This window comes from Rhodococcus sp. BP-332 (assembly GCF_019836065.1).
In the GTDB taxonomy this organism is placed as follows: domain Bacteria; phylum Actinomycetota; class Actinomycetes; order Mycobacteriales; family Mycobacteriaceae; genus Rhodococcoides.
The window spans coordinates 747,267-804,937 of sequence record NZ_JABUEC010000001.1 but is presented as its reverse complement, the minus strand read 5'-3'; the positions used below and the strand labels follow the sequence as shown (position 1 = coordinate 804,937).

The 57,671-nt window shown below is 69.7% G+C and carries 53 protein-coding genes and 1 riboswitch (1 of these 54 only partly in view); of the genes, 35 read left to right on the top strand and 18 right to left on the bottom strand.

Annotated features, from left to right (window positions below; all coding sequences use genetic code 11):
• Positions 1–281: 281 nt before the first annotated feature.
• From HQ314_RS03735 to HQ314_RS03720, 4 genes are all read right to left on the bottom strand, one after another.
• The gene (locus tag HQ314_RS03735) at positions 282–2,018 is read right to left on the bottom strand and encodes a cytochrome bc complex cytochrome b subunit (protein WP_037185718.1); all 1,737 of its coding nucleotides are present in this window, start codon (positions 2,016–2,018) and stop codon (positions 282–284) included.
• On the bottom strand, positions 2,015–3,250 hold the full coding sequence (locus HQ314_RS03730; RefSeq protein ID WP_081821261.1) for a ubiquinol-cytochrome c reductase iron-sulfur subunit: 1,236 nt from the start codon (positions 3,248–3,250) through the stop codon (positions 2,015–2,017). The genes HQ314_RS03735 and HQ314_RS03730 overlap by 4 nt, the downstream gene beginning before the upstream one ends.
• Positions 3,247–4,128 (bottom strand): c-type cytochrome, encoded by an 882-nt coding sequence (locus HQ314_RS03725; protein WP_056446281.1) that lies wholly within the window; start codon positions 4,126–4,128, stop codon positions 3,247–3,249. Before HQ314_RS03725 ends, HQ314_RS03730 begins: the two co-directional genes overlap by 4 nt.
• Positions 4,129–4,206: 78 nt before the next feature.
• On the bottom strand, positions 4,207–4,821 hold the full coding sequence (locus HQ314_RS03720; RefSeq protein WP_027505815.1) for a heme-copper oxidase subunit III: 615 nt from the start codon (positions 4,819–4,821) through the stop codon (positions 4,207–4,209).
• 287 nt (positions 4,822–5,108) lie between these two features.
• On the opposite strand from HQ314_RS03720, the gene HQ314_RS03715 reads away from it, so the two are divergent.
• Positions 5,109–5,600, top strand: coding sequence for a hypothetical protein (locus HQ314_RS03715; RefSeq protein WP_222630532.1), 492 nt, complete (start codon positions 5,109–5,111; stop codon positions 5,598–5,600).
• A gap of 11 nt (positions 5,601–5,611) precedes the next feature.
• A complete protein-coding gene (gene trpD / locus HQ314_RS03710) occupies positions 5,612–6,655 on the top strand; it encodes an anthranilate phosphoribosyltransferase (protein WP_222649283.1) in 1,044 nt (347 codons plus the stop codon).
• 1 nt (position 6,656) lies between these two features.
• Here trpD and HQ314_RS03705 read toward each other — a convergent pair whose 3' ends face one another.
• Positions 6,657–6,932 (bottom strand): Lrp/AsnC family transcriptional regulator, encoded by a 276-nt coding sequence (locus tag HQ314_RS03705; protein ID WP_027505818.1) that lies wholly within the window; start codon positions 6,930–6,932, stop codon positions 6,657–6,659.
• 64 nt (positions 6,933–6,996) lie between these two features.
• Positions 6,997–8,739 (bottom strand): DEDD exonuclease domain-containing protein, encoded by a 1,743-nt coding sequence (locus tag HQ314_RS03700; RefSeq protein WP_308119216.1) that lies wholly within the window; start codon positions 8,737–8,739, stop codon positions 6,997–6,999.
• Positions 8,740–8,914: 175 nt separating this feature from the next.
• On the opposite strand from HQ314_RS03700, the gene HQ314_RS03695 reads away from it, so the two are divergent.
• The 5 genes from HQ314_RS03695 to HQ314_RS03675 all read left to right on the top strand — a co-directional run bounded on the left by HQ314_RS03695 (position 8,915) and on the right by HQ314_RS03675 (position 13,799).
• The gene (locus tag HQ314_RS03695; protein WP_261781343.1) at positions 8,915–9,205 is read left to right on the top strand and encodes a hypothetical protein; all 291 of its coding nucleotides are present in this window, start codon (positions 8,915–8,917) and stop codon (positions 9,203–9,205) included.
• Positions 9,206–9,318: 113 nt separating this feature from the next.
• A riboswitch (cyclic di-AMP (ydaO/yuaA leader) is annotated at positions 9,319–9,484 on the top strand.
• 16 nt (positions 9,485–9,500) lie between these two features.
• Complete coding sequence (locus tag HQ314_RS03690) at positions 9,501–10,070, top strand: C40 family peptidase (protein WP_027505820.1); 570 nt, start codon at positions 9,501–9,503, stop codon at positions 10,068–10,070.
• 290 nt (positions 10,071–10,360) lie between these two features.
• On the top strand, positions 10,361–11,362 hold the full coding sequence (locus tag HQ314_RS03685; protein ID WP_081821287.1) for a C40 family peptidase: 1,002 nt from the start codon (positions 10,361–10,363) through the stop codon (positions 11,360–11,362).
• A complete protein-coding gene (locus HQ314_RS03680) occupies positions 11,332–12,648 on the top strand; it encodes a hypothetical protein (protein ID WP_308119215.1) in 1,317 nt (438 codons plus the stop codon). The genes HQ314_RS03685 and HQ314_RS03680 overlap by 31 nt, the downstream gene beginning before the upstream one ends.
• A gap of 26 nt (positions 12,649–12,674) precedes the next feature.
• A complete protein-coding gene (locus HQ314_RS03675) occupies positions 12,675–13,799 on the top strand; it encodes a glycosyltransferase family 4 protein (RefSeq protein WP_222649282.1) in 1,125 nt (374 codons plus the stop codon).
• Here the strand turns inward: HQ314_RS03675 and HQ314_RS03670 are convergent.
• Positions 13,787–15,595, bottom strand: coding sequence for a long-chain fatty acid--CoA ligase (locus HQ314_RS03670; protein ID WP_222649281.1), 1,809 nt, complete (start codon positions 15,593–15,595; stop codon positions 13,787–13,789). The genes HQ314_RS03675 and HQ314_RS03670 overlap by 13 nt on opposite strands.
• Before the next feature lie 135 nt (positions 15,596–15,730).
• Here HQ314_RS03670 and HQ314_RS03665 point away from each other — a divergent pair, with 135 nt between their 5' ends.
• The 6 genes from HQ314_RS03665 to HQ314_RS03645 all read left to right on the top strand — a co-directional run bounded on the left by HQ314_RS03665 (position 15,731) and on the right by HQ314_RS03645 (position 20,266).
• On the top strand, positions 15,731–16,108 hold the full coding sequence (locus HQ314_RS03665; protein WP_222649280.1) for a polyketide cyclase / dehydrase and lipid transport: 378 nt from the start codon (positions 15,731–15,733) through the stop codon (positions 16,106–16,108).
• A 124-nt stretch (positions 16,109–16,232) separates the two neighbouring features.
• Positions 16,233–16,670 carry an SRPBCC family protein gene (locus HQ314_RS21170; protein WP_261781342.1) on the top strand — a complete coding sequence of 146 codons (438 nt, stop codon included), beginning with the start codon at positions 16,233–16,235 and terminating at the stop codon, positions 16,668–16,670.
• The gene (locus HQ314_RS03660) at positions 16,646–17,926 is read left to right on the top strand and encodes an ArsA-related P-loop ATPase (protein ID WP_308119250.1); all 1,281 of its coding nucleotides are present in this window, start codon (positions 16,646–16,648) and stop codon (positions 17,924–17,926) included. Before HQ314_RS21170 ends, HQ314_RS03660 begins: the two co-directional genes overlap by 25 nt.
• Positions 17,919–18,317 (top strand): hypothetical protein, encoded by a 399-nt coding sequence (locus HQ314_RS03655; RefSeq protein WP_222630548.1) that lies wholly within the window; start codon positions 17,919–17,921, stop codon positions 18,315–18,317. The genes HQ314_RS03660 and HQ314_RS03655 overlap by 8 nt, the downstream gene beginning before the upstream one ends.
• A gap of 37 nt (positions 18,318–18,354) precedes the next feature.
• Positions 18,355–19,338, top strand: a complete 984-nt coding sequence (locus tag HQ314_RS03650; RefSeq protein ID WP_027505827.1) for an ROK family protein — start codon at positions 18,355–18,357, stop codon at positions 19,336–19,338.
• Positions 19,339–19,528: 190 nt separating this feature from the next.
• Positions 19,529–20,266, top strand: a complete 738-nt coding sequence (locus HQ314_RS03645) for a 1-acyl-sn-glycerol-3-phosphate acyltransferase (protein ID WP_027505828.1) — start codon at positions 19,529–19,531, stop codon at positions 20,264–20,266.
• A gap of 1 nt (position 20,267) precedes the next feature.
• Here the strand turns inward: HQ314_RS03645 and HQ314_RS03640 are convergent, their stop codons facing one another.
• A complete protein-coding gene (locus HQ314_RS03640; RefSeq protein WP_222649278.1) occupies positions 20,268–21,545 on the bottom strand; it encodes a glycosyltransferase 87 family protein in 1,278 nt (425 codons plus the stop codon).
• Between the two features lie 39 nt (positions 21,546–21,584).
• On the opposite strand from HQ314_RS03640, the gene HQ314_RS03635 reads away from it, so the two are divergent.
• Complete coding sequence (locus HQ314_RS03635) at positions 21,585–22,094, top strand: polyadenylate-specific 3'-exoribonuclease AS (protein ID WP_027505830.1); 510 nt, start codon at positions 21,585–21,587, stop codon at positions 22,092–22,094.
• 46 nt (positions 22,095–22,140) lie between these two features.
• Positions 22,141–23,526 (top strand): class II 3-deoxy-7-phosphoheptulonate synthase, encoded by a 1,386-nt coding sequence (locus HQ314_RS03630; protein ID WP_027505831.1) that lies wholly within the window; start codon positions 22,141–22,143, stop codon positions 23,524–23,526.
• Between the two features lie 39 nt (positions 23,527–23,565).
• On the opposite strand, the gene pknB is transcribed toward HQ314_RS03630, so the two are convergent.
• On the bottom strand, positions 23,566–25,587 hold the full coding sequence (gene pknB / locus HQ314_RS03625) for a Stk1 family PASTA domain-containing Ser/Thr kinase (RefSeq protein ID WP_308119214.1): 2,022 nt from the start codon (positions 25,585–25,587) through the stop codon (positions 23,566–23,568).
• 161 nt (positions 25,588–25,748) lie between these two features.
• On the opposite strand from pknB, the gene HQ314_RS03620 reads away from it, so the two are divergent.
• Positions 25,749–26,117, top strand: coding sequence for an Rv2175c family DNA-binding protein (locus HQ314_RS03620; protein ID WP_027505833.1), 369 nt, complete (start codon positions 25,749–25,751; stop codon positions 26,115–26,117).
• Positions 26,118–26,129: 12 nt separating this feature from the next.
• Here the strand turns inward: HQ314_RS03620 and HQ314_RS03615 are convergent, their stop codons facing one another.
• The 4 genes from HQ314_RS03615 to HQ314_RS03600 form a co-directional block, all read right to left on the bottom strand.
• The gene (locus HQ314_RS03615; protein ID WP_222649276.1) at positions 26,130–27,122 is read right to left on the bottom strand and encodes a phytoene/squalene synthase family protein; all 993 of its coding nucleotides are present in this window, start codon (positions 27,120–27,122) and stop codon (positions 26,130–26,132) included.
• The gene (locus HQ314_RS03610) at positions 27,119–28,783 is read right to left on the bottom strand and encodes an alpha-(1->6)-mannopyranosyltransferase A (RefSeq protein ID WP_222630569.1); all 1,665 of its coding nucleotides are present in this window, start codon (positions 28,781–28,783) and stop codon (positions 27,119–27,121) included. The genes HQ314_RS03615 and HQ314_RS03610 overlap by 4 nt, the downstream gene beginning before the upstream one ends.
• A gap of 101 nt (positions 28,784–28,884) precedes the next feature.
• Entirely contained in the window at positions 28,885–30,453 is a 1,569-nt protein-coding gene (gene crtI, locus HQ314_RS03605) for a phytoene desaturase family protein (protein WP_222638368.1), read from the bottom strand.
• Positions 30,450–31,517 carry a polyprenyl synthetase family protein gene (locus tag HQ314_RS03600; RefSeq protein ID WP_027505836.1) on the bottom strand — a complete coding sequence of 356 codons (1,068 nt, stop codon included), beginning with the start codon at positions 31,515–31,517 and terminating at the stop codon, positions 30,450–30,452. The genes crtI and HQ314_RS03600 overlap by 4 nt, the downstream gene beginning before the upstream one ends.
• A gap of 258 nt (positions 31,518–31,775) precedes the next feature.
• Between HQ314_RS03600 and HQ314_RS03595 the strand changes: the two genes are divergently transcribed.
• Complete coding sequence (locus HQ314_RS03595) at positions 31,776–32,822, top strand: methylenetetrahydrofolate reductase (protein WP_081821267.1); 1,047 nt, start codon at positions 31,776–31,778, stop codon at positions 32,820–32,822.
• Here HQ314_RS03595 and HQ314_RS03590 read toward each other — a convergent pair.
• Genes HQ314_RS03590 through HQ314_RS03570 form a run of 5 tightly spaced genes read right to left on the bottom strand, consistent with a single transcriptional unit; the run spans position 32,754 to position 37,720 of the window.
• Positions 32,754–33,932 (bottom strand): glycosyltransferase family 2 protein, encoded by a 1,179-nt coding sequence (locus HQ314_RS03590; protein ID WP_222630580.1) that lies wholly within the window; start codon positions 33,930–33,932, stop codon positions 32,754–32,756. The two genes, HQ314_RS03595 and HQ314_RS03590, sit on opposite strands and share 69 nt — an antisense overlap.
• A complete protein-coding gene (locus HQ314_RS03585; protein WP_056445605.1) occupies positions 33,929–34,660 on the bottom strand; it encodes a hypothetical protein in 732 nt (243 codons plus the stop codon). Before HQ314_RS03585 ends, HQ314_RS03590 begins: the two co-directional genes overlap by 4 nt.
• A 23-nt stretch (positions 34,661–34,683) precedes the next feature.
• On the bottom strand, positions 34,684–35,535 hold the full coding sequence (locus tag HQ314_RS03580) for a carotenoid biosynthesis protein (protein WP_051613369.1): 852 nt from the start codon (positions 35,533–35,535) through the stop codon (positions 34,684–34,686).
• Entirely contained in the window at positions 35,532–37,148 is a 1,617-nt protein-coding gene (locus HQ314_RS03575) for an NAD(P)/FAD-dependent oxidoreductase (protein WP_222649275.1), read from the bottom strand. Before HQ314_RS03575 ends, HQ314_RS03580 begins: the two co-directional genes overlap by 4 nt.
• The gene (locus HQ314_RS03570) at positions 37,145–37,720 is read right to left on the bottom strand and encodes an N-acetyltransferase (RefSeq protein ID WP_261781437.1); all 576 of its coding nucleotides are present in this window, start codon (positions 37,718–37,720) and stop codon (positions 37,145–37,147) included. Before HQ314_RS03570 ends, HQ314_RS03575 begins: the two co-directional genes overlap by 4 nt.
• A 397-nt stretch (positions 37,721–38,117) precedes the next feature.
• Between HQ314_RS03570 and HQ314_RS03565 the strand changes: the two genes are divergently transcribed.
• The 18 genes from HQ314_RS03565 to HQ314_RS03480 all read left to right on the top strand — a co-directional run.
• Complete coding sequence (locus HQ314_RS03565; protein WP_231476320.1) at positions 38,118–38,558, top strand: SAV_6107 family HEPN domain-containing protein; 441 nt, start codon at positions 38,118–38,120, stop codon at positions 38,556–38,558.
• A gap of 167 nt (positions 38,559–38,725) precedes the next feature.
• The gene (locus HQ314_RS03560) at positions 38,726–39,154 is read left to right on the top strand and encodes a DUF3040 domain-containing protein (protein ID WP_027505840.1); all 429 of its coding nucleotides are present in this window, start codon (positions 38,726–38,728) and stop codon (positions 39,152–39,154) included.
• A 512-nt stretch (positions 39,155–39,666) separates the two neighbouring features.
• Entirely contained in the window at positions 39,667–40,098 is a 432-nt protein-coding gene (mraZ, locus tag HQ314_RS03555; RefSeq protein WP_027505841.1) for a division/cell wall cluster transcriptional repressor MraZ, read from the top strand.
• Positions 40,099–40,299: 201 nt separating this feature from the next.
• Positions 40,300–41,304, top strand: a complete 1,005-nt coding sequence (gene rsmH / locus HQ314_RS03550) for a 16S rRNA (cytosine(1402)-N(4))-methyltransferase RsmH (protein ID WP_222649525.1) — start codon at positions 40,300–40,302, stop codon at positions 41,302–41,304.
• On the top strand, positions 41,301–42,101 hold the full coding sequence (locus tag HQ314_RS03545) for a hypothetical protein (protein WP_261781341.1): 801 nt from the start codon (positions 41,301–41,303) through the stop codon (positions 42,099–42,101). The genes rsmH and HQ314_RS03545 overlap by 4 nt, the downstream gene beginning before the upstream one ends.
• Positions 42,098–44,014, top strand: coding sequence for a penicillin-binding protein 2 (locus tag HQ314_RS03540; protein WP_308119213.1), 1,917 nt, complete (start codon positions 42,098–42,100; stop codon positions 44,012–44,014). The genes HQ314_RS03545 and HQ314_RS03540 overlap by 4 nt, the downstream gene beginning before the upstream one ends.
• A 203-nt stretch (positions 44,015–44,217) precedes the next feature.
• A complete protein-coding gene (locus tag HQ314_RS03535; protein WP_308119212.1) occupies positions 44,218–45,798 on the top strand; it encodes a UDP-N-acetylmuramoyl-L-alanyl-D-glutamate--2,6-diaminopimelate ligase in 1,581 nt (526 codons plus the stop codon).
• Positions 45,795–47,246, top strand: coding sequence for a UDP-N-acetylmuramoyl-tripeptide--D-alanyl-D-alanine ligase (gene murF, locus HQ314_RS03530; RefSeq protein ID WP_222649273.1), 1,452 nt, complete (start codon positions 45,795–45,797; stop codon positions 47,244–47,246). Before HQ314_RS03535 ends, murF begins: the two co-directional genes overlap by 4 nt.
• Positions 47,243–48,322 carry a phospho-N-acetylmuramoyl-pentapeptide-transferase gene (mraY, locus tag HQ314_RS03525; RefSeq protein WP_027505847.1) on the top strand — a complete coding sequence of 360 codons (1,080 nt, stop codon included), beginning with the start codon at positions 47,243–47,245 and terminating at the stop codon, positions 48,320–48,322. The genes murF and mraY overlap by 4 nt, the downstream gene beginning before the upstream one ends.
• Positions 48,323–48,329: 7 nt before the next feature.
• Positions 48,330–49,820 (top strand): UDP-N-acetylmuramoyl-L-alanine--D-glutamate ligase, encoded by a 1,491-nt coding sequence (murD, locus tag HQ314_RS03520; protein ID WP_222631438.1) that lies wholly within the window; start codon positions 48,330–48,332, stop codon positions 49,818–49,820.
• Positions 49,817–51,376: a putative lipid II flippase FtsW gene (ftsW, locus tag HQ314_RS03515; RefSeq protein ID WP_222649272.1), complete on the top strand. Its 1,560-nt coding sequence runs from the start codon at positions 49,817–49,819 to the stop codon at positions 51,374–51,376. The genes murD and ftsW overlap by 4 nt, the downstream gene beginning before the upstream one ends.
• Positions 51,373–52,494 (top strand): undecaprenyldiphospho-muramoylpentapeptide beta-N-acetylglucosaminyltransferase, encoded by a 1,122-nt coding sequence (murG, locus tag HQ314_RS03510; RefSeq protein ID WP_222649271.1) that lies wholly within the window; start codon positions 51,373–51,375, stop codon positions 52,492–52,494. Before ftsW ends, murG begins: the two co-directional genes overlap by 4 nt.
• The gene (gene murC, locus HQ314_RS03505; protein ID WP_056445582.1) at positions 52,491–53,966 is read left to right on the top strand and encodes a UDP-N-acetylmuramate--L-alanine ligase; all 1,476 of its coding nucleotides are present in this window, start codon (positions 52,491–52,493) and stop codon (positions 53,964–53,966) included. Before murG ends, murC begins: the two co-directional genes overlap by 4 nt.
• Before the next feature lie 14 nt (positions 53,967–53,980).
• A complete protein-coding gene (locus tag HQ314_RS03500; RefSeq protein WP_082544518.1) occupies positions 53,981–54,772 on the top strand; it encodes a cell division protein FtsQ/DivIB in 792 nt (263 codons plus the stop codon).
• A gap of 174 nt (positions 54,773–54,946) precedes the next feature.
• Entirely contained in the window at positions 54,947–56,128 is a 1,182-nt protein-coding gene (gene ftsZ / locus HQ314_RS03495) for a cell division protein FtsZ (RefSeq protein ID WP_027505852.1), read from the top strand.
• A gap of 2 nt (positions 56,129–56,130) precedes the next feature.
• Positions 56,131–56,856 carry a peptidoglycan editing factor PgeF gene (gene pgeF / locus HQ314_RS03490; protein WP_027505853.1) on the top strand — a complete coding sequence of 242 codons (726 nt, stop codon included), beginning with the start codon at positions 56,131–56,133 and terminating at the stop codon, positions 56,854–56,856.
• Positions 56,853–57,578 carry a YggS family pyridoxal phosphate-dependent enzyme gene (locus HQ314_RS03485; RefSeq protein ID WP_222649270.1) on the top strand — a complete coding sequence of 242 codons (726 nt, stop codon included), beginning with the start codon at positions 56,853–56,855 and terminating at the stop codon, positions 57,576–57,578. Before pgeF ends, HQ314_RS03485 begins: the two co-directional genes overlap by 4 nt.
• 81 nt (positions 57,579–57,659) lie before the next feature.
• Positions 57,660–57,671: the 5' portion of a cell division protein SepF gene (locus HQ314_RS03480; protein ID WP_027505855.1), read on the top strand. The gene runs 696 nt beyond the window's last position; only the first 12 of its 708 coding nucleotides appear in the window; it begins with the start codon at positions 57,660–57,662; its stop codon lies beyond the right edge, outside the window.

Below are 57,671 nucleotides of genomic sequence, written 5' to 3'. Positions count from 1 at the left end.
GGTGGGCGCGGATCACTGCACACGAGAGTGGTCGGTGGCGCGGGCCCACAACATGCGGGAACGGGTCTGGTGGTGGGATCCGGTGCAGTAGCCCGCGCTCTGCACGGTCCAGTGCACCGGATTCGCCGGCAGCTGGTCCCGCACCCCGCCTCGCCGAGCAACACGCGTGCGGGCCGCAAGGAAGGGTGCGGGAACGGGCGAGCAGTGGGGGAGGGGAGGGGACAGACGAGAAGAGGCGCCACCCGAGTGGGTGGCGCCTCTTCTCGCGTTCAGCGGGTGACTCAGTGCCCGTTGGACTCCGGTCCGTGACCGTTGCCGTTGGACGAGCCGTTGCCATTCGAGTGCCCGTTGGACGAGCCGTTGCCGTTCGAGTGCCCGTTGCCGTTCGAGTGCCCGTTGCCCTGCGACAGAATCTTCGCCTGGTAGGTGCGGAGCATGGTGAGCTGATCGTGCTCACCCTCGTGCGACAGACGCTCGTGCAGCCGGTGCTCCTCGTCCGAGTCCGGAGTGAAGATGCTGCCCGAGCCGGGCTTGCCGGCGGAACCGAGCTTGTTCATCTTCTTCGGGATCGCAGCACCCTGGTACTCGAGCGGGATCGGGTGGCCGTGATCGTCGACCGGGCCGAGGGGCTGGTGGATCTCGACGTAGGCGCCGTGGGGCAGACGCTTGATGACACCCGTCTCGATGCCGTGCTCGAGCACCTGGCGATCGCTGCGCTGGAGACCGATGCAGAAGCGGTAGGTCAGCAGGTAGACGATCGGAGGCAGGACCACGAGGCCGATGCGGCCGATCCAGGTCATCGCGTTCAGGGAGATCGAGAACTTGTACGCGATGATGTCGTTGACGCAGCTGAGCGTCAGGACCACGTAGAAGGCGATCGCCATGGCGCCGACCGCGGTACGCACCGGAACGTCGCGGGGACGCTGCAGCAGGTTGTGGTGAGCGTCGTCCTTGGTGAAGCGCTTCTCGATCCAGGGGTACGCGATCATGATCGCGAACACCGCACCCATGATGACGGCGACCCAGAAGACGGCCGGGATCATGTAGTTGCCGATGTAGAGCTCCCACGCGGGCCACAGTCGAGCCAGGCCGTCCGTCCACATCATGTAGAAGTCGGGCTGCGAGCCGGCCGAGACCTGCGACGGGTTGTACGGGCCCAGAGCCCACACCGGGTTGATCTGCAGTACTCCACCCATGACCGCGAGGACACCGAAGGTCATGGCGAAGAAGGCGCCGGACTTGACCGCGAAGACCGGGAGGATGCGGACACCCACCACGTTGGTCTCGGTGCGGCCGGGGCCGGGGAACTGCGTGTGCTTCTGGTACCAGACGAGCGCGAGGTGAGCTGCGATGAGCGCCAGGATGATGGCGGGCAGGAGCAGCACGTGCGCGACGTACAGGCGCGGGATGATCAGCGTGCCGGGGAAGTCACCGTTGAAGATCAGCCAGTGCATCCACGTTCCGATGACCGGGATGGAGATCGTGATGCCCGAGAAGGCGGCGCGCAGGCCGGTACCGGACAGCAGGTCGTCGGGGAGCGAGTAGCCGAAGAAGCCCTCGAACATCGCCAGGATGAGCAGCAGCGAGCCGATGACCCAGTTCGCCTCACGCGGGCGACGGAACGCACCGGTGAAGAAGATGCGCATCATGTGCACGATGATCGAGCAGGCGAACAGCAGAGCTGCCCAGTGGTGGATCTGACGGATGAACAGACCGCCGCGCACCTCGAAGGACAGGTCCAGCGTGGTGGCGTACGCCTTGGTCATCTCGACACCGCGTAGGGGAGCGTAGGCGCCCTGGTAGGTGGTCTCCGTCATGGAGGGGTCGTAGAAGAGGGTCAGGTACGTACCGGACAGCAGCAGGATGACGAAGCTGTACAGCGCGATCTCGCCCAGCAGGAACGACCAGTGGGTGGGGAAGACCTTGTTGATCTGACGACGCATACCCGCTGAGAGGTGATAGCGGGAGTCGACGTCCTCGGCTTGCTTCGCAGCGAGCGTGGCGATGGATGGACTCATCGTGAACCTTCCGATGACGACGCAGCAGAAGCGCTCTCCTGCTCGTGTACTCCGGCCGGACGTTCCCAGTAGGCGGGTCCGAGCGGCTCGATGAAATCGCCCGCGGCGACGAGGTAGCCCTCGTCGTTGACCGTGATGGGCAGCTGCGGAAGAGCGCGGGCGGCCGGTCCGAAGATCGGCTTGGCGTACTCCAACGCGTCGAATTGCGACTGGTGGCACGGGCACAGGATCCGGTTGGTCTGCTGCTCGTACAACGATGTGGGGCACCCGAGGTGGGTGCAGATCTTCGAGTAGGCGAAGTAGTCGCCGTAGTTGAAGCTCTCCTGGCCCTTCCGCTTGATGGTGCGGTCGGCGTCCTCGGTACGCAGACGGATGAGCATGACCGCGTTGCGGATGCCCTTCAGTGCGTGCGAGAGCTCCTCCTCGTTTCCACGCTCCGACTCACGGAACGGGAAGACGGTCTCCATGGCGCCGGCGTCGAGATCCTCCGGGCGGACGAGAACGATGTCGTCGACGCGTCCGGTGTAGCGACGCAGGTAGACGGTCTCGCCCTCGTAGTTCGGCGTCCAACCCGAGACCCAGAGCGAGGACTCGTCGCCCTCGGCCCACGGGTTCTTGATCAGACCGCCGAGCGGGAGGATCGACATGACGCCGAGCGCGCCGCCGCCGAAGACGAGGCTGCGCTTGATCATCTTGCGTCGACCCAGCGTGGAGGTGTCGAAGGAGTCGCTGAGCTCGGCGACGACCGTCTTCTTGTCCACCTCGCTCGATCCACCGTCGTGGCGGTCCTGGATGGACACCTCTTCGGGGATGAACTTCTTGGTGAACTGCACGGCACCGACGCCGACACCGATGATCGCGAGACCCATGGTGAGACCGATGAGCGGTGTGTACAGGCTGTACAGCCCGTAGCTGTCCTCGCCCATGCCGGCGTACTGCCACGGCCAGAACAGGTAGATGGCGATGAAGGCCACGGCCGACACACCCGCCAGGAAGAACCAGAGGCTGACGCTGCGCTCGGCGCGCTTCTCGGCCTTGGTTCCGGGGACGGGCCAGCGTGCGCGACGGAACGCCACGTCCACGTGATCGAGGTTGGTGCCGAGTGCGACGAGCTCGTCGCGGCTCATGGCGGCCAGTTCCTCGTCCGTGTACTTGCGGTCCGGGTCGAAGCCCTCGGGGAACTTGTTCGGATCGCCGGGCACGCCGTCGTCCTTGCGGTTGTCGTCGCTCATGACCTCACTCCGATCCACAGTGCTGCTGCGACGACCGCTCCGATGCCGACCACCCAGATGGCGATGGCTTCCGTACCGGGGCCGAAGCCGCCGAGTCCGTATCCACCGGGAGGCTGCGTCTCGGAGGAGGACTTGACGTACGCGATGATGTCTTTCTTCTCTTCGGGCGTGAGCTGGCGGTCCGAGAACTTGGGCATGTTCTGCGGGCCGGTGACCATCGCCTGGTAGATCTGCTGCTCGTTCGCCGGGTCGAGTGTGGGTGCGTACTTGCCCGAGGACAGCGCGCCGCCGCGACCGGTGAAGTTGTGGCAGGACGCGCAGTTGAGGCGGAAGAGCTCGCTGCCGCGGGCGATGTCGCCGCCACGGAGGGAGTCCTGCGCGATCTCACCGTTGTCGGTGCGCACCACCGTGGGTCCGCCGCCGTTGGCCTGGATGTAGGCGCCGAGGGCGTCGACCTGCGACTGGTTGTACTTCGGGGGCTTCCGCTCGGCCTGGGCCTCGTTGCGCGCCATCGGCATGCGACCGGAGGAGACCTGGAAGTAGACGGCTGCTTCGCCGACTCCGATGAGGGACGGTCCGCGGTCCTGGACACCCTGGAGGTTGGCGCCGTGGCACGTCACGCAGGACGTGTCGTAGATCTGCTGGCCTTCGCGCACCATGGCCGCGCTGTCTTCCTGCGCGGTGGCGACCTGAGCGTCGGGGGTGAGGGCTGCGGCGAGGAAGCCCGCGCCGACGAGACCCATGAACAGCGCCATGGCGCCACTGACCCGGCGACGGGTACGACGCTTGCGACGCGCCTTGGTCGCCGAGGCGTCCGGCGTACCGGCGGACACGACGGTGCCGTCGTCGTCGGGAGTGGCGGGGGGAGAGGAACTCATCTGTATCCCTTGTCGTGTCGGGACGGCTTGTCGGATGCGACCGATGAGGCTGTCATCGGGTATTCGACGCCTGCTCGGTCAGCGGATGAAGTAGATCGTCGCGAACAGCGCGATCCAGACGATGTCGACGAAGTGCCAGTAGTACGACACGACGATGGCGGCGGTGGCCTGGGCCGGCGTGAACTTGCTGACCAGGGTGCGGGCGATCAGGAAGACGAAGGCGATCAGACCGCCGATCACGTGCAGGCCGTGGAAGCCGGTGGTGATGTAGAAGACGGAGCCGTAGACGCTGCTCGAGATCGAGGTGCCCTCGTGAACGAGGTGGTAGTACTCGTAGCCCTGGCCGGCGACGAAGAACGCGCCCATGGCCAGAGTGATCGTGTACCAGCGGCGCAGTCCGAACACGTCGCCACGCTCGGCGGCGAACACGCCCAGCTGGCAGGTGAAGGACGATGCGATGAGCACCGCGGTCACGGGGACGGCCAGCGTCAGGTTGAGCTCGGTCGGCTCCGGCGGCCACTGGCCGGGAGCGGCCTGAGCCCGCGCGACGAAGTACATCGCGAAGAGGCCGGCAAAGAACATCAACTCGCTGGACAGCCACACGATGGTGCCCACGCTGACCATGTTCGGTCGGTTCAGCGAGTGGACACGCTGGGTGATGGCGGATCCCGAAGTACCTACTGCGCTCGTCACATCGAGAAGTATGACTCGTCGTAGTACGGATGGCATAGCCGGGGCGGTATTGGCGAGTCGAGCATCGTTCGCGCGCGCGTGACACAGAATGCCTCCTCGTGGTCCGGTCGGCCCGTCTTCCTGGACTTTCTGTTCAATAGTACTCGTCTGTGCACGTCGGACCGGGTTCCGTCGACCCCCGCGCCCGTGATGTATCCCGCACGCCGGAGTCTCGACCCGAGCTTCAGACTCGATGCCTCCCGAGCGACTCCGGGACCGGTTCCGGCGGCATCTGGCACTGTCGTGACATGACTTCGGGCTCTGGTCGTGGGCGGACACGGTGGTGGCAGCGGCTGTTCGGCCGGGCGGCTCCGGAGCCCCTCGACCCCACTCGCGCGGACCTCGTCGTGGTCGCGTCGTGCTTCGACGACGTGGAGGCGTGCTCGACGACCCTCGAGCGCGCGGCGCACACGGATCCCCTCTGGTCCGCGGACGACGACGTGGTGTTGCGCCACCACCTGCTCCTCCCCGCCGATCAGATCGCCGACGCGGTGTCGGTGGCGGCGCAGGACGGTTACAGCGAGGCGACCGCAGGTCCCATGGCGCAGACTCCCGGGCATCTGCCCGGCGGTGTCTCCGACGCGACCGTCCTGGTGCTGCAGCGGGTGCAGGTGCTCGACGCGCTGCACTGCTCGCAGGAACGGTCACGGATGGCGGGGTTGGCCCAACGGCGCGACGGGGTGGTACTGGGCTGGGACGCCCTCCAACCGGCTGCCGAGGACGCATCGCCGGAGCACTAGGCTTCCCGCTCATGAGCGCTGGGGATGGCACGCGTACATGGGCACAGGTCCTCGGGGCCCTGGCATCACGCCAGGACCTGACGGGTGCCGACACGGCGTGGGCGATGGACGAGATCATGTCGGACAACGCCACCGCGGCCCAGATCGCTGCCTTCGGTGTCGCCCTCAAGATGAAGGGCCCCACGTCGGACGAACTGCGCGGACTGGCCGACTCGATGCTCGGCCACGCCAAGCGCGTGCCCGTGGACGACGACGTCGTCGACATCGTCGGTACGGGCGGCGATCGGTCCCACACGGTGAACATCTCGACGATGGCGTCGGTGGTGGTGGCGGCCGCGGGAATCCGGGTGGTCAAGCACGGCAACCGGGCCGCCTCGTCCAAGAGCGGTGGAGCCGACGTGTTGGAAGCGCTGGGCGTGCGTATCGACCAGGGTCCGGAGCGGGTCGCGGCGAGTGTCGCCGAGCTGGGCATCGGGTTCTGCTTCGCGCCCGTGTTCCACCCGGCGCTGCGCTTCGCCGCGGCGCCTCGCAAGGAGATCGGCATCCCCACGGCGTTCAACGTCCTCGGGCCGCTGACGAACCCTGCGAGTCCGCGCGCCGGTCTGGTGGGATGCGCGTTCGACGATCTGATCGACGTCGTCGCGGGCGTGTTCGCGGCGCGCGACAACTCCGTCCTCGTGGTGCGCGGCGACGACGGGCTGGACGAGATCACCACGTCGACGACCACGTCGGTGCGCGTCGTCCGGAACGGTGTCGTCGACCACGCGGTGCTCGATCCACGCGATCTCGGTATCGAGCGGGTGTCCCTCGACGCCCTCCGAGGCGGGGACGCCGCACACAACGCGGACGTGGCGCGTCGGGTGTTCGCCGGTGAGACGGGTCCGGTGCGGGACGCGGTGCTGCTCAATGCAGCAGGTGCCATCGCGGCGTTCCGCGGCGTCGACGGTTCGCTCGAGGACGCGATGGCCGGTGCGTTGACGACGGCAGCCGCCGCGGTGGACGACGGAGCCGCTCAGACGCTGCTGACGCGATGGGCGGCGTTCACGTCGGCCTGAGTCACTCGCCGATGGAGAAGCCCGCGTCGACGTCGGCGCTCGAGTAGGACTTGAACGCGATGTGCGTGTCTGTCCGCACCACGCCGGTGACGCGGTTGACGCGCTCGGTGATCACCTCGGCGATCTCCTCGTGCGTACGCACCTTGACCACGGCGATCAGGTCTACGTCGCCGGCGCACGAGTACACCTCGGACACACCCGGTACGTCGGCGACGGCACGCGCGGTCTCCGGAATGGAGTGCACCTCGGCGTGGATCAGAACGATGGCGGTGATCATGGTGAACCTTCCGAACTGTCGTGAGAGGGCGAACTGCGGGTCAGCCTAGTTCTCGGCCGTGCGGTCATCCCCAGGCCATCGTGCGTTCCTTCTCGCGGCGTCCGACGTCGCGCACGGCGGCGCACCACTGTGCCCATCGCCCCGCTCCGTGCGCCGGTTCGCACCATCCGTCCGTGGTGTCGACGATGCGGACGCCACCCGACTCGAGCCACCGCGCGATCAGCGCCACCTCCTCCGGCGTGGCACCGCGTAGGGGAGTGGCGTCCGGCACGACGGTCTCCGCACCGGCGACGAGTGCTTCCACCACGGGCATGGGCGCGACGCCGCGGCGGGAACGACCGGCACTGGCGAGACGTCCGTGCCGGACGACGACGAACTCCCACCCGCCGTCGTCGGCGCGGCGCGCGGCGATCAACTGCTCGATGGCCGCGAGTGCCTGCAGCCGCTGCACCGACCGCAGGGCCGTCAACAGGGTGGCCGCGCGGTCGCGCAGGCGGGCCGCGGACTCGAAGAGCAGATCCTCGGACAGTGCGTCGATCCGGGCGGCGACGGCATCGAGCACCGCTGCGTCGGCACCCTCGGTGAGAGCGCGGAAGGCGACGGGCGCGTCGGCGTACTCCTCGGGAGTGAGCGGGCTCGCCGTCGCCGCTGTGCATCCACCGACGGCCTCGGTGGAACAGTTGTGCACCGCCGAGGCGGCGATGCGGTGGGTGCAGGAGCGCAACCGGGTGTGCTCGGCGACGAGAGCGGCGGCCTCGGCTGCCGCCCCGCGAACGGAGAACGGTCCGAGCGCGCCGGGCGCCGGTGTCCGGACGATGGAGATGCGCGGGAACGCCTCGCTCGTCAGGGTCAGCCACCAGCCCTTGCGGGGGTACTTCGATCGACGGTTGTACGGGGGCGTGTGCGCACTGATGAGCCTCAGTTCGCGCACGCCGGCCTCGATGGCATGGCTGCACTCGACGTGGTCGACCCGGGTCGCGAGGGCGACCATCTCCTTCATGCGTCCGCGGGTCTCGGATCCCGTGAAGTAGTTCCGTACACGGCGGTGGAGGTTCCGTGAGGTGCCGACGTAGAGCACCTCGTCGGACGGTCCGCGGAAGAGATAGACACCGGGGGCGTGCGGAAGGCCCGCCGCGAGCGTGCGTTTGGCGCGGTGCGCCGAGGACACCGTCGGCAGGTAGTCGACGAGTTCGGCGTAGCTGTGGACGCTCTGGTTGCCCACCCGTTCGATCAGCCCGTGCAGGACGTCGACGGTGGCCCGGGCGTCGTCGAGTGCCCGGTGGGTGGGCCTGGTGGACACCTGGAAGAGGGTGGCCAGCGAGGACAGCTTGACCGACGGTGCCTCGTCGCGCGTGAGCACCCGCCGGGCGAGCGTGACGGTGCACAGCACCCGGAACGACGGCCACGCCAGATCCATTCGCGTCGCCGCCGCGCGGAGGAACGCGGTGTCGAAGCGCGCGTTGTGCGCCACCAGCACGCTGCCGCGGGCGAACTCGACGAAGGTGGGCAGGACCCGCTCGATACGAGGGGCGTCGAGAAGCATCGCACCGGTGATGCCCGTCAGCGCGACGATGGCGGGCGGAATGGACCGGCCCGGGTCCACGAGCGTCGCCATCTCACCGATCACCCGGCCGCCGCGAACCTTGACGGCACCGATCTCGGTGATCGCGTCCTCGCCCGGTCGGCCTCCGGTGGTCTCGAGGTCCACCACCACGAAGGTCGTGTCCCGCAACGACTGGTCCAGTTCGTCGAATGCGAGCTGCACACCGCGTGCATGCCCCGACACCACAGTCGCCCCATCAGTCACGTGCGTCACCGTAGGTGGTGCCACCGACAGGAACCCGGTCCGTCCACGACGAGCACGCCGTGTCGGTGCACGTCGTTAGCGTCCGTTTCCGAGGCGTGATCGAGCGTCGGATCGGGTGTGATCCGGGCTGAACATCACGGCGAGAGACCGTGAACCACAATGAGACGGAGATCACATGATTGTCGATTGCGGCGAGTGCACCGTGCGCGGAGACGCGTGTTCGGACTGTGTCGTCTCGGTGTTGCTGGGGGTGCCGGGCATGCCCGCGGCGTCGGCCGGCGGCCCGCGTGACACCCCCGTCGCCACGCGCAGAATGCGTCTCGAGCAGGACGAACAGGAGGCGATGGCCGTTCTGGCGGAAAGCGGGTTGGTGCCCCGGTTGCGGTTGGTAGGCAGAGAAATTCCCTCACCGCAGGAGACCGGCCACGACCGACCCGCTGCGGGGCCGGAGCACGCCGCGGGGTGAGTCGGATCGTGATCGTTTCGCGACACGAGTCGGCTGGGCTCGACATCGGGGATGCCGTTTCGTAATCTTTCCGAGACATTGCGGAGTCGAGCAGAGCCACCAGGGACTGCGCCGCAAGGTCACCGCCTAATCGGCCGCCTCTTCCGGGTGGTCGTACCGGGAACCCACCGTTACACCGGGGTGAATCCCGTCGCAGTCGCACCAGCGGCTCGTCGGGTAGGGCTGATCTTCCCAGCCCGAACCCGTCAGCTAACTCGGTCGGCGGATATCAGGAAGAAACGGAGCACATCTTTTCGTGGCGAAACACCGCAAACCCAGCACTGCCTCGCGGCCGGTCCGCAACGTTCTCGTCGCCGGCGCGCTCACCGCAGGCGCTGTCGCCATCCCCGCCGCCCCCGCCTTCGCGGCACCGGTGGAGATCCCCGGTATCGGCACCTTCGAGGTCCCGGACCAGATCCTGAGCCAGCTTCCCCCCATGCCGCAGGTCCCCGCGCTTCCCGGCCCGGCCGCACCGCAGTCCAGCGCCGCGCAGGTCGCCGTGCAGGCAGCCGAGAGCAAGGTCGGCGCACCGTACGTCTACGGAGCCGCAGGCCCCAGTGCGTTCGACTGCTCCGGTCTCATGAAGTGGGCGTACCAGCAGGCCGGTATCGAGCTTCCCCGCACGAGCTACGACCAGGCCGCGGCCGGCGTGCCCGTCTCGCAGGCGGATCTGAAGCCCGGCGACGTCGTGTCCTTCTACGGCGGCTCGCACTCCGGCATGTACGTGGGCAACGGCAACGTCGTCCACGCGTCCACCGAGAGCCAGCCCGTCAAGATCGCTCCGCTGTCGTCGATGCCCTTCGACGGCGCACGTCGCTACGCCTGACGCAGCGACACCGTCGCTCGACACCCTGACGCCGCACGAAACCGATCGCCCGGTCGGTTCCGTGCGGCGTCAGTCGGTGAATCCGCCGTTTTCGACGGGTTCTCGGGCTTCGTGGACAGAATCATCGTTCGCGTCGTAATCTTTCCGTGACGTCCTCGGCCATCATCCGCGCCGCCGAGCGACCCGGACTCGTCCAGATCGGAGAACCGTTCATCGTGCCGTCATCGGTCCACCCCCGCGTTCGTCCCACTTCTCGTACGAGACTGCGTGGACTGGTGATCGCGAGTGCGATGACAGCGGCGATCGCCGTCCTCCCCGCCGGTCCCGCCGGCGCCGACCCGGTTCCCGGCGCGTCCGCCTCCGAGGCGGTCACGAAGCTCACCGATCTCTCGCGCGAGTCCGAGCAGACCACCGAGGCGATGCACAACGCCCAGATCGAGCTCGACGCGAAGCTCGCCGCCCAGCAGGAGGCGGACGCTCGACACGACGCCGACCGTGCCGCCCTCGACGCGGCCACGGCGCAGATCGACACGGTACGGCCCGCCGTCGACAAGATCGCCCGTGCCAACTACCAGGGCGCTCGGACGAACCGGCTCTTCGCGGTCATGGTCAGTGATTCCCCGCAGCAGTTGCTCGACCAGATGTCCGCTCTCGACATCATCTCCACCGACGCGGCCGCCACCGTCGGCACCTTCCGGGAGGCCAGCGACGCCGCAGCGGCAGCCGAGGCGGCGTCACAGCAGTCCGCCGACGCGGCCCGGGTGGCCACGGAGCAGGCGAAGGCTGTCAGCGACGACCTGCAGGGCAAGCAGAGCCGTCTGCAGAGCGAGATAGCCGATGTCGTCGCCGCGTTCGGTTCGCTGTCAGACACGGAGAAGCAGGGGCTGGCCGGCGCCGCGTTCCCGCCGGGCTTCGATCCCTCCGCCATCCTCGGCGCCCTCCCGCCGGGATCGCAGGCCGGAGCACTGTCGGCCGCGTTCACGCAGATCGGCAAGCCGTACGTGTGGGGTGCGACCGGCCCCGACGGGTACGACTGCTCGGGCCTCGTGGTGTGGGCCTACAAGCAGATCGGTAAGACTCTCCCGCGGTCGAGTCAGGCGCAGGCCGCCGGCGGCACCCCCGTCGACAAGGCGAACCTCCAGCCCGGCGACGTGGTCCTGTTCTATCCCGACGCATCGCACGTGGGTCTCTACGCCGGTAACGGCAACGTGGTCCATGCATCGACCTTCGGTGTTCCCGTTCGTGTCGAGTCGATGGCATCGTGGCCCTTCTACGGCGCTCGCCGCTACTGACGGTCCGCGCCCTGGCGGCGCTGGGCCTGGTTCTCTCCCTTCTGGTGGCGTGTTCGCCGTCGGCACCCGACGAGCAGACGCCCACGACGACTGCGGGCCCGGACGCCCGCACCGTCGGTGTCACGGCACTGCTCGACTCATGGACGGCCGCACTCCGCTCCGACGACGAGGCCGCGCTGCGCGAGTTGATCGACTCCGACGCTGACCCGGGATTCGCTGATCGCGAGATCGCCCGCGCGCAGGCGCTGCGCGGTCTGCCGCTGTCCGACTTCGGCTACGAGCTCACTCCGGGTCCGGAGACTCCGGTGCCGGTCGATCGGGCGGATGCACTCGCGGCCACCGAGGTGTGGGCGCCGAACGTCGCACTGCGCTACGCCTGGGCCGACGCCGACATCGGTTCCACGAGTCGCGACATCGCACTCGTCGTCGCTCGTCGGGGCGACACGTGGCGTCTGGTCTCCGATGCCGACCTGCCGCAGTACGGGCGCACCACGTGGCGTGGCCCGTGGGACTTCGGGCCGGTGGTCACGGAGCGAGTCGCCACCGGGTCGACCACGTCGCTCGTCGTGGGTCACGAGGCGCAGCGCGCCTTCATCGACGACCTCGCGGCGGAGCTGCCCTCCGCGGTGGCGGCCGTGACCGAGTTCGCCGGGCTCGGATGGTCTCGCCGCGCGGTCCTGACGGTCACCGGTTCCGATGCCGAGTTCATCAGTGCGGCAGACGGATTCACGTCCACCGATGTCGCGGCCTCGACGATCGCGGATCCGGTCCGCGGGGGCCTGGTCACCGGCCAGCGCATCGTCTTCGGCCCGACTGCGCCGGACCGGCTCACCGACTCGACCCGCCGCACCGTGCTGCGCCACGAGCTCACCCACGTGGCCATGCGCGCGGTCACCGGGGAGGACGCGCCCCTGTGGATGCTCGAGGGTTTCGCCGACTACTCGGGCTATCGAGGCTCGGGACTGTCCTTCGACGAGATCGCGCCCACCCTCGCGGCCGTGGTCCGCGCGGCGGGACCGCCCAGGGTCCTCCCGGAGGACTCGGACTTCGCCGCGGGTGGCAGTCGCGGATCGATCGCGTACGAGTCCGCCTGGTCGGTGGCCTCGTTCGTCGCCGACCGGTTCGGGGAGCCGGTGCTCCGGCAGCTGTACGACCGTTTCGCGGCCGGACCGACCGATCCCACCGTGACCGACTCGGTCTTCTCGGCCACGCTGGGCTTCGGCACCGTCGACTTCCTCGCGCAGTGGGGGCAGTGGGTGGCGGAACAGGCCGCCGGGCAGAGCTGACGGCGGTCTCCGTCTACGGTGGTCCCATGCGTCGAACGCTGCTGGTGACCAATGACTTTCCTCCGCGGCGCGGCGGCATCCAGTCGTATCTGCACACCTTCGCCCAGCTGTTGCCCGCGGACGAACTGGTGGTCTACGCACCGCGGTGGCGTGGCGACTCCCACGTGCGGTTCGACGCGGAGCAGCCCTTCGAGGTGGTGCGGCACCCGACGACGTTGATGCTTCCGACACCGGCCGTTGCCCGTCGGGCGGCCAGGCTGGTGGCCGACCGACAGTGCGACACGGTGTGGTTCGGGGCCGCTGCTCCGCTCGCCGTGCTCGGACCGCACCTGCGCCGTGCCGGAGCCGAGCGCGTCGTGGCCTCCACCCACGGTCACGAGGTGGGCTGGTCGATGCTGCCGGCGGCGCGGCAGGTGCTCGGTCGTATCGGCTCGACGGCGGACGTCGTCACCTTCGTCAGCCGTTACACGCGGGGCCGATTCGCCGCGGCCTTCGGGGCGGACGCGGCCCTCGAACACGTGCCGCCGGGGGTCGACTCGACCGTGTTCGCGCCCGACACGTCGGCACGGGAGACACTGCGCGCGCGCTACGGCCTGGGTGATCGGCCGACCGTCCTGTGCCTGTCGCGGTTGGTGCCGCGCAAGGGACAGGACATGCTGATCCGGGCGCTACCGGGGATTCGCGCGGAGATCGACGGGGCCGTGTTGGTCGTCGTCGGCGGCGGTCCGTACGGCGACACCCTGCGGGCTCTGGCGCAGTCGTGCGGGGTGGCGGATCACGTCGTGTTCACGGGGTCGGTGCCGGCCGAGGAACTGGCGGCACACCACACCCTCGCCGACGTGTTCGCCATGCCGTGTCGCACCCGCGGTGCCGGTCTGGACGTCGAGGGCCTGGGCATCGTGTTCCTCGAGGCGTCCGCGTCCGGCGTGCCGGTGGTCGCGGGCCGGTCGGGTGGAGCGCCGGAGACCGTCGTCGAGGGCGTCACCGGCACAACCGTCGACGGCACCTCGGTCGACGACGTCCGGCGCGCCGTCGTGGACGTGCTGTCCGATCGTGACCGCGCCGCGGCGATGGGGGCCGCGGGACGCGAGTTCGTCTCCACCGAGTGGCGGTGGGACGACCTCGCCGCCCGACTGGCTCACTTGCTGTAGATGGCCTCGATGTCGCTCGCGTAGGACTTCTGGACCACGGCGCGCTTGAGCTTCATCGTCGGGGTCAGCTCGCCGCCCTCCTCGGTGAAGTCCGCCGACAGGATCCGGTACTTCTTGATGGACTCCGCGTGCGAGACCGTCTTGTTGGCTTCGGCCACGGCAGCATCGATCTCCGCGACGAGGTCGGGATCCTTCGTCAGGTCGGCGACGGTGGCGCCCTCGTCCTTGCCGTTGCGCTGCTTCCAGCCGGGGAACGCGTCGGGGTCGATGGTGATGAGCGCGCCGATGAACGGCTTCTGGTCACCGACGACCATGGCCTGACCGATGAGCGCACTGGCCCGCAGCGAGTCCTCGAGGCCGGCGGGTGAGACGTTCTTGCCACCCGCCGTCACGATGATCTCCTTCTTGCGCCCGGTGATGGCGATGAAGCCGTCCTCGTCCACGGCGCCGAGATCGCCGGTGTGGAACCACCCGTCGGTCAGCGCCTCGGCGGTGGCGTCGTCGTTCTTCCAGTAGCCCTCGAAGACCACGCCGCCCTTGAGCAGGATCTCGCCGTCGTCGGCGATGCGGACGGCGTTGCCCGGCAACGGCTTTCCGACGGTGCCGATGCGCTGTTCGTCCGGCGTGTTCACCGCTGCCGCGGCGGTGGTCTCGGTCAGGCCGTAACCCTCGTAGATGGTCACACCGATGCCGCGGTAGAAGTGCGCGAGGCGCTCACCCAGCGGGGCGCCGCCCGAGATGGCGAGTTCGCACTGCCCACCGAGCGCTGCGCGAAGCTTGCCGTAGACCAGACGGTCGAACACAGCGTGCTTGGCGCGCAGCACGATCGACGGGCCACCGGTGTCCCGCGCCGCGCTGTAGGCGACGGCGGTGTCGGCGGCCGCGTCGAAGATCTTGCCCTTGCCGTCGCCGTGAGCCTTCTGACGCGCGGTGTTGTACACCTTCTCGAACACGCGCGGGACGCTGAGGATGAAGTGCGGTCGGAACGAGCCGAAGTTGTCGACGAGGTGCGGGATGTCGTGGGTGTGCCCGAGTGTCGCGCCCTGGTCGAAGGCGGCGATGGACACCGCACGTGCCAGCACGTGGGCCATCGGCAGGAACATCAGGGTGGTGCGTCCCTCGGTGAGCATGCGGCCGATGGAACTGGCGGCGATACCGCGGGACTCGGCGATCAGGTTGGAGTGCGTGAGCACGCAGCCCTTCGGCCGTCCCGTGGTGCCGGAGGTGAAGACGAGCGTCGCCGGGTCCGAGGAGCGCAGCGCCGCGACGCGGTCGGCCACCGTCGCGTCGGTGATCTGGGCACCGGCGTCGGTGAGGACGTCGATGGCGCCGGGCCGCTCGGCGGAGGCGTCGATCTGCAGTACCGTCGCGACACCCGGCAGCACGGGAAGGATGTTGGTGAGGATGTTCGTGTGGGCCACCGTCTCGGCGATCATCGCGGCGGCGCCCGAGTTCTCGAGGATCCACCGCACCTGGTCCGACGACGACGTCTCGTACACCGGAACGGTGACGGCGCCGGCGGACCAGATCGCGTAGTCGAGCAGGGGCCACTCGTAGCGGGTCGACGACATGAGGGCGACCCGGTCGCCCTGCTTGACGCCGGATGCGATGAGCCCCTTGGCCACTGCGCGAACCTGGGCCGCGAAGTCCGCTGCGCGGACGTCCGACCACCCGTCGCGGGTGGCGCGGCGGTACACCACGACGTCGGGCCGAGTCTTCTCGTGCGCGAACACGGCGTCGACCACCGACGCGTCGTCCTCGATGGTGAATGGTGCCGGGACGGTGAACTCGCGCACGGATTCCTCCGATGTCGTAGCGGTTTCGGACGAGGCTTCACAGTAATCCTGTCCATTCCCCGGATGTCACCGGCACGTGCTCGTCGACCGAGGTCGTCGACGCCGTAGACGAGGGCACGTGGGATTCTGGTCCGCATGAGCAATGTGCAGGTCGCCGACCAGACGTTCGTCGCGGCGCGGGCCGAGGACGTCGCGGCGCTCGTGTCGGACACCCGTCGATGGCGGGCCTGGTTCCCGGGTCTCACCGTCACGGTCCAGGAGGACCGGGCCGAGAAGGGTGTCCGATGGGTCGTCGCGGGACAGCTCCGGGGAACCATGGAGGTGTGGCTCGAGCCGATGCTCGACGGCGTCGTACTCCACTACTTCCTGCACGCGGAGCCGACCGACGGAGTGCAGGAACCGTCCACCCACCGCCGACGAGTACTGGGCAAGCAGATGTCGTTCGAGATCAAGGCGCTCCTCGAGGCCGGGCGGGCGGCGGGAGAACCGCCGGTCCCGGGGCTTCGGTCCTGACTCGCGGGTACTCGCGGCGACAGGAACCGACCCCACCGTTCGGGCGGTGCCACCGGACGGTCGATCATGTGGGTACACGGACGCCGATCAGGTGACGGCACGCGGCGCGGAGGGAACGAGTTCCATGGCAGACAAGACCACGAAATCGATCGTCGTCGGAGCGGCGCCGGACGAGGTGATGGCGGTCATCGCCGATTTCCCCAGGTATCCGGAATGGGTCACCGCGGCCAAGTCGGTCGAGATCCTCGAGGAGGGGGAGTCCGGCCGGGCTCGCCGGGTCCGGTTCGTGCTCGACGCGGGCATGGTCAAGGACACCTACGAGCTCGAGTACGACTGGCGGCCGGACGGCACCGCGGTGTCGTGGACGCTCGTCGCGGGGGAGATGCAGAAGTCCCAGGTCGGGTCCTATGTGCTCACCGAGAAAGGTGCCGGAACCACCGAGGTGACCTACGAACTGACGGTCGATCTCGCCATTCCCATGATCGGCTTGTTCAAGCGCAAGGCGGAGAAGGTCATCACCGACACCGCGTTGAAGGAATTGAAGAAGCGAGTCGAAGGCTGAGCGATCGCGTTCCCGAGACCGCCGCGCGGATCACGTTCGTCGTCGGAGCCGGCGGTGCGGGCAAGTCCACCGTCGCCGCGGCCCTGGCCGTCGACGCACACCGCGCCGGTCGGCGTGTGCTCCTCGCGTCGGTCGACGGCGCGGATCCGTCGGACCTGGTGTCCGACGTCGCAGTCGAGGTGCTGCGCATCGACCCCTCGGCCGTTCTCGAATCGCAGTACCGCCTGCTGACCACGGCTCTGGCGATGGCCGGACGCCACGACCACGGCGCCGGTCCGACGCTGCCGGATCCCGAGGAGCTGACGTCGCTGCCGGGCGCCGAGCCGCTCACCGCGCTGCTCGAGGTGGTGCGCGTCGCCGACAGCGGCGAGTGGGACGACGTGATCGTCGACTGCCCCGGACCGATGTCCTGGCGGGAGATCGTCGCGACCCCCGGAGCTGTCGCGGGGTACGTCGAACGCATCTGGCCACGTCATGCCCGCGTCGTGGCCTCGACGGGCCAGGACGTCCGCGCGGCCGTCCTGGTGGAGCTCGTCGATCGTGTCGTGGCGGCGGCGACGTCGGTCACCGCCGTGCTCGAGGACGACGGACGGACCTCTGCCGTCGTCGTCTCGCGTCCGACTGCGCGGTCCTTCGCAACGGCGCGAGAGCTGGTGGCCGTCACCAGTTTCCACGGCGTCCGCGTCGATCGTGTGGTGGCCGTGGGGGTGATCCCGGACCTGGGGGCCGGGGCGCCGTCGTCCGTGCTGGGCACGCATCCCGGCGTGTTCTGGATGGACCGGGCGCACGCGGAGCATCGCGCGGCGCTGGCGGAGTTCCGCGGCGCGGTGGGCGACCTCCGCGTCGACGTCGTGTCGGCCCAGCCCACCGAGCCGGTAGGGTCGACTGCTCTGGGGGCCGTCGCGGCCGACCTGAACGGGCAGGTGGCGGCCGGACACGGCGGCGCGCTGCCCGCGCTGTCGCCGCGGGTGCGGCACGAGTCCGGGCAGGGCCTGGACTCGGTGTACGTGATGGACGTCCCGCTGCCGTTCGTCGACACGGACTCGGTGGCGGTGGGTCGGGTGGAGGACGACGTGATCGTGAGTGCGCAGGGCAGTCGACGACGACTGCGGTTGGCGTCGGTGCTGCGTCGGTGCGTGGTCACCGGTGCCGGCGTCGACGACGGCGTGCTGTCCGTGACCTTCGCCCCCGACCCGGCGCTGTGGCCGGAGAACCTGCAGAAGACGGACGTACCGGGGGAGTCCGGCGATGGATGAGGGCCGGCGGGACCTGGCGGCCGAGCTCCGGGTGCTGGCCGAGTTGCTCATCGACCGGGTCGAGCCGGTGCTGCGCCGCCTCGACACCGAGGACGCGCCCGAGTGGCAGGGCTGCTCCTGGTGCCCGTTCTGCGCTCTCGCCGCCGCCCTGCGCGGGGAACGCCACGATCTGCTGACGCTGGTCACCGGTGAGATGGACGGTCTGATCGACGTGCTCCGGGACTTCCTGCAGACCCACGGTTCGGGGCGACACACGCCCGGCGCCGCGGAACGAGCCGACGCGCCGGAGGGCGCTGCGCCACCCGTCGTTCGCCCCGCGAGCTACCAGCCGATTACGGTGACCAGGACGCGTGAACCCGACCCGGCACGCAGACCCGATCGCGACCGGTGACACCGGTCGCCCGCCACCACGTGAGGATGCCGCAGACGTGAGCGCCCAGTCCCGGTCCAGCCGGCCTCTGACCATCGGCATCGACGTGGGCGGCACCAGCATCCGCGCGTCGGTGGTCGACGTCGACGGCCAGGTGCTCGACTCCACCCAGGCGCCCACGCCGCAGTCCTCCCGCGCACTCGAGAACGGCATCGACCGGGCTGTGCGTGAACTCGCGAGCCGCCACGACATCGCGGCCGTCGGTCTCGCCGTCGCCGGGTTCATCAACTCCGACCGCACCGTCGTGCGCTTCGCCCCCCACCTGCCGTGGGTGAACCGCCCGGTCGCGCGGGAGATGACGGAACGCCTCGGCATCCCGGTCATCCTCGAGCACGACGCCAACGCCGCCGCGTGGGCGGAACACCGCTTCGGTGCGGCCGCGGGCGGTGGGAACGTCGTCATGATCGCGATCGGCACCGGCATCGGCGCCGCACTCCTCATCGACGGCAAGCTCTACCGCGGCAGCTACGGCATCGCGCCGGAACTCGGCCACCTGCAGGTGGTTCCCGACGGGCGTCAGTGCGCGTGCGGCAAGCGCGGCTGCTGGGAGCGCTACTGCAGCGGTACCGCATTGGTGGACACGGCGATCGAGCTCCTCGCCGCCAACCCGCGGGGATCGACGGTGCTCGCGCGTGAGGCCTTCCTCGATCCCGGATCCCTCACCGGTCGACGCATCGCCAACGCCGCGCAGGACGGTGACCTGGTGGCCATCGAGACGATGTCCGAGTTCGCACGGTGGCTCGGCATCGGACTGGCGCTGGTGTCGGACGTCTACGACCCCGACCGGATGGTCATCGCCGGCGGCGTCGCCACGTCGTCCGCGCTGTTCCTGGACACCGCCCGTGAGCACTACGCCGCGCAGATCACGGGCGCCGGCCACCGGCCCCTCGCCCGGATACGCGGAACCCAGTTGGGGGAGGCCGCGGGCATGATCGGCGCGGCCGAGCTGGCGCGCGTCGAGGTGGGCGCGGCACGCGCCTGACCGCCTCGGCGGCGGGATTCGTGTCCGGCCGATGGCCGGGTGATGACGGCGGTGTGAGATGTGTCCGAGCTGACGCTCGAACTGTGGCTGGTGTCATAAAGCCCCGGTACAGTTACGCCCACGAGATGTCCGAGCGGGCCGCGGGCATCGCGGTGCGGGTCGCGGGTACTTCGAGAAAGGCATGTCGGGCATGTGGTACTGGATATTCAAGTACGTCCTTCTCGGGCCGGTGTTGCAGGTGATGGGCCGTCCTCGCGTGGAGGGCCTGGAGAACATCCCCGACGACGGGCCGGTGATTCTCGCCAGCAACCACCAGGCGGTGTTCGATTCGTTCTACGCGTGCCTGGTCGTGCCGCGTCGCATCACGTTCCTCGCGAAGAGCGAGTACTTCACCGGCAAGGGCCTCAAGGGCCGCTTCCAGAAGTGGTTCTTCTCGTCGGCGGGACAGGTCCCGATCGATCGCACCGGTGCCTCCGCCGCGCAGGACGCGCTCGACGCGGGACTGCGCGTGCTGGCGAAGAACAAGGTGCTGGGTATCTACCCGGAGGGCACGCGCTCGCCGGACGATCGGCTCTACAAGGGCAAGACGGGTATGGCGCGTCTGGCTCTCGAGAGCGGCGTCCCGGTGATTCCGGTCGCGATGATCGGCACCGCGAAGATGAATCCCATCGGCTCGCGGATTCCGCGCCCCACCAAGCTCGGCGTGAAGTTCGGTAAGCCACTGGACTTCTCGCGGTACGAGGGCATGGCCGGCAACCGGTTCGTCGAGCGCGCCGTCACCGACGAGGTGATGTACGAGCTCATGAAGCTCAGTGGTCAGCAGTACGTCGACGTGTACGCGGCGAGCATGAAGAAGACGCCCGCCCCCGTGGTGGATCCGGCTCCGTCGACCGAGGCCGCGCGCATCCCCGACACCCGCGCGGGCTGAGTCAGACCGCCTCGGCGGTCACCCCCGGGCGTTCGGGACTGCGTCGATCGCGCAGCGGCACCGCCGCCACCGCGATCACGAACACCAGTCCCCACCACACGTAGGACGAGGCCTGGATCTGGTCCCACAGGGGCCAGCCCAGGCCGTTCCATCGTCCGGGCGCGAGGCGCCAGTGCGACGGATAGTGCAGCAGCACTGCGCCGATCACGGCGAGGGCCACCAGTGCGGGGGCGCGCCGCGTCACGCCGACGTGCACCAGGACCATCAGCATCGGCACCGTCCACACCCAGTGATGCGACCACGACACCGGTGAGACCAGCAGGCCCAGAGCGGCATTGACGCACAGGGCCAGCAGGTACTCGTGTGCCGCCAGAGCGCGTCGCATCGCGACGAGGGCCACCAGCCCCACGACGGCGCTGCACACGATCCAGACGATCGTCCGCGGGCCGTCCGCGAGACCCAGCCGCGCGAGCATCCCGGTGAGGGACTGGTTCGAGATGTACCCCGGCCCGCCGATGCGGTCGGAGTCGAGCAGCACCTCGGTCCAGTACTGCACCGAGTCGCGGAACGTCGCGACGAATCCGAGTGCCGTGAACCCGAGGAACGACAGGCCGGTGACCACGGCCGCCCGGTACTGCCTGCGCAGCAGGAAGTAGAGGACGAACACCGCCGGCGTGAGCTTGATGGCCGTGACGAAGCCGATGAGCAGACCGCGCGGCCACGGGGTGCGCTTCAGCAGGACGTCGAGGACGACGAGGCACATCAACACGACGTTGATCTGCCCGTAGTCGAGGGTGGACCACACCGGTTCGAGCGCGAACGCGATCGCGGTGATGCCGCCCGTGACCCACGCCGTCGTCCCGGCGGACAGGTGCACCAGAGAGCGCAGGCACACCGCCACCGTGACGGCGAGCAGGATCATCGTCATCGCCGTCATGATCAACGAGGCCGCCGGCAGCGGGAGGACCGCCATCGGCGCGAAGGACACCGCGGCCATCGGGGGATAGGTGAACGGCAGCGGGATGTTCACCGAGGTGCGCGGCAGGACTCCGTAGAGATTCACGCCGTCGAGCAGAGCCCGGCCACCGATGCGATACACGTCGAGGTCGAGCCGGTAGATCGCACCCCACTCCCGCAGCGGGGGCAGACCGACCACGTTGAACGCGATGCCCGCCACGAGCCCGACGCACACCGCGACCTTCGCGATCACGGCGACCGGTCGGGGCAGCGACGCCCCCGGCCCGGTGTAGGGAGGGGCGGACGGCAGAGTCCACGTCATGGTCGGGGTGGATCCTTTCGGTGACCTAGGCTCGCAGACGTGCGTTACTTCTACGACTGCGAGTTCATCGAGGACGGCCGCACGATCGATCTGGTGTCCATCGGGATCGTGGCGGAGGACGGGCGTGAATATTACGCCGTGTCCACGGAGTTCGATCCCGAGCGCGCGGGCACCTGGGTCCGCCGCAACGTCCTGCCGAAGCTCCCGCCGTTCTCGTCGCCGCTCTGGCGCTCACGCAGCCGCATCCGCGACGACATTCTCGAGTTCGTGTCGGCGCCGCACGGCACCGTCGGACCGACCGTCGAGATGTGGGCCTGGGTGGCGGCGTACGACCACGTCGCGCTGTGCCAGCTGTGGGGTTCGATGACGGCGCTCCCGCGGATCATGCCGCGGTACACGCGGGAGTTGAAGCAGTACTGGGAGGAGCACGGGTCGCCCGCGCTGCCGCCGGTGCCGGACGACTCGCACGACGCGCTCGCCGACGCCCGGCACAATCTCGCGAAGTTCCGGGCCGTCGAGGCCGCGAGAGCGTGGTCCGGTCGGGAGTGACACACCGCTGGTCCCGGCCGTCGGAGCGGGCGACTACTCTGTACGCGTGAACTGGACTGTCGACGTTCCGATCGAACGCTTGCCCGAGCTTCCCCCGCTGCCCGAGTCGATGCGCGAGCAACTCGACGTGGCGCTGGCCAAGCCGGCGGCGCAGCAGCCCAGCTGGCCCGCCGATCAGGCGGAGGCCATGCGCAAGGTCCTCGAGAGCGTGCCGCCCATCACGGTCGCCAGCGAGGTCGAGGCGCTGTCGGAGAAGCTCGCGTCCGTCGCCCGCGGCGAGGCGTTCCTGCTGCAGGGCGGTGACTGCGCCGAGACCTTCGTCGACAACACCGAGCCCCACATCAAGGGCAACATCCGCACGCTGCTGCAGATGGCCGTCGTGCTCACCTACGGCGCGTCGATGCCCGTGGTGAAGGTCGCGCGCATCGCCGGCCAGTACGCCAAGCCCCGCTCCTCCGACGTGGACGCCCTGGGCCTGAAGTCCTACCGCGGCGACATGGTCAACTCCCTCGTGGCCGACGACGCCGTCCGCCAGCACGACCCGTCGCGCCTGGTCCGCGCCTACGCCAACGCCAGCGCCGCGATGAACCTGGTGCGCGCGCTCACCGGCGCCGGCATGGCCGACCTGCACAAGGTGCACGACTGGAACCGCGAGTTCGTGCAGAACTCGCCGGCCGGTGCCCGGTACGAGCAGCTCGCCTCCGAGATCGACAACGGTCTCAAGTTCATGGACGCGTGCGGCGTCACGGATCCGAACCTGCACCAGGCCACCATCTACGCCTCTCACGAGGCGCTCGTGCTCGATTACGAGCGCGCGATGCTGCGTCTGGACAACGACGACGAGCACGCCAAGCTCTACGACCTGTCGGCACACTTCCTGTGGATCGGCGACCGCACGCGGCAGCTGGACGGCGCGCACATCGCGTTCGCCGAGCTGGTCTCCAATCCCATCGGACTGAAGATCGGTCCCAGCACTACTCCCGAGATGGCCGTCGAGTACGTCGAGCGGCTCGACCCGACCAACAAGCCCGGCCGGCTGACGCTGATCTCGCGCATGGGCAACGGCAAGGTGCGGGACCTGCTGCCGCCCATCATCGAGAAGGTGCAGGCCACCGGTCACCAGGTCATCTGGCAGTGCGACCCCATGCACGGCAACACGCACGAGGCGTCCACCGGCTACAAGACGCGCCACTTCGACCGCATCGTCGACGAGGTCCAGGGCTTCTTCGAGGTGCACAACGAGCTCGGGACGCACCCGGGTGGCATCCATGTCGAGCTCACCGGTGAGAACGTCACCGAGTGCCTCGGCGGCGCCCAGGACATCTCGGACCTCGATCTGTCCGGACGGTACGAGACGGCCTGCGACCCGCGACTGAACACGCAGCAGTCTCTCGAGCTGGCCTTCCTCGTCGCGGAGATGCTGCGCGGCTGATCGCCGGCACTGTCGCCGGCACTGTCGCCGGAGCAGAACTCAGGGCAGCGCGGTCAGAGTGACCGTGCTGCCCTTCTGCACTCGGTCGCCCTGACCGGGCGACTGGGCGATGACGAGCGAGCGATCCGTCTGCGCGACCTGGCGCACCACCACGGTGAGCCCCAGGCGTTCGAGTTCCGACCGCGCCGAGCCGACGGTGCGTCCGAGCATCGAGGGCACCTCCACGGCCGTCGACACCCGCAGCGTGACGGTCGATCCCGCGGTCACGGACGTGCCGCTCGCCGGGTCGGTCCCGATGACACGGCCACCGTCGACGTCCTCGTCGAAGACGGAGTCCACCGTCGCCACGGTGATGCCGACCCGATCGAGTTCCGCACGCGCCTGCTGCTCCGTCTCGCCCCGAACGTCGGGAACGTCGACGGGGGGAGCGCCCTTGCTGGTCACCACCCGGACCTCGCTGCCCACCGGCAGGACCGTCCCGGGCGCGGGGTCGAGTGCGGCGACCGCACCGACGGGTGCGGCGCTGCTGAAGGCGTCACCGCCGTCCACGGGGACGAACGTCCGCTCCCGCAGTGCCGCCTCCACCGTGGTCGAGTCCGCGTTCCCGAGGGCCGGGACGGTGGGCCTGCCTTGAGAAACGAGAAGGGTCACGGTCTCGCCCCGGGCGATCCGTGACCCTGCGGGAGGATCGGTTCCGAGTAATCGGTCCACGGGATCGCTGTCGGTGTAGCGGCCCTCGACGGTCGCCGAGAGATCGGCCGCCTCGATGGCGGAGACGGCGGTGGATCGGTCGAGCCCGTCGATGGCCGGCACCGCGGTGAAGCGGCCGGACCCGGCCCACCAGCCGACGGTGCCGAGCAGGACCGCCACGATCACGACGATCGCGAGCCATGTGCGTGCGACTCGACGCGACCTGCGCTTGTCCGCGTCGAAGTCCGGGAACGCGAAGGCTTTCCGGTCCACCGGCTCGGCGGCGGTGGACCGCGGTTCGTCGGCGCCGCGGGGAGTCGCGGTGGTCACCATCCGCGTGTGCTGAACACCGCCGGTGGACGGGTGCCCGCGGTCGGACACGGCGGAGAAGTCGTCTGCCGGGACGGACACGATCTCCGTCTCCGGAGTACGCGGAGCCTGCGGAGCGTAGGGGCGCGGAGCGTTCAGCGTCTCGGCGCTCAGATGCTCGGCCGACCGCGACGGGGACGGCACCCGGTAGTGGGGCAGAGCGAGGGTCCTGGTGACCGAGCGCACCGCGTCGCCCATCGTGCCGGCGTCGCGGAACCGCTCCTCGGGACGCCGCGCTGTCGCGTCGCGCACCAGTGCGTCGAAGTGGGGCGGCACCCCTGCGATCACCGAGCTCGGCGGCGGAACGTCGTTCTCGATGCGCTGGTACGCGATCGAGAGGGAGGTGTCTCCCTGGAACGGCGTGCGTCCGGTCAGCAGTTCGAAGAGCAGGATGCCCGCCGAGTACACGTCGCTGCGCGCGTCGGCCGATCCGGTGGTCACCTGCTCGGGGGAGAGGTAGGCGGCAGTGCCGAGGATGACGCTGTTGGACGTCGTCGTCGACGCGGCCACGGCGCGCACCAGACCGAAGTCGGCGATCTTGACCTCGCCCGCGTCGGAGATCAGCACGTTCTCCGGCTTGACGTCGCGGTGCACGAGGCCACCGCGGTGCGCGACCGCGAGTCCGTCGAGCACCGGTTGGAGAACGGCGGCGACGGCGTGCGGGGGCATCGGTCCGCGTTCGCGGAGCAACTCGCGCAGCGTGCCGCCCTCGACCAGTTCCATGACCAGGAAGGCGTGCTGACCGTCGCGACCGTGATCGTGGACGGCGACCAGACCCGGGTGGCTGAGCCGGGCGACCGCTCGCGCCTCGAACTCGAAGCGACGCACGAACTCGGGGTCGGCGGCGAACTGGGGATCCATGATCTTGATGGCCACGGGCCGGTCCAGACGCAGGTCCAGACCCCGGTAGACCGTGGACATACCGCCGCGGGCGATCGGCGCGTCGACGCGGTAACGACGGTCCAGCAGCACGCCGAGCAGCGACGGACCTGACGTTGTCACCTGCGTCCACTCTCCTGTCGTGTTCTCGCATCGATCGATGCCGATCATTCGATGGTAGCCAGTGTGACGGATGAGGTAGCAGTCACGTGTGCGGGAACACGGCGCGGGAGGCGGGCGTCGGCGAATTGTCCTGGCGGCGGGCCGTGACTACCTTTGACCGCGTGAGTGCCATTCCCTACTGCGACGACGTCCTGCCTGCCGACGAGGCCGTGATCGCGATTCCCGACGCCGCCGAGATCATGGGCGTCCCCGTGACGAAGCTCTACCAGATGGTGCGTGAGCACAAGCTGATCGCGGTGCGCCGCGATCGAGTGGTCTCGATCCCCGCGAAGTTCGTCGGCGAGGACGGCGAGCCGATCAAGTACCTCGCCGGTGCGATCGCGGTTCTGCTCGACGGCGGCTACAACCACCCGTCGATTCTGCGGTGGCTCTTCACCCCGGACGACAGTCTGCCGGGCATGCCGGCCGACGTGCTGCGCGGCGACCACGCCCGCGAGATCATCCGCCGCGCCCAGGCCATGGCCTTCTAGCGCTCGATCGGATCAGGCGGCGCGGGACCCGGGCCGCGGGAGCCGTTCTCCGGCTCTGACGAGAAGACCTCGACCGGCCGCGATCGCGGCGACACGAGCGCGCCGAGGAGTGCCCACGCGAGAGCGGACGGACAACGACCGGTAACCGTCGTTCTCCACGGCTTCGAGGATGTCCTGGTACAGCGCGAACGCGACCCGGATGCCCTCGCGCGCCCGCGGTTCCAGCAGGGCGATGCCGGGCTCGGCGGTGCGGTAGAGCGCGCGGGTGGTGGCGATGATGTCGGCCAGAGCGCGGCGGACCCTCGGATCGACGGAGTCCGTACGGCGGCACCACCACAGCAGGTCCTCGTCGACGCCGTAGGCGGTGAGCACGTCGCCGGGCAGATAGATGCGGTCGCGCGCGAGATCCTCGCCCGCGTCGCGAACGAAGTTCGTGACCTGGAAAGCCTCGCCGAGAGCGGACGCCGTCGGGCGGGCTTCCTCGACCGGACACACGGTGCCGAGGACGGGGAGCATCTGCAGCCCGATCACGGCGGCGGAGCCGTACATGTACGTCGACAACTCGTCCATGGTGGCGTAGCGATCCTTGTAGATCGCCGAGTGCGGTACGTCCATGAGCATCGACGTCATGAAGGCAGTGAAGTACTCGGACGGGATGTCGTAGCGACGTGCGGTGTCGAACAGGGCCGCCAGGATCAGCTCGTTGCGCCGGTCGGGTCCGGGCGGAACCGACGTCGGCGGGGCGATGGTCGAGGCGAGACCCTCGTTCAGTCGCTCCTCGATGCGGGTGAGCAGCGCCAGGTCGAGTGCGACCGCCGCGTCGTCGCCGCGCTCGGCGATCATGTCGACGTCGATGATGTCGTCGACCATGCGTGCGAACGCGTACAGCGCGTGCACCGCGGGCCGACGGTCGGTCGGCAGCAGGCGGGTGGCGAGGAAGTACGTCTTACCGTGTTCGGCTGCCACGTCCCGGCACAGCGCGTAGGCCTCGGGAAGATCGGTCACTCGGTCAACTCCTGGCTGGGCTGGTCCGGACGGGGCTGGTCCGGGCGGGCGGTCTCGGCGCGGACGCGCGGGGCCGGGACGAACGTGTTCTCGTGCTCCGGGTGTGTGACGGCCCGCAGGCGGAGGGGATCGACCGTCCGGAGCGACAGCGCGGCGACCACTGCGGCGAACGTCGCCAGCACGACGTGCGGGAACGTGTAGAGACCGATGGACCCGTCCGGCTGGAACACCAACATGAGCCAGGCGGACAGGCCGACCAGCACGGTCAGAGTGGTCGCCGACATGGTGAGACCCGCGGCGACGGCGAGAGGCCACGAGTAGTACCAGGGGAGAGCGGCCGGGGACAGGATCACGATGGCCACCAGCGACACGAGAATGCCCAGCAGTGCGCCGCGCTCCGAGTGGCGAGATCGCCACCACGCCGTGGCCAGGATCGCGGCCAGAGCCACCGCGCACAGCATCCTGGTCACCTCGAGCACGGGGCCGAGCCGAGCGCCCGTGAACCACCCGGTGAAGACCGTGACCAGGTGGGCGAGGATGGTCGGCAGCGAGAGCCAGTTGATGATCTTGGCCGAGCCCGAGAGCGCCGTCAGCCAGCCGATGCCGACGCCGGCCACCAGGGACGCGACGACGAACACCGCGACGAACACGGCGAAACCGATACCTGCGGTCTTCGCGAACACCAGCAGGACGTGCTGGCGTCGCGGCGGGTCACCACGCTCGGCCCGCGCCTCGTTCTCGGTGCGGAGCCGGTCGCGCTCGTGGAGCATCCAGATCCACACCAGGAAGGGCAGCGCGATGCCCGCGGTGGCCTTGATCGCCACGGCGACCGCGACGAGCCCCATCCCGGCGACGTGGTGCCGGTCGAGGACGGCGGCGATGCCGGCCGTCATGAGACCGACCATGAGCATCTCGTTGTGGACGCCGCCGATCAGGTGGATCAGGACCAGGGGATTGAGCACGGCGAGCCACAGGGCCACGGCGGGATCCGCGCCGAAGTGTCGGGCGATGCGGGGGACCGCCCACATGGTGAGGGCGAGCCCCGGCAGCATGGTCAGGCGCAGCAACATCGTCCCGGCGATCACGTTGTCGCCCGTGAGCGAGGTGATGCCCTCGCCCAGCAGGAGGAACAGCGGGCCGTAGGGCGCGGTGGTCGTGGTCCAGACGTTGCTCACGTTGTCCAGCAGCACACCGGGATTGGCGACGGGACCGACGGCGTACGGGTCGAACCCGTCCCGGAGGAGGGCGCCCTGTGCGAGATAGGAGTACGCGTCGCGGCTGAACATCGGGACCGCGAGCAGGAGCGGCGCGATCCAGAGCGGCACCACCCAGCGCAGCTGCCGCACCGTGGTCCGGTGACCGAGAGTGGCGCGTCCGAGACGGACCCACGCGGCGATCATGAGCAGCACGCCGATCCACACCATGACGGTCGACAACACGAGTCCGTGCCCGAAGCGGAGCCAGGACAGGTGCATCGCCTCGAGGAGCGGGTCACGACGGCGCACGGCACCCGAGCCGAAACCGCCGAAAGTGATGAGCGCGGACCCGGCCAGACCCACCAACGTGGCGCGGCCTGCGCGTCCCCCGAAGAACCGCCGTGTCGATCGCCACGACGACTCGTCGGTGGCGTCCGCGGCCCGGAGTGGGGAGGACGTCGTCATGTTCCTCCCCGGAAGACGCGACATGCCGGCGACCGTGCGGAAGCCGGGCTGAACTCACGTGAGTTTAGAGGCTCCGGACCGGAAGACGAACCGGCCCGCCGTCAGACGGCCACACGGGCCGAGCGACGCACGGACGGATCGATGCGTTCGGCGGCCAGTCGACCCGAGATCAACACCGTCGGCACACCCACTCCGGGGGTGGTCCCACACCCGGCGAGGACGACGTTGTCGATGCCCTTGACCAGGTTGCGGCGCCGGAACGGGCCGGTCTGGCGGAAGATGTGCGACGCCGAGAACGGGGTTCCCGCGACCATCCCCTGCGCGAGCCAGGTGGCCGGCGTGTCGATGTGGTCGATCTCGAGGTGCTCGGACACGCCCGTGTATCCGCGGCGATCCATCTCGAGCAGGATCTCCCGCACGTAGGGGTCGGTGATGGCGGACCAGTCCAACGGAGCGCTGTCGAGATTGGGGCAGGGCGCGAGGATCGAGATGGGCTCCTGCTCGACGCCGTCGTGCGTGACGCGCAGAGCCGGATCGGTCAGCGAGGTCCGGGTGATGAGCAACGACGGGTCCGACATGAGTGTGCCGCGCCCACGCGAGGCGGTGAGCTCCTCGAACGTCTCGTTCCAGTTGTGCCCGAAGTCGATGACGTGGTGCGAGCGGGACGACCACCGCGCGGTGACGTCCACCGGCACGCGGCCGTGCACCACGACACAGGACGGTGACGCCCGGATCTTGCGGCGCACGGTGATGCCGGCGGTGGCGAGAAGGCGATCCGTCACCAGGAGATCCGGCGTGAGGATCAGGGAGTCGCACGTGTGCCGCTCGCCGTTCTCGGTCACCACCGCGCGAGCGCGGGTCCCGCCCTTCTCGATGGCGGCCACGCCGGTGGAGAGCAGCAGCGTGCCGCCCGCACTCACGAACGCGTCGGCCATCGCGTTCGCGATCGACTGCATTCCGCCGTCCGGGAACGACACACCCAACGACGTGTCCATGTGCGAGATCGCGGAGTAGACCCCGAGAGCTTTGGCGGGCGCGACACCGGCGTAGAGAGCCTGGAAGGTGAAGATGCGGCGCAGTCGCGGGTCGTCGATGAGCTTGTCGATCCGCTTTCCGAGTTTTCCGAACCCCCCGAGACGCAGCAGGGTCAGCGTGTTCGCTCGCGCCGTGCGCTCGCCCACGAGGTCGAGCGGTGAGTCGAAGTTGTCGTCGATGTAGCGGTCGAACTCCGCGTCGAACATCGATCCGATCCACGCGCGGAGCGTGCGGTAGCGCCGAGCCTCGTCCGGCCCGCACTTCTCGCCGACCTCCGCGATCATCCGCTCGGGATCGGAGTGGACGTCGATGGTGGTGCCGTCGGCGAAACGGGTGTGGTACGCCGGATGCAACGGTGTCAGACGCAGGGGAGGCGTGGTGGACTCGCGGGTCGCACCCACCGCGGCGAGCGCCTGATCGATCAGGTCGGGCATCGTGAGAACGCTCGCGCCCGTGTCGATGCGGTAGCCCGGCGCCGCGACGGAACCCACCCGGCCGCCGACGGTGTCGGACCTCTCGATCACGGTGACCTCGCGACCGGTGCCGCGGAGGTGGAGCGCCGCGGCGAGGCCGGACAGACCGGCGCCCACGACGATCACGTGATCGGTGGGTCCGGACACGGTGGCATGCGTCATGAGGTTCTCCTGGTGGCGGTGTAGGCCATGGCCGTGAGCCGCCTCTTGGCGTCCTCGGTGACATCGGACGCGTTCAGCGCCGCCAGGGCGCTGTCGGTCAGTGTGGTGATGCGGCGCTCGACGTCGTCGACGGCACCGAGATCGATCATGTGCGCACGCAGGTCGTCGACGGCAGCCTCGGAGAGGTCGGTGCCGATTCCCGCGCGCAGAGCAGCCGCGGTGGCGGGATCGCGTTCGTCCGCCGCGTCCAGGGCTGCGGCGAGGAGCACCGTCCGCTTGCCCTCACGCAGATCGTCGCCGGACGGCTTGCCGGTCACGGACGGATCCCCGAACACTCCCAGCAGGTCGTCCCGCAGCTGGAAGGCGATGCCGATGTCCGCACCGAACGTGCTGTAGACCTCCAGCAGGTCGGGGCCGGCGCCGGCGAGCGTGCCGCCGATGAGGAGAGGGCGTTCCACCGTGTAGGCCGCCGTCTTGTAGCGGTCGATCTGGAGCGCGGCCTCGACGGAATCGTCTCCACTGGCCTCCACGGCGATGTCGAGCAGCTGTCCGCCGAGCACCTCGGTGCGCATCGCAGACCACACCGGAGCGAGGCGTGCCGACGTGGCGGAGTCCAGTGCCGCCGCGCGGACGAGATCGTCGGCCCAGCAGAGCGCGATGTCGCCCAGCAGGATCGCGACCGACTCGCCGAACTTGTCCGAGTTCCCGCGCCACCCGGCCGCGCGGTGCCGTTCGGCGAAGGTGACGTGGACGGTGGGGAATCCGCGACGGGTCGAGGACGCGTCGATGATGTCGTCGTGCACCAGCGCGCACGCCTGGACGAATTCGAGGGCGGAGCACACGTCGAGGACGGCGTCGGCCTCGGCGGCGTGCGGATCGCCGCCCGCGCCCAGGAAGCCCGTCCACGCGAAGGCGGGGCGGATCCGCTTGCCGCCGCGGAAGACGAAGGAGGTGAGCTCTGCCACGGCGTCGGTGTAGATGGGACCGACCGAGTCGACCGTGGCCTGCTGCGTCGCGACGAAATCGCGCAGGGACGTCTCGACCGCATCGACGAACGTCCCCAGGGGCCACTGATCACGGTCGTCCGCGGCGGACTCCGCGTCGAGCGGTCGGTGGGCGGCGGGGCTGTGCGGTGCGGCGGACAGAGTTTCCTCCGGTGTTCGGTGCGGCGGACGGAGTCCGCGGGCAGTCGGTCGGGATGCGGTCGGGTCTCGGGCGCAGCGTCCTGGCACCCCCGACTCTATCCGGGTATTCGGACACGGCGCCGGTGCGGACGACCTGGGGGCCCGAGCAGGTCGGCGCGGGAATCTATGCTGTGAGGCGTGACAGACGAATCCTCCCGCGCGCGGGTCAGCCGCACTCCGTCGGTGATCGACCGGTTGAATTCCGCGGCGCACGGGAGTGTTCCGTTCTCCGTCGAGTTCTCGCCTCCTCGCGACGAGGCCGCCGAGGACCGCCTGTGGCGTGCCGTGCGCACCTTCGAGCAGATGCATCCCGCCTTCGTGTCCATGACGTACGGGGCGGGCGGATCCACGCGTGATCGCACGGTGCGGGTCACCGGCGAGCTGGCGGAGGTCACCAACCTGCTGCCCGTGGCCCACCTCACGGCCGTGGGGCACAGCCGCACCGAGCTGCGCGCGATGGTCGGGGCCTACGCGGACCGCGGCATCTCCAACATTCTCGTGTTGCGCGGCGACCCTCCCGGCGATCCGCTGGGTCCGTGGGAGAAGCATCCGGACGGCGTCGAGTACGCGGAGGAACTGGTGCGGTTGGTCTGCGAGCTGGGCGACTTCCACGTCGGTGTCGCGTCGTTCCCCGAGGGACATCACCGCGCGCCCGATCTCGACCACGACACCCGCCATCTGGTCGCGAAACTGCGTGCGGGCGCCGAGTACTCGATCACCCAGATGTTCTTCGACGTCGAGGACTATCTCCGCCTGCGTGACCGTGTCGCCGCGTTCGATCCGGAGCAGGGCGCCAAGCCGATCATCCCCGAGATCATGCCCATCACGTCGTTGCGCAGCGTCAAGCGTGCGATGGAGCTGTCGGGATCTGCGCTGCCCGCATCCGTCGAGAAGCGCCTGTCCGCCGCGGCCGGGTCCGACCCGGACGAGAACCGGGCCGCCGTGCGCGCGGTGGGCATCGAGATCGCCACCGAGATGGGGGAGCGACTGATCGCCGAGGGCGCCCCCGGCCTGCACTTCATCACGCTGAACTTCGCGAAGGCCACCAGTGAGGTCGTCGGCAATCTCGGGCTCGCCCGCCCGGTTCCGGAGGGCACGGGTGGGATCGGTACCGGATCAGTGCCGGGTGGCCAGAACGCGCGACTTCCACACGAGAGTGCCCTGGCGGCGTCCCCGGTCCGATGAGGCCAGCAGCGCCGAGCCCGCCGCGATGGACAGTGGGTGCAGCGCCGAGGTGACGACGTCGCGGGCCAGCGAGTCGTCGCTGCCCTCCGCGCGCCGCGCAGCGATGCGCGACACCCATCCCGCCAGGTACCCGGCGACTCCCCACCGGCGGGTCGATCCGCGCGCGGCCATCGCGATCGGTGGCAGGACCCATACGGCTGTGGCGATCGCCGAGACGGCGAGAGTGCCTGCAGCGCCGCCGAACTGGGACCAGAGCCACTTCGCGTGACCGGCACGCACCTGCGCGGCGTCGGTGTACATGCGGCACGTCGCGACGCGCCCGCCGTACGCCACTGCCGTCGGGAGACCGCGGGAGCGGACGTGCCGCACCAGCGTCAGATCGTCGGCCACCGCGAAGCGTGTGCACTCGTGTCCGCCGACCACGCGGTAGGACGGTGCGTCGAGCACGAGGAACTGCCCGTTGGCCACGCCCATCGACGGCCGACGGCCTCGATTGGCGGCCCGGACGAGGAGGGTCACCGACCACGACCACGACAGCAGAGGCTGGACGACCCGCTCGATCGTCGTCACCGCCGTCTCCGCGGGCCACGGGCAGAGCATGGCCACGTCGTGCTCGCGGAGAACGGACGCGGCGGCGTCCAGTGCATCGGGATGCAATCGCACGTCCGCGTCGAGGAAGACGACGAGGGTCGGATCGGTGGTCGCGAGCGCGCGGCGGCCGAGGTCGAGGCAGGCGAGGGACTTGCCCATTCCCGGCGCGTCGGCCGGCTCGGTGGTGCGGCCCGCCAGGATCCGGAAACGCGGATCGTCCCCCACGACGGCCCGGGCGACGTCCGCGGTCCCGTCGGACGAGTCGTCGTCCAGCACGAGCACGGTCATCGCGGACCGGGAGCGCTGAGCCAGCAGATCCCGCAGCAGGTCGGGGAGACGGTCTGCCTCGTCACGGGCAGGAATGCAGACCGTGATGCGCTCACCGGCCCGCACCGTCGCCGCGGACGAGGGCAGCACGCGGGGTGCGGTCGCGGCGTTGATCAGGGCGATGCCCGCGGTGGCGATCGAGGCGAGAGAGCCGACTCGGACCGCGTTCCGGGCTCGGCGCCGGGCGGTCACCGGCGGCCGGCCGACTCCGCATCGCGTCGACGTCCGCCGGAAGCGTCGCGGGCGACGTAGGCCATGCCGCCGACGATGGCCGCGATACCCACGGTGACACCGAAGACGATGCCGGCCCACCCGGCGAAGCTGCGCGTGTTCGGATCCGAGTAGCGCACCTCGGCGCGCAGGGTGCTGCGCTCGCCGGCGGGGAGCTTCCAGGACACCACGTTGTCGCCCTCGCGGGCGCCGTTGGTGGTGGTGACACGGGCGGGGAAGGCGATGGTGAACTGCACGTCGCTGCCCTCGGCGGGTACGGAGCTCAGATCGACCTGGCCGGCGAGAGTGACGAGGTCACCCGCGCGGACCAAGGACAGCTGGTAGAGGCCGACCGACTGGTCGGACAGTGCCGCGAGCTGCTGCACGTCACCGAACGTGAGGTCGCTGAACAGCGCCTCGCTGCCGACGTACCCGTCCGAGTCGTACGGCTGCACCCGGATCTTGCTGCCCAGGCTGTCGGGGACCTCCATGCCCGGTCCGGTGTCACCCTCGGCCGTCGGCACCGTCGCGGCGACGATGCGGCCGGACACCCTGTCGTTCGAGGACACGCCCATGGACACCTGTGCCCGGAGGCACCCGGCCAGCAGCGGAACCGTCAGCAGGGCGAGCACGAGGACGGAGACCACGCGGCGCGGTACGGAAACGCGCGGCGACGTGCGAGGAGCAGCGGGGTGGGGCACAGCGGTCATCGTGCCAGGCCGCCGCGACACCGTCAGTGAACGGGTCGGTCGGCGCGGCGTGGCGCGTCGCGAGCGATGTCCGACCGGGGTCGGGACAGGGCGAGGAGGAAGGGGACACCGACGACGCCCATGGCGACGAGGCCGTACAGAGCGGACCAACCGAGGTCCGGCAGGAAGACCGCATGGGCGAGAGCGGAGCCGAGCCACGTCCACACGAACAGCCCCCACGGCACCAGCGGGCTCACCGTGGGCGTGCGCATCGGTGACCGCCCCAGGACCTCCATGGCGACGGCCATGAGCGCCGCGACGAGCAGCCATCCCACATAGTTGGTCCACGGGATGCCGTCGAGCCCGGGCAGGGGAGCGAAGGGACTGCACCAGGTCCACTGACCGTCGGCCACCATTTGAGGGTCGAGATACAGATCCCACCCCACGACGCCGACGGTCGTGAGTCCCACGCGGGTGAGCACCGGTCGGCGCATCCGCTGCGCGACGACGGTGGCGGCGCACCACACCGGGTACAGGCCGGCCGTCCAGGCGAACGGAACCACCACCGGCACGTGGGCCAGGGAGGGTCCGATGCGGTCCTGCGCGTACTCGTAGCACCCGAAGGGCATGCCGGTTCGCGTGCCGATGATCTCGGCCGTCAGACCGATCCCGGCGGTGAGCAGCACCATGAGCGTGGCCCACCCGGCCCCGCGTGCGCTCGCCGCGTGCGTGACGCAGGCGGCGGCGAGCAGAGCGACGACACAGAACGTCACGGCGTCCTTGACGCCGCCCGAGACGAGCGGGTAACTGATCTGCGCGAGGACGGCCGCGACGGCGAAGCCCACCGCGACGGGTGTGGCTCGCCCCGACGCGCGGAGAGTGTCTCCCGACCTCATCGGCGGCCCGGGAGAGCGGCGCCCAGACGCGACGCCACGCGCTTCAGAGGACTGCCCGCGCGTTCGGCGATCGCGAGCCGGGCGGCACTGCGGCCGCTGGATCCGGAGACACCGCCGCCGGGGTGCATCGAGGCGCCGGTCAGGAAGAACGACGGGGCTCCGGGCACGGTCATGTCCGCGAGCGCCGGCATGGGGCGCCACATCATCATCTGGTGCAGTGACATCTCGACGTGCATCACGTTGCCCCCGACGAGCCCGAGTTCCTGTTCGAGGTCCCACGGGGACTGGGTGTGCCGTTGCAGGATGCTGTCGGCGAAGCCGGGGGCGTACTTGTCCACCTCGGCGACGATCCGATCACCCTCGAGTTCCGCCACCTCGGGGCTGCCACCTCGCCAGCTCCGACCGTCGGCCAGTCGGTACGGGTGCCACTGCGACCACAGCGAGACCTGGTGTTCGCCGGGCTTCGCGATCGACGGGTCGACCGCGCTGAAGCTCATGGCCAGCACCACCGGCGCCGGCGGGAGATCGCCTGCCGATGCCGCTCCGTGCGCCCGACGGAGCTGGGCCCGGTCGTGTACCAGCAGTTGCAGTCCGCGGCTGGACGACTCGACGCCGGGAGCGCCGGGATACTGCGGCAGCGACGACGTCGACGCGCGGACCACCATGCCGATGCCCGGCCCCACGTCGATCTGCCGTCGCCACGACTCCGTCGTCGCCGTGTCGAAACCGCCGGCGTCGAGGAGGTCGAGCGTGGTCAAAATGTGGCACCCGGCGATGACCGTGCGTGCGCGCACCTCCTCGCCACTCGCGGTGCGGACCGACCATCCGTCTCCGACACGCGTGACCGACACGACGGCGTCACCGAGGGTGACGGTGCCTCCGTCGGCCTCGATCTTAGTCTGCAGCGCGACGCTCAGCGCTCCGCTGCCGCCGACGGCGCGGCCGGGCGGGGTCGTGTGCATCAGAGCGTTGAAGGCCACCATCGGGGCCGTGCCGGGCTCGGACATCGGCGGACCGGACTGGGCGCCGAACCACGCGAGAGCGGCTTTCAGTCGCTCGCTGTCGAACCACCGGTTCAGTAGCGAGTCGCCCGACGCGAGGAACTCGCGTGACAGTGCCGCCGCACCGTCGCTCGCGTCCATGCCCCAGAAGGAGGACAGCAGAGCCCTCCCGGTGGGCGGACTCCCGAACGACTTCATGACACGTGCGCTGCGGGGCCCCCACAGTGCGACGAACGCGCGGTACGCGTCCGCGTCCTTGCGTCCGCACGCCGCCTCGATCGAGGCACAGGTGGCGTCGAGATCCACGGAGAACACGATGCCCGGCTCGTCGGTGCCGGGCGGAGGCGGCGCGAACGCCCACGGGTCGCAGTCGAGATAGCGCAGGCCGTGATCGGCGAGACGCAACTCCTCGATGATGCCGGTCTGCCGGATCATGATGTGCGCGGACGAGCCCCGATCCACCTTGTGGCCGGGGAAGCGCTCGACCGTGGAGGCCGCGCCTCCGACGACGGTGTCTCGTTCGAGGACGCGGACGGACCATCCGGCATCGGTCAGGTAGGCGGCGGAGACGAGTGCGTTGTGACCCGATCCGACGACGGCGGCATCGATCACGTGGTCGGCCCCTCTTCTGTGGTGGTGTCGGGACCGAGTCCGGTCCCGGGTGTCAGGGGTAATTCGCGGCCGAGCACCGCGAAGGGTCGGGCGTCCCCGGCGAAGTGGAATCGGCGCACGACGTCCTGGAACCCCGTCCGCCGGTAGAGACGCCATGCTCGATTGTCCTCGCCGGTGACCTCGGGGGTGGAGAGCAGCACGGAACTCTCCCGGCGGCCCGCCATGAGGGCGAGCAGGAGCCGTTCGCCGAGACGGTGCCCCTGAGCCTCGGGGGAGACGTGCAGCTCGGTCAACTCGACGTAGTCCGAGAGGACCCGCTCGGCGTTCTCGGCGGACCACCCCGCTCGTCGCATTCCGTCGCGGACCTGCTGATGCCACCACTGATGTGGCGCTCCGCGATAGCAGTAGGCGATCGCCACCAGGTGGTCGTCGTGTGAGACTCCTCCCACCGCGCCCCACCCCGGCCGCAGGATGTGCTCCGCCCACATCGGCGCCCGATGCAACTCGGTTCCGCGCGGGTAGCCCATCGCGGCGACGTAGACGGACAGGGCTTCGGTCAACCGTCGGCGCATGTCCTGCGGGGTGAGTTCGATCAGACGAATGCCCTCGTCGGAGGGGCCGCCTCGGGCGTCGTGAACGGTACTCACCTCGATCCCTCGCATCGTGTCGGACGTCCGCGCTACAGTGAAGTCATCGAACACGCGTTCGAACGAATCGACCTCGGGTCGATCGGCCCGACATCGGGTCGATCGCGCGAGACGGTCCGGAGAACATGTCCGACCTCCATGCTTACATCGCGCTCGATCGGCCCGCTCAGGGGAGTAACCGACAGGCCGACGGTGTTGAGAAGGACGTGGGACGCCGATCGGTTCACGTGTCGGAGAGGGAGGTAGCGCAATGGCTCGGAGCACGGGTGGTCACACTGCGGCACGCCGCAGCTCTGCAGACCGCACGGAGGGTGGTGAGACGATGACGAACGGCACGGTGGTCTCGTTCGACGCCTCCGCGGCGCCGTCGCGCACGCACGCCCGCGCCCGCATGTTGCTGCGTCGCGCGGACGCCATTCTCGGTGACGCGGCCGGTGCACCGTCGGCGGCCGACATGTTCCTCGAGTCCTACGTCGCCGCGTTGCGCGGTGCCGGCGCCCTGCTCGACGCGGTCGATCCGGTGCCCAAGCGTGGGGCGTCCCGCAGCGCCTGGGTGCGCATGCGGACGGCTGCGCCGGAGTTCACGGAGTGGGCGTCGTACTTCGCCGCGTATTCCACGCTGCGTGCGTCCATCGAGGCGGGCTCGGCCGATCGGCTCGACGCGGCCGAGGCGGACGAGTTCTTCTCGCAGGTGGGACGCTTTCTGCACCGTGTCGAGGACCGTGTGACCTCGCGGTCCGACGCGGTCGCGGTGCCCGCGTAGACCTGGTCGCCACCACGGAGCGACTTTTTCTCGCATACTGGTGGTGCAGGTAGGTGGCTCGCCGCCGATTCTGCTCGTATCATCGACAACAGGTAGCCGGACCGATCGGCTACCTCTCACTTCTGGCCAAGAAGTGAGAGCCACCATCCAGTGCCGGGGGAGGTACCGTGCCACTCTCCGAGCACGAGCAGCGCATGCTCGACCAGATCGAGAGCGCTCTCTATGCCGAGGACCCCAAGTTCGCGTCGACCGTGCGCGGCGGACGGATTCGAGCCGCATCCACGCGGCGTCGTTTTCAGGCCGTCGCTCTGTTCGTGATCGGCCTCATTCTGCTCATTGCAGGCGTGGCCCTCCCGTTCAAGCCCGGTGGATTCCCGATCATCAGTCTCGTCGGCTTCGTGTTCATGTTCGGCTCCGGCGTGCTGCTCTTGCTGCGCAAGCCCACCGCGCCCCAGTCCGAGCAGTCCGAGGGCGACAACCCGCCGGCACCGGGAAGCGGCCCGCGCCGTTCCGGTTCCGCACCGCGCCGAGGTCCTCGCAAGGGGTTCTCCTCGCGGATGGAGGATCGTTTCAAGCGGCGGTTCGACCAGGAATGAGAGTGACCGGAGCGGTCACATCGATCGCTCCGATTCTCGCGTGAGGGGCAGCACGCCTCTCACACCGATGCTGTGACACATCAGCGCGGCACCCACCACGGGTGCCGCGCTGATGCCGTTCAGGGCCCCGTGGGTGTCGATCCCCCCACCGCGCCCCACCGAGGATGGTCTCGGCCCCCGGATCCCCACCACGCCCCACCCGGCACCGCTGGCGACTCTGCCGCGCGCGGTCACCCGGGCCCGTGACGCGCGAACGTGCCGTTCGACCTGCAATTATCCGGTTCACGGGGGTCGCGGAACGGTGGGGGACACCTCCACCACGCGCACGTGGGTCCTCCCGCTGCCGGATCGACTTCGCTGCTCTTTGTGCGTGCGACCTGGCCCTTTAGTGACGAGTCACTGAAATGTTCCGCCGTGTCGATTGAATGTGGGGGAAAGTGGGGTAATGTGGCGGACAGCGGGGATCGATGGAGTCCCGCGAACTGCACGACACAGGGTCGAGGAGGTGCCGAGTGTTTCTCGGTACCTACACGCCCAAGCTCGATGACAAGTTTCGACTGACGTTGCCGGCGAAGTTTCGCGAAGACCTGGCGGGAGGAGTGATGGTGAGCAAAGGGCAGGACCACAGCCTGGCCATCTACCCCCGTGACGTGTTCGCGGAGCGGGTGGCGAAACTGTCGAAGGCCTCGCGGTCGAACCCGCAGGCGCGCGCGTACATCCGCAACCTCGCGGCCGGTACGGACGAGCAGCGGCCGGATTCGCAGGGTCGCATCACCATCGGGTCCTCGCACCGCGAGTACGCGGCGCTGTCGAAGGACTGCGTCGTCATCGGCTCGATGGATCATCTCGAGCTGTGGGACGCCGCGTCGTGGGAGCGGTACTCGCAGGAGCACGAAGAAGATTTCTCGCAGGCAGTGGACGAATCGCTCATGGACATGTTGTAGCCACACCCGGCCGGCGGCGAGTGCCGCGTGGCCTCTGCCCGAACCGGGCCTTGACGTACTTCCCCAACGCCAAGTACCGGTCGGACCCTGACGTACTTCCCCAACGCCAGGTTCCACTGTCGGACAGAGACCTCGACGCACTCACCGCTCCACCTGGCACGACACACAGCTCGAATGCGAATCAGGCGGGAGATCACCACCATGGCGGAGGACGAGCAGGCATCCGCCTCGCCTTTCTCGCACGTTCCGGTCCGTCTTCCTCGGGCCGACGAACTTCTCGGACCGGCGTTCGTCGCCGCTGCTGCGAACGACCGAGATCCCGTCTACGTCGACGCCACTCTCGGCCTCGGCGGTCATGCCGAACACTTCCTCACCGCGTATCCGCGGTTGCGTCTCGTCGGTCTCGACCGCGACCCGGACGCGTTGGCCATGGCCGGAATACGGCTGGCTCCCTTCGGTGACCGCGTCTCGCTGGTCGCGACCACGTACGACGGTATCGAGGACGCGCTGGCGTCGGTCGGCCTCGGCGCGACGGACAGCGTCGACGGGATCCTCTTCGATCTCGGCGTCTCGTCGATGCAGCTCGACTCCACCGATCGTGGCTTCGCCTACTCCGTGGACGCACCGCTCGACATGCGGATGGATCCCACGACGGGTCGGACCGCCGCGGACATCCTCAACACCGCGTCGCACGGTGAGATCGCCCGCATCCTCAGCACGTACGGCGAGGAACGCTTCGCCGGCCGCATCGCCTCGGCGATCCTGCGCCGCCGGGAGATGGAACCGTTCGTCACCAGCGGGCCTCTCGTCGAACTGCTCTACGCGAGCATCCCGGCCGCGACGCGTCGCACCGGCGGACATCCGGCGAAGCGGACCTTCCAAGCACTGCGGGTCGCGGTGAACGAGGAACTCGACTCGTTGCGAGACGCCATCGCACCGGCTCTCGACTCGCTGGTCGTCGGGGGACGCATCGTCTTCATGTCGTACCAGTCGCTCGAGGACCGCGTGGTCAAGCAGGAGCTGACACCGCGCACCCGGTCCACCACTCCGGAGGGGCTCCCGATGGAGTTGCCGGGAAGCGGACCCGAGTTCCGGCTGCTCACTCGCGGCGCCGAGAAGGCCTCGCAGGACGAGATCGACGACAACCCCCGCGCGGCTCCGGTCAGACTGCGCGGCGCAGAACGCATTTCCAGGAGGTCGTCATGAGTGTTCCGGTGGACGTGACCGGATCGGACGGCAACCGCCGCGCTGGGTCCTCGCTCGAGACGGTGCGCACACCGCGGCCTCCCGCTCGCACGGGCGCGGCCAAGCGCGCGTACGACAAGCGTCGCCAGCGTGCGATGTCCCACGAGTCCGACCCGCGCGCGCATCGACCCACCCGATCCGTCGCGGCTCGGATCCCGTTCGTGGCCAGCATCATCGGGCTCCTCGCCATCGGACTCGCCTCGACACTGCTGTTGAGCACACGCGCTGCGGAGGATTCGTACCTGCTCAGTGCGGGGCGTGCCACCAACCAGGAGCTGACGGAACGGGCCGCCGCGCTGCAACGTGACGTGGAGACAGCGAACTCGGCTCCCGAGCTGGCCCGTCGCGCGACCGCACAGGGAATGATCCCGACGAAGGACGTTCCGCGACTGGTGGTCCTGCCGGACGGCGTCGTCCAGGTGATCGGTACGCCGGCACCGGCCGCCGGTCCACCGGCTCCCGACTTCGCGGCCGCCACCCCGTCGGGCGGTGCGGCGACTCCGAGTGCGCGCCCCGGGGCACCCGCGTCCGGCGGGGAGGCGCTCACTCCCGTCGGTCGCCCCGGTACGTCGCCGAGTGCGTCCGCGACCCCGACCACGTCGGCACCGGCAGCATCCACCACGCCGGCCCCCACGACGTCCGCGCCCGCGGCACCGACGACCACGCCGATGCCGGAGAATGCTGCGCCGCAGCCTCTTTCGGCTCCCGCCGCCGCGGTGGGCGAGCAGCAGGTACCCATCGCAGGAGGCGCTCGGTGACCACTCGACAGCCGTACCGGAGCACCGGCCGCGACCACGGTGACCCACGCGCTCGGCCGGCCACCGGCTCCGGTCCTCGCGGTCCTCGTCCGCCGCGTCGACAGGGTCCACGCAAGTCCGAGACGTTCGACTTCCGGTTCCGCTACGGCCGTTTCGCGATGTTCGCGATCCTGGGCGTCGCGACGCTGCAGTTGCTGTGGATCCAGGGCATCGACGCCCCGTCGCTGTCGGCGCAGTCGGCCAGTCAGCGCACCACCACCATCGTCGATCCGGCGACGCGAGGGTCCATCACGGACCGGGACGGCAATCCCATCGCGTTCACGATGGAGGCGAAGGCGCTGACCTTCCAGCCGCAGCGAGTGCGTGTGGAGCTCGAGGAGGCGAAGGCGAAGGACGACACGAAGCCGGATCCGGACGATCGCATCCGGGAGGTCGCTGCCGGTGTCCACGGCATCCTGGGCGACCTGGTGTCGGAAAAGGACCTTCTCGACAAGATGACCGGAGCCTCGTCGTTCGAGTACCTCGTGCGCAGCATCGATCCCGCGGTCGCGGCGACCATCGCCGAGCAGTACCCCGAGGTCGGCCTCGAGCGGCAGGACATCCGCGAGTACCCGGGTGGGGCGCTCGCCGCCAACATCGTCGGGGCGACCGGCTGGGACGGCCACGGCCTGCTCGGCCTCGAGGACTCCCTCGACCCGGTGTTGGCCGGTACCGACGGCTCCCGCACCTACGACCGCGGCAGCGACGGCGCGGTGATTCCCGGCAGTTGGCGCGACCAGCAACCCGCCATCGACGGCTCGAATGTGGAGCTGACGCTCGACAGCGACATCCAGTACTACGTTCAGCAGCAGGTCCAGCAGGCCAAGGATCTGTCGGGCGCCAAGAACGCGTCGGCCGTCGTCCTGGACTCGCACACCGGCCAGGTGCTGGCCATGTCGAACGACGGCACCTTCGACCCGGCCATCGGCGTGGGCAACAACTCGCCGACGGCGCAGATGGGCAATCTCGCGGTGTCCAGCCCGTTCGAGCCGGGATCGGTGAACAAGATCGTCACGGCGGCGGCCGCCGTCGAGGACGGTCTGACGAACCCCGACGAGGTGCTGCAGGTTCCCGGCAGCATCACGATGTCCGGTGCGACGGTCAAGGACGCCTGGGATCACGGCGTCGCGCCGTACACGACCACCGGTGTGTTCGGTAAGTCCTCCAACGTGGGCACGCTGATGCTCGCGCAGCGGGTCGGCGAGGATCGCTACGCGGACATGCTGGACAAGTTCGGGCTGGGAGAGCGCACCGACGTGGGCCTGCCCGGCGAGAGTGCCGGCAGTGTCCCGGCCCGCGACCAGTGGTCCGGCGGCACGTTCGCGAACCTCCCGATCGGGCAGGGCCTGTCCATGACCCTGCTGCAGATGACCGGTATGTACCAGGCGATCGCCAACGACGGCGTGCGCATCCCGCCGCGCATCGTGTCGGCGACCGTCGGCAAGGACGGTCAGCGCACCGCGGAGCCGCAGCCCGAGGGCGTGCCGGTGGTCAGTGCCGACACCGCGCGCACCGTGCGCGACATGTTCCGGGCCGTCACGCAGAACGACACCGGCAACCAGCGCGGCACCGGTGTCGCCGCCGGTATCGAGGGATACCAGGTCAGTGGCAAGACCGGCACCGCGCAGCAGGTCGATCCGGAGTGCAAGTGCTACTCCAACTCGAACTACTGGATCACCTTCGCCGGCATCGCGCCGGCGGACGATCCGCGCTACGTGATCGGCATCATGCTCGACGCCCCGACCCGCAGCTCCGACGGATCGGGCGGGCAGTCCGCCGCTCCGCTGTTCCACTCGATCGCGTCCTGGATGCTGCAGCGTGACGCGGTGCCGCTCTCGCAGGAAGGTCGTCGGCTCCTCCTGCAGGCGGACTGATCCGTCGACGGTGCAGGGCGTTCACCTGCACCGGGGCGGACTTCGCCATGGCACGTCTCGTGGCGTGCCGACTCGCCGGTAATCTGATGCGTCGGCCGCCGACCACCGGTCGGCGGCACTCGCATGTTCGGCGCCGAGGCAGTCACCGCACCGGCCCGAACACCCACCGTCCGCCCGTCACCACAGCAGAGGAGCGTCTCGAAGTGCCCAGCTCGACTCTCCGCCCGCAGCGGCCCACGGTCACGTCGGCGACCGAGCTGGCCGGAGAGATCGGTCTGCGCCACGGAGTGCTCGTCGACGGTGCGCTGGTCGACGCGACGGACGACGTCGGCGTCACGGGCATCGAACTGCGCGCGCAGAGCATCCTGGCGGGCGATCTCTTCGCGGCCCTGCCGGGCGCTCGGTCGCACGGCGCCGCCTTCGCGGGCGAGGCGCTCGAACGCGGAGCGGTCGCCGTGGTCACCGACGACGAGGGTGTGGCCCTCATGATCGGTTCCGGCGTGCCCGACGGCACTGCCGTCCTGGTGCATCCGCAGCCCCGCTCGATCCTCGGCACGCTGTCCGCGGCGGTGCACGATCGGCCGTCCGCCAAGATGACGGTCATCGGCATCACCGGCACCTCGGGGAAGACCACCACGTCCTACCTGGTGGAGGCGGCGCTGCGCGCTGCCGGACGCACTCCCGGGCTCATCGGCACCATCGAGACCCGTATCGGCACCGAACCGGTGCCGTCCGCGCTGACCACGCCCGAGGCTACGAATCTGCACGCGATGTTCGCGGCGATGTACGAGCAGGGGGTGGACACGGTGGTCATGGAGGTGTCCTCCCACGCGCTGTCCCTCGGCCGGGTCGACGGCACCACCTTCGCGGTGGGCGCGTTCACGAACCTCTCGCAGGACCACCTCGACTTCCATCTCACCTTCGAGGACTACTTCGCGGCCAAGGCCCGGTTGTTCGCCGAGGACTCGCCGGTCCGCGCGGATCGCGCCGTCGTCTGCGTCGACGACCGGTGGGGCCGGCGCATGGCGGAGATCGCGGCGGCCGGTGGCCGAGCCGCCCCGCTCACCGTGGCGACCACGACCGAGGGGTCGGCCTCCTGGTCGGTGACGTCCTGGTCGTCCGGGCCGGACGGCACCCAGCAGTTCGAGGTCGCCGCGCGGGACACCGTCCTGTCGGCGTCACTCCGGATGCCGGGGCGCTACAACGTCGCCAACGCCGTGGTCGCCGCCGCCGTGTGCGCGGAGGTCGGGGTGGATCCGGCGGTCGCCCTCGCCGCGATGGCCGAGGTCGACGTGCCCGGCCGCATGCAGCGCGTCGAGCGTGGTCAGAACTTCCTGGCCGTCGTCGACTACGCCCACAAACCCGCCGCACTCGAGGCGGTGCTGGCCACTCTGCGCGCTCAGACCGACGGCCGCATCGCCGTCGTCGTCGGCGCCGGGGGAGACCGCGACGCCGAGAAGCGGCCGCTGATGGGCGAGGCCGCGGCGCGCGCCGCAGACCTGGTCGTCATCACCGACGACAACCCCAGATCCGAGGACCCGGCCGCCATCCGCGCGGCCGTTCGGCGAGGCGCCGACGCCGTCGGCGGTAGCGCCGAGGTGCGCGAGATCTCTCCGCGCGACGAGGCGATCCACGCCGTGGTGCAGTGGGCGAAGGACGGCGACGTCGTCCTGATCGCCGGCAAGGGCCACGAGGTGGGGCAGGACGTCGGCGGCATCAAGTACCCCTTCGACGACCGCCGTGTGCTCGCCGACGCCCTCGACCGACAGAAAGGCTCGATGTGATCCGACTGTCCCTGTCCGCCGTCGCGGACATCGTGGAGGGCACACTGCACGACGTCCCCGATCCCTCCGTGGAGATCACCGCCGGTGTCGAGTTCGACTCCCGGAAGATCACCGAGGGCGGACTGTTCCTCGCTCTGCCCGGTGAGCGCGTGGACGGCCACGATCATGCCGCCGGTGCCGTCGCCGCCGGTGCCGTCGCGGTGCTCGCAGCGCGGCCGGTGGGCGTTCCCGCCATCGTCGTCGAGCACGAGGACGGACCCGGCGCGGCTGTTCTGGACGCACTCGGGAAGCTGGCCGCGGCGTCCGTCGCCGAACTGGCCGCCGGCGATCTCACCGTCGTCGGTGTCACCGGAAGCTCGGGGAAGACATCGACCAAGGATCTGATCCGCGCGGTGCTCGAGCGTGCGGGCACCGTGGTCGCACCGCCCGGCTCCTTCAACAACGAGCTCGGGCATCCCTGGACCGTGCTGCGCGCGGACGCCTCGACACGGTTCCTCGTCCTCGAGCTGTCGGCGCGGGGACGCGGCCACATCGCCGCGCTGGCCGCGATCGCACCGCCGCGGATCGGTGTGGAACTCAACGTCGGCACCGCGCACCTCGGCGAGTTCGGCTCGCGCGAGAACATCGCCGAGGCCAAGTCCGAACTGGTACAAGCGCTTCCGGCTGCGGAGGCCGGTGGTCTGGCGATCCTCAACGCCGACGATCCGCTGGTGGCAGCGATGGCGTCGAAGACCACCGCTCGCGTCGTCACCTACGGGTCGGACACCAGTGCCGACGTCCACGCGCTGGACGTCCGCCTCGACGAGACCGCGCGCGCGTCGTTCACCATGGTCACGCCGTCGGGGAGCGCTCCGGTGTCGCTGCTGGTCCACGGCGAGCACCAGGTGGGCAACGCACTGGCGGCGGCGGCCGTCGGCCTGGACTGCGGCATGGACGTCGAGACCGTCGCGGCCGCGCTGTCGGGCGCGGAGGCCGCCTCGGCCCGGCGCATGGACGTGCGCACGCGCGCCGACGGCGTCACCGTCGTCAACGACTCCTACAACGCCAACCCGAATTCGGTACGCGCCGCGCTGAAGGCGCTCGTCACGATGGCGCGCAGTGGCCGCGACAGGGGTCGGCGGTCCTGGGCCGTGCTGGGTGAGATGGCCGAACTCGGCGACGAGTCGGTGATCGAGCACGATCGGATCGGGCGCCTCGCGGTGCGTCTGGCCGTCAGCAAGATCATCGTCGTGGGAACGGGTCGCCCGTCGCACGGCCTGTACCAGGGTGCCGTCATGGAAGGGTCCTGGGGCGAGGAGGCCCACCTGGTTCCCGATGCCGACGCCGCGATCGCGCTGCTGCGCGACGAGGTGGAGCCGGGTGACCTGGTGTTGGTGAAGGCGTCCCAGTCGGTGGGGCTGTGGACCGTCGCGGAGGCATTGCTGAGCGAGCAGGGGGAGACTCGGTGAGACAGATTCTGTTCGCGGGCGGTATCGCGCTGGCGGTGGCGATCCTGCTGACGCCCGTGTTGATCAAGGCGTTCTCGAAGCAGGGGTTCGGCCAGGAGATCCGGGTCGAGGGTCCTGCGAGCCACCAGTCCAAGCGCGGCACGCCGACCATGGGCGGCGTCGCGATCCTCGCCGGTCTGTGGGCCGGCTACTGGGGCTCGCACCTCATCGGCATCGGCTACGACGCGGACGGGCCGTCGGTGTCGGCGCTCCTGGTGCTGGGTCTGACGACGGTGCTGGGCGTGGTGGGCTTCCTCGACGACTTCATCAAGATCCGCAAGCAGCGCAACCTCGGACTGAACAAGACGGCCAAGCTGGTGGGTCAGCTGTTCGCCGCGGTGATCTTCGGTGTCCTCGCACTGCAGTTCAACGGTGCCGGCGGACTGACGCCGGGCAGCGTCCAGCTGAGCTACGTGCGCGACATCGCGACCGTCTCCATGGGCGGCATCGTCTTCATCCTGTTCTGCTACCTCCTCGTCAGTGCCTGGTCCAATGCGGTCAACCTGACCGACGGCCTCGACGGACTCGCGGCCGGATCGATGACCCTGGTGCTGGGTGCGTACACCGTCATCACGTTCTGGCAGTACCGGCAGGCGTGCACCACGAGTCCGGGACCCGGCTGCTACGACGTCCGTGATCCGCTCGACCTGGCCCTGATCTGTGCCGCTGCGGCGGGTGCGTGCATCGGCTTCCTGTGGTGGAACGCGGCGCCCGCCAAGATCTTCATGGGTGACACGGGCTCGCTCGCGCTCGGTGGCCTGCTCGCCGGCCTGTCCATCGTCACCCGGACCGAGCTGCTGATGGTCGTCATCGGTGCGCTCTTCGTGGCCGAGGCCGCGTCCGTCGTGATCCAGGTGGCGGTCTTCCGGTCGAGCCGCCGACGAGTGTTCCGGATGGCCCCGTTCCATCACCACTTCGAGCTCGGAGGATGGGCCGAGACGACGGTGATCATCCGTTTCTGGTTGTTGGCCGCCATCTCGTCGGCAGTCGGACTGGCTCTGTTCTACAGCGAGTACCTCTCGGCGATCGGCGACTGACGTGGTGTTGCACGATCCCCGCGAACCCCTCACGTCACCGCTCGACCTCCGGGGTCGCCGGGTTCTCGTCGCCGGTGGCCGGGTGTCCGGTCGCGCCGTGATTCCCGCGCTGCTCGAGGTGGGAGCCTCGGTGACGGTGGCCGACTCGGACACGTCCTCACTCGAGGCCTGCGCCGATCTCGGCGTGGACACGGTGTCGATGGACGCGATCGCCACCGACCGCGACGCGGTGGCCGAGAGCGCCCTCGTCGTCACCAGCCCGGGATTTCGCCCCGATTCGCCGTTGCTCACCACCGCGCTCACGGTCGGCGTGCCGGTGTGGGGCGACATCGAGTTCTCCTGGCGTATCGATCAGGCCGAGGTCTACGGGCCGCCGCGCACCTGGTTGGTGGTCACCGGGACCAACGGTAAGACCACGACGACGTCGATGCTCGCGGCCGTCCTCGACGCGGCGGGCGTGGCGTCCGCGGCGTGCGGCAACATCGGCGTACCGGTCGTGGACGCGCTGCGACGCGACCCCCGGGCGGACGTGCTCGCCGTGGAACTGTCCTCCTTCCAATTGTTCTGGGCGCCGTCGGTGCGACCCGCGGCCGGAGTGGTGCTCAACATCGCCGAGGACCATCTCGACTGGCACGGCGGCATGGAGGCCTACGTCCAGGCGAAGCTCCAGGCGCTGCACGGCGACGTCGCCGTGGTGGGGCTGGACGACGCGATCGCGTCCACGCTGCGAGCGCGCGCCGCGGCTCCGATCACGGTCGGGTTCACTGCGCACGACCCTGCTGCCGGCGATGTCGGTGTCGTGGACGGCACGATCGTGGACCGTGCGTTCGGTGACGCCGAGTCGCTGGTGGAGACGGACGCCATCGAACCCGCAGGGCCCGCGGGACTGCAGGACGCGCTCGCCGCGGCGTCGCTCGCGCGCGCGGCCGGGGTCTCGGCCGAGCACATCGCGGCCGGTCTGCGGTCGTTCCGCGTCGGACCGCACCGCGCCGCCGTGGTGCGTGAGCTCGGTGGGGTGCTGTTCGTCGACGACTCGAAGGCCACCAATCCGCACGCCGCGAGGTCGTCGATCCTCGCGCACGAGCGCGTCGTGTGGCTCGCGGGCGGTCTGCTCAAGGGCGCGGAGGTCGACGATCTCGTCGCCGAGGTCGCCCCGCGGCTCGTCGGTGCCGTGGTGTTCGGCCAGGACGGCGACGTGATCGCGGCAGCACTCGGGCGACACGCGCCGGATGTGCCCGTGGATCGGGTGCCGTCGGGAGACGATGCTGGAGTGGCCGATGCGACTGATGTGACTGACGGTGACGAAGTGATGGCACAGGCGGTGCGAGCAGCCGCGCGCCGCGCCGAGCCGGGAACCACCGTGCTCCTGGCACCCTCGACCGCCTCGTTCGATCAGTTCCGGGACTACGGGCACCGCGGCGACAGCTTCGCCGCCGCCGCCGCGAGCCTCGGCCCGCACGATCTCGCTCCCACCGCCGACCACGGCACGCCGGCATGAGCCCGGCCCGCGGCGCCACGACACCCCCGTCGCGCGCCGGCGGACCCGTGACCGAGCCGGTCACCTCCGCCCGCCCCGGCCGTACGGCTCCGCGTCGACGACCCGTCCGCGCAAAATTCGAGACATGGGTCGACCGGCCCCTCGCGTCCTTCCACCTCATCGTCACCGTGGCGGCGCTGCTCACCATCCTCGGACTCGTCATGGTGCTGTCCGCGTCGTCGGTCGAGGCCTACGCCGAGGACGGTTCCGCGTACACGATGTTCACCCGGCAGGCCATCTTCACCGTGGTCGGCCTGATGCTCTTCGTCGTGGCGCTGCGCCTCCCCATCCGGATCCTGCGCAAGATGTCGTTCCCGATGTTCGTGGTGTCGGTGATCCTGCTGGTGCTCGTGCTGATCCCCGGCATCGGAACGGTCGCGCAGGGCACCCGCGGATGGTTCACCATCGGCGGAGTCGGCCTCCAGCCGTCGGAGATCTCGAAGGTGACCTTCGCCGTGTGGGGCGCGCACCTGCTGGCGTCGCGCCGGGCGGAGCGTGCCGACCTCAAGGGTCTGCTGATTCCCCTGGTGCCCGCCGCGATGGTGATCTTCTTCCTCATCGTGATGCAGCCCGACCTCGGTACCACCGTGGCCCTGGGCATCATCCTCATGGCTCTGCTGTGGTTCGCGGGTCTGCCGGTCAAGGTGTTCGGATCGGTCGTCGGCGGCCTCTTCCTGGCGGCGGTGGTGCTCGCCCTGACGGCCGGGTACCGCTCCGCGCGTATCCAGCAGTGGCTGAACCCCGGCAGCGACCCGCAGGGCACCGGATACCAGTCGCGGCAGGCGCTGTACTCCCTGGCCGACGGTGGGTTGTTCGGTCTCGGCCTGGGTCAGAGCCGAGCCAAGTGGAGCTATCTTCCCAACGCGCACAACGACTTCATCTTCGCGATCATCGGCGAGGAACTCGGCCTGGTCGGGTGCATCGCGGTCATCGGACTGTTCGGGCTGCTGGTCTTCACGGGCCTGCGCATCGCGGCGCGGGTGCCCGATCCTTTCATGAAGATCCTGGTGGCGACGTTCACTGTCTGGATCCTCGCGCAGGCCGCCATCAACATCGGCTACGTCATCGGGCTCCTGCCCGTGACGGGACTGCAGTTGCCCCTGGTGTCCGCGGGCGGAACGTCCACCGCCATCACACTTCTGGTGCTCGGGCTGCTCGCCAACATCTCGCGACACGAGCCCGAGGCGGTGGCCGCACTCGCGTCGGGTCACGACGGGAAGTTCGGCAGACTGCTCAGACTGCCGGTGCCCGAGCCCTACTCGCCGGTCAAGGCGTCGCAGGCGCGAGGCGGACCGCGTGGTCCGGGCCGACCGGGGGTGGCGGGACCCGCTGCGCGCCAGGCGTTGCCGCCACAGGCGCGACGACGCGAGTCCGAGTCCCGCGCGGCACGCCCCGCTCCCGAGCGACACACGTCCGGACGCCCGTCCGCGCGGGATCCCCGACGGGGCGCCGCGGACATGGCACGCAGCGCCGCTGCCCGCGACGCACGATCACGAGAACGGAGACATCACCGGTGACAGGCTCTTCCGGCGTGTCAATCGTCGTCGCCGGCGGCGGCACGGCGGGACACATCGAACCAGCTCTCGCGGTGGCCGACGCCCTGCGGGAGCTGGACCCGTCGATACGGGTGACGGCACTCGGAACCGAACGCGGGCTCGAGACGACGCTGGTGCCCGCCCGCGGTTACGAGTTGGCGCTCGTTCCGCCGGTGCCGTTGCCGCGCAAGCTGACCCGGTCGCTGTTCGCGTTGCCGGCGAACGTCGTGCGATCGGTCCGCGCCACGCGTGCGGTCCTGCGCGACGTCGACGCCGACGTGGTGATCGGCTTCGGCGGGTACGTCGCGCTGCCGGCCTACCTCGCCGCTCGCGGCACGGTGCCCGTGATCGTGCACGAGGCGAACGCGCGCGCCGGTATCGCGAACAAGGTGGGCGCCCGCGTGGCGACGAGAGTCCTCGCCGCCGTCGCCGGCTCCGGGATCCACGGCCGCGGGTCGTCGGAGGCCGAGATCGTGGGCATCCCCGTCCGGCCGACCATCACCGAGCTCGACCGCGCCGGACTGCGCGCCGAGGCGCGTGCGCACTTCGGACTGCCGCAGCACGGTCCCGTGCTGCTCGTGTTCGGTGGGTCGCAGGGCGCCCGCTCGCTCAACCTCGCCGTGTCCGGCGCGTCGGCCACGCTCGCGGCCGCCGGCGTGTCGGTGCTCCACGCGCACGGCCCGAAGAACACCCTCGACGTCGCCACGGCCGATCTGGACGCCCCCTACGTGGCGGTGCCGTACCTGACCCGCATGGACCTCGCCTACGCCGCCGCCGATGCCGTCGTGTGCCGGTCGGGCGCGATGACCGTCGCGGAGGTCTCGGCCGTCGGTCTGCCCGCCTTCTACGTACCCTTGCCCCATGGCAACGGGGAACAAGAACTCAACGCGGGCCCGATCGTCGCGGCCGGCGGTGGTGTCGTGATCGCCGACGCCGACCTCACGCCGGAGTTCGTGGCCACCGACGTGGTGTCGCTGCTGACCGATCCCGATCGCGTGTCGGCCATGAGTGCGGCCGCCGCGGGCGCGGGTCATCGAGGCGCCGCCGCGGAGGTCGCGCGCATCGTTCTCGAGGTCGCCGGACGAGGTGGTCGGGCATGACGCGACACACCGTCGACGCGACCCTGCCGCCCGAACTGCAGCGCGTGCACATGGTCGGCATCGGGGGAGCGGGCATGTCGGGGATAGCCCGGATCCTGCTCTCGCGCGGTGGCCAGGTGTCGGGCTCCGACGCCAAGGAGAGTCGCGGCGTGAAGGCGCTGCGCGCCCGCGGTGCCCAGATACGGATCGGGCACGACGCGTCGGCGCTCGACATGCTCGAAGGCGGCCCGACGGCGTTGGTCACGACGCACGCGGCCATCCCGAAGACGAACCCGGAGCTGGTCGCGGCCGCCGAGCGTGGTGTGCCCGTCCTCCTGCGTCCGGCCGTGCTCGCCTCGCTGATGAAGGGTTTCCGCACCGTCCTGGTGTCGGGGACGCACGGCAAGACCTCCACCACGTCGATGCTCGTCGTCGCGCTGCAGCACTGCGGTGCGGATCCGTCCTTCGCCGTGGGCGGCGAGCTGAACGAAGCGGGTACCAACTCTCATCACGGCACCGGCGAGGTCTTCGTCGCGGAGGCGGACGAGAGCGACGGGTCGCTGCTGCAGTACGACCCCGACGTCATCGTCGTCACCAACGTGGAGGCGGATCACCTCGACTACTTCGGCAGCGAGGACGCCTACGTCCAGGTGTTCGACGATTTCGCCGCTCGTCTGTCCGCCGGCGGTGCCCTGGTGGTGTGCACGGACGACCCCGGGTCGCGGGAGCTGGCGCGTCGGGTCGCCGCGAAGGCGACCGACGGTGTGCGGGTTCTGACGTACGGCTCCGAGGACGCGCAGGTCGACGGCGCCGAGGTGTCCGCGACGCTGCTCGGGTGGGAGCCCGAGGACACCGGCGGCGTGGTGCAGTTCCGGCTGGCCGGCGAGGACCGTGCCCGCACCGTGCGCCTGGGTGTGCCCGGCCGGCACATGGCGCTGAACGCGCTGGCCGCCATCGTCGCCGCGCGCGAGACCGGGGCCGGAGTCGACGAGATCATCGAGGGGCTGGCCGGGTTCGCCGGTGTGCACCGACGGTTCCAGTTGCAGGGCCGTGAGCGCGGCGTGCGCGTGTTCGACGACTACGCCCACCATCCCACCGAGGTCCGCGCGGTGCTCGGTGCCGCGGCGGACCTGGTGCGCACCGCGGACACCGCGACCCCCGGTCGCGTGATCGTCGTGTTCCAGCCCCACCTGTACTCGCGCACGGTGACCTTCGCGGACCAGTTCGCGGCCGCCCTGGATCTGGCCGACGAGGTGGTCGTGCTCGACGTCTACGGCGCGCGCGAGGAGCCGGTTCCCGGTGTCAGCGGAGCGACGGTGGCCCGGTCGGTGACCAAGCCGGTGCACTACCAGCCCGATCTGTCCGCCGTGCCGCGTCAGGTGGCGCACCTGTGTGTCGCCGGCGACATCGTGGTGACGATGGGCGCGGGCGACGTGACCATGCTGGGAAGCCAGATCCTCGACGCTCTCCGCTCCACCCCGGCGCGGCGCTGAGTTCGGGACGTGACATGGCAGGACGACAGACCGTGAACGCGCGCGGTACCGGCCGCACCCGACCCGCGGCCACACCGCGTCGTGTCGGTGCGGAGCGGTCGACGCGGTCGCGCACGTCGACGCGGGCGCCGGCGCGCGAACCGCGTGTCGGTCGCCGCGGCAAGCTGTTGATCCTTCTCGCGCTCGTCGCCTCGGTCGCCTTCGTGGCGGTGTCGTACTTCGGTCCGCTGTGGGCGGTCTCCTCCGTGCAGGTGAACGGCAACGCCGCGGTCTCGCGCGAGCAGGTCGTGCAGACGCTGCAGGTCGCGGAGGGGACACCCCTGCCGAGAGTGGACACGGATGCTGCCGCGGCGCGGGTCGCCGCCATCCCGAAGGTCGCGTCGGTCCGGGTCCAGCGCGTGTACCCGTCCACGGTGCGGGTCACGGTCGAGGAGCGCGTTCCCGTCGTCTTCTTCGACGCGGCGGACGGTACCCATCTGATGGACGCCGAGGCCGTCGACTTCGCGGTGGAACCGCCCCCGCCCGGGGTGGTGCGCATGGTGGTGGCCAGCCCGTCCTTCGGCAACCTCGAGACCCGTGCGGCCCTGTCGGTGCTCACCGCGCTGCCCGGTCCGCTGCGATCGCAGGTGGCACAGATCGACGCGCCGACCATCTCGGCGGTGTCGTTGACGTTGTACGACGGCCGGGTCGTGGTGTGGGGGAGCAGTGAGGACACGGAGTACAAGGCGTCCATCGCTCTGCCACTGCTCACGCAGCCGGGTCAGACCTACGACGTGTCGAGTCCGGATCTGCCGACCATTCGGTGACGGTGACGTCCCACATATTTTTCCTGCGCGTGTCGGCGCGCCTAATGGAACCCGCCGAGCGGTGTCTCTAGCGTTTCACCCAGTCGATCACTTGACATAACTATGAACCTATGGTTCAGGTTGAGGGTTTGCCTCGACTGCATCATGCACACCAACCACGGAAGGCGAGAGCCCATGACGCCCCCGCACAACTACCTCGCCGTAATCAAGGTCGTCGGCATCGGCGGCGGCGGCGTCAACGCGGTCAACCGCATGATCGAGCAGGGACTCAAGGGAGTCGAGTTCATCGCGGTCAACACGGACGCGCAGGCGCTGCTCATGTCGGACGCCGACGTCAAGCTCGACGTCGGTCGCGAACTCACCCGAGGCCTCGGCGCGGGTGCCGATCCCGAGGTGGGCCGCAAGGCCGCCGAGGATCACAAGGACGAGATCGAAGAGGTGCTCAAGGGTGCCGACATGGTGTTCGTCACCGCGGGCGAGGGTGGCGGTACCGGCACCGGTGGAGCCCCCGTCGTCGCGAGCATCGCGCGCAAGCTCGGCGCCCTCACCGTCGGTGTGGTGACACGCCCGTTCTCCTTCGAGGGCAAGCGGCGCGGCGGCCAGGCCGACGTCGGCATCCAGGGTCTGCGCGAGTCGTGCGACACCCTCATCGTCATCCCGAACGACCGGCTGCTGCAGCTCGGCGACGCGGCCGTCAGCCTCATGGACGCGTTCCGCTCCGCCGACGAGGTGCTGCTCAACGGTGTCCAGGGCATCACCGACCTCATCACCACTCCCGGCCTCATCAACGTGGACTTCGCCGACGTCAAGGGCGTCATGTCCGGTGCGGGCAGCGCCCTCATGGGCATCGGGTCCTCGCGCGGCGAGGGGCGCGCCATCAAGGCGGCCGAGTCGGCCATCAACTCGCCGTTGCTCGAGGCGTCCATGGAGGGTGCACGCGGAGTCCTCCTCTCCATCGCCGGCGGATCCGATCTCGGTCTGTTCGAGATCAACGAAGCGGCATCGCTGGTGCAGGAGGCCGCGCACATCGACGCCAACATCATCTTCGGCACCGTGATCGACGATTCGCTGGGCGACGAGGTGCGCGTCACCGTCATCGCCGCCGGTTTCGACGGCAGCGGTCCGGCCCGTCGCCCCATCGAGGCACCGCAGAGTCAGTCTCGCGGCGCCACCGTGGGAACGGCCCGCGCGGGCGAGACGCGTACCGAGGACGACGGTCCCGCCGTCTTCCGCGACGCGCCGTCCTCGTCTCTTCCCCCCATCGGCGAGCGCGCCGCGCGTGCCACCGGACATCCCGTCCGGGTGGAGGACGAGGGCGACGACGACGTGGACGTGCCCTCCTTCATGCGTCGGTGAGCATCTCCGACCGCGGCTACCGTGTCCGGCGCGTGACGACGTCACGCGCCGGAGGCGTGTCCGAACCGCCCTACGATTCCTTCAATCTCGGTGATCACGTCGGTGACGACCCGGCGCACGTGGAGGCCAATCGGCGTCGTCTCGCCGAGAAGATCGGTCTGTCTCCCGAGCGTCTCGTGTGGATGGACCAGATTCACGGTCGATCCGTCGCGACGGTGGACGGACCGGTCTCCGGACCGGTCGAGGCCACCGACGCCCTCGTCACCACCCAGCGCGACCTCGCGCTCGTCGTCCTGGCCGCCGACTGCGTGCCGCTCCTGTTGTCCGACGATGCCGCGGGCGTCGTCGCCGCCGTTCACGCCGGCCGCGTCGGTGCTCGGATCGGCATCGTCCCGCGCGTTCTCGACGCCATGGTGGCCGCGGGCGCCGCCGTCTCCCGGATCGAGGCGTTCCTCGGCCCGGCGGCCGGGGGAGACGACTACGAGGTGCCGCGCACCATGCAGATCGACGTCGAGACCCACCTGCCGGGCAGCGCGACGCGTACTCGCAAGGGCACACCCGGTCTCGACATCCGGGCGGGCCTGCGTCGCCAGTTGCTCGAGGCCGGCGTCGCCGGAGTGGCCGCCGATCCGCGCGAGACCATCACGGACCGTTCGCTGTTCAGCCACCGCCGGGGGTCGCCCACGGGGCGGCACGCCGGTGTCGTGTGGATGGACACGACCTCGTGACCGCGCCGGACGATCGGCGGACGTATCTCGCGGACCATCTCGCCGAGGTCCGCGATCGGCTGTCGCGCGCCTGTGCGGCCGCGGATCGCGCACCCGATTCCGTGACCCTGCTTCCCGTCACCAAGTTCTTCCCGGCCTCCGACGTCGCACTGCTGCGCGAGCTCGGGTGCACCGAGTTCGGCGAGTCGCGCGAGCAGGACGCGTCTCCCAAGGTCGCCGAGATCGGCACCGACGGTGTGCGCTGGCACATGATCGGCCGCCTGCAGCGCAACAAGGCGAAAGCTGTTGCCGCCTGGGCACATGCGATCCACTCGGTGGACACCGACCGTCTGATCACCGCACTCGGCAAGGCGGTCGCGGGCGCGGTGGACAACGGTGACAGGACTGCGGATCTGGACGTCTACGTGCAGGTGAGTCTGGACGGTGACACGCATCGCGGAGGCGTGGACCGCGAAGACCTGGAGGCACTCACCGCGCAGGTGTCCGAGACCTCGGGTCTGCGACTCGCCGGGCTCATGGCGGTGCCCCCGTTGGGTGCGGACGCCGACGCGTCGTTCGAGGATCTGCAGCGTCTTCACACGCAGGTCCTCGCCTCACATCCGGGCGCGACCGGACTCTCGGCCGGGATGACGGGCGACCTGGAAGAGGCTGTCCGACACGGGTCCACGTGTGTGCGTGTCGGAACCGCAATCCTCGGTCCACGGCCGATAACCTCGCCTTGACGATATGAACACCATCGTCACCACGGGCTTACTTCAGTCACACGAGTACCAGCCACACCGCCACGCCAGGAAGGTCGACCGATGAGCACGTTG

Excerpts from the sequence above, each read along its gene's own strand:
- HQ314_RS03685 (WP_081821287.1), top strand. The coding sequence starts at position 10,361 with ATGACAGCGGCGATCGCCGTCCTCCCCGCCGGTCCCGCCGGCGCCGAC.
- HQ314_RS03715 (WP_222630532.1), top strand. The coding sequence starts at position 5,109 with ATGACTTCGGGCTCTGGTCGTGGGCGGACACGGTGGTGGCAGCGGCTG.
- HQ314_RS03500 (WP_082544518.1), top strand. The coding sequence starts at position 53,981 with ATGGCAGGACGACAGACCGTGAACGCGCGCGGTACCGGCCGCACCCGA.
- HQ314_RS03735 (WP_037185718.1), bottom strand. The coding sequence starts at position 2,018 with ATGAGTCCATCCATCGCCACGCTCGCTGCGAAGCAAGCCGAGGACGTC.
- ftsW (WP_222649272.1), top strand. The coding sequence starts at position 49,817 with ATGAGCCCGGCCCGCGGCGCCACGACACCCCCGTCGCGCGCCGGCGGA.
- HQ314_RS03675 (WP_222649282.1), top strand. The coding sequence starts at position 12,675 with ATGCGTCGAACGCTGCTGGTGACCAATGACTTTCCTCCGCGGCGCGGC.
- HQ314_RS03545 (WP_261781341.1), top strand. The coding sequence starts at position 41,301 with ATGAGTGTTCCGGTGGACGTGACCGGATCGGACGGCAACCGCCGCGCT.
- HQ314_RS03730 (WP_081821261.1), bottom strand. The coding sequence starts at position 3,250 with ATGAGCGACGACAACCGCAAGGACGACGGCGTGCCCGGCGATCCGAAC.
- HQ314_RS03655 (WP_222630548.1), top strand. The coding sequence starts at position 17,919 with ATGGATGAGGGCCGGCGGGACCTGGCGGCCGAGCTCCGGGTGCTGGCC.
- murC (WP_056445582.1), top strand. The coding sequence starts at position 52,491 with ATGACGCGACACACCGTCGACGCGACCCTGCCGCCCGAACTGCAGCGC.
- crtI (WP_222638368.1), bottom strand. The coding sequence starts at position 30,453 with ATGACGCATGCCACCGTGTCCGGACCCACCGATCACGTGATCGTCGTG.
- rsmH (WP_222649525.1), top strand. The coding sequence starts at position 40,300 with ATGGCGGAGGACGAGCAGGCATCCGCCTCGCCTTTCTCGCACGTTCCG.
- HQ314_RS03565 (WP_231476320.1), top strand. The coding sequence starts at position 38,118 with ATGACGAACGGCACGGTGGTCTCGTTCGACGCCTCCGCGGCGCCGTCG.
- HQ314_RS03665 (WP_222649280.1), top strand. The coding sequence starts at position 15,731 with ATGAGCAATGTGCAGGTCGCCGACCAGACGTTCGTCGCGGCGCGGGCC.
- HQ314_RS03570 (WP_261781437.1), bottom strand. The coding sequence starts at position 37,720 with ATGCGCCGACGGTTGACCGAAGCCCTGTCCGTCTACGTCGCCGCGATG.
- HQ314_RS21170 (WP_261781342.1), top strand. The coding sequence starts at position 16,233 with ATGGCAGACAAGACCACGAAATCGATCGTCGTCGGAGCGGCGCCGGAC.
- HQ314_RS03725 (WP_056446281.1), bottom strand. The coding sequence starts at position 4,128 with ATGAGTTCCTCTCCCCCCGCCACTCCCGACGACGACGGCACCGTCGTG.
- HQ314_RS03705 (WP_027505818.1), bottom strand. The coding sequence starts at position 6,932 with ATGATCACCGCCATCGTTCTGATCCACGCCGAGGTGCACTCCATTCCG.
- HQ314_RS03640 (WP_222649278.1), bottom strand. The coding sequence starts at position 21,545 with ATGACGTGGACTCTGCCGTCCGCCCCTCCCTACACCGGGCCGGGGGCG.
- trpD (WP_222649283.1), top strand. The coding sequence starts at position 5,612 with ATGAGCGCTGGGGATGGCACGCGTACATGGGCACAGGTCCTCGGGGCC.
- HQ314_RS03695 (WP_261781343.1), top strand. The coding sequence starts at position 8,915 with ATGATTGTCGATTGCGGCGAGTGCACCGTGCGCGGAGACGCGTGTTCG.
- HQ314_RS03580 (WP_051613369.1), bottom strand. The coding sequence starts at position 35,535 with ATGAGGTCGGGAGACACTCTCCGCGCGTCGGGGCGAGCCACACCCGTC.
- HQ314_RS03645 (WP_027505828.1), top strand. The coding sequence starts at position 19,529 with ATGTGGTACTGGATATTCAAGTACGTCCTTCTCGGGCCGGTGTTGCAG.
- HQ314_RS03585 (WP_056445605.1), bottom strand. The coding sequence starts at position 34,660 with ATGACCGCTGTGCCCCACCCCGCTGCTCCTCGCACGTCGCCGCGCGTT.
- HQ314_RS03610 (WP_222630569.1), bottom strand. The coding sequence starts at position 28,783 with ATGACGACGTCCTCCCCACTCCGGGCCGCGGACGCCACCGACGAGTCG.
- ftsZ (WP_027505852.1), top strand. The coding sequence starts at position 54,947 with ATGACGCCCCCGCACAACTACCTCGCCGTAATCAAGGTCGTCGGCATC.